Genomic DNA, 57531 nt, shown 5'->3' with positions numbered 1-57531 from the left:
GCACCGACGTTGCCATCGAGGCTGCCGACCTCACCGTCATGGGCAATGATCTCTCCCAGGTGGTGCAGGCCATCGAACTGTCCCGCAGGACGCTGGCCACCATCAAAACAAACCTGTTCTGGGCGTTTTTCTACAACGCCGTGGGCATCCCGATAGCAGCCTTGGGGCTGCTCAACCCGATGATCGCCGGCGCCGCGATGGCGGCGAGCTCGGTCCTGGTGGTTGCGAACTCGCTGCGGCTGCGGAGCTTCGGAAAGAAGGCGTAGGGTTCAGCCCTAAAGCTGAGGCCTCAGGCGGCGCCGTAGCGCACTGCGGCACGTGCCTTGGCCTTGGCGGCCTCCGTCTCCCGGTCCTTGGGCGGGGCCTGCGACACCAGCGAGTCCAGGAGATGCTGCGTGATATGGGCAATCTCGTGGACCGCCTCCTCGAAGGCTTCCTGGTTGGCCTTGGACGGCTTGGTGCTTCCGCTGACTTTGCGCACATACTGCAATGCTGCGGCGTGCACCTCCTCCGACGTGGCGTGCGGCTCGAAGTTGTGAAGGGTTCGGATATTCCGGCACATACAGCCATGCTAGGCTCTGGAGCGCCTGCGATCGACCCCTCCCCGCAGTGTTTACGCGCCCGCGTCCATGGGGAGCGCGGCATGGGCAGGGGTGCCCATCGACACTGTTTTGCGGGGCGGGGTAGGTTTTAGGCAATGGATCTTCCGGATGAGCCGGGAGGCCGCTGGGGATGCCGACCTTATTCGGATCCACGATCTACAAGGAGAAACTGATGGCTATTTGGGGTGCAGACGTTCAGCAGCTTCGTCAGCTGGGCAGCAAGCTTCAGGCAGGTGCGACCGAGATCGAGACGCAGAAGTCCACTCTCACCAAGGTCCTCAGCAGCACCAACTGGGAGGGCCCCGACGCGGACAAGTTCCGCAACGAGTGGTCCGGAACCCACACCACCATGCTGACCAAGGTGGCGGAAGCACTCAAGGAAGCCGGCGACAAGGCCAGGCGCAACGCCGAAGAGCAGGACCAGGCTTCCCGCTAGTCCCGCAGCAGGTGCAGGTTCCCGAAGGAGCCGAAGCACTGCCAGGGCCCGGACACTTTCGAGAGTGTCCGGGCCCTGGCATTTAAGAACCGGGGTTGTTGAGGTGACAGTAACTCCGGCGACGGTAACCCAGGCGACAGTAACGCCGGCGACAGCCGCGCCTAAGGCACGGGTTCGACGTCGTTCGCGTGCTCCAGCGGGGACGCCGCCTTGGATTCTTCCGGCCCGCCGGTTGTGGCCGACGCCGGTGCGGGGCCCCGCAGTTCGTCGAGCCGGACCAGGATGACGCCGCCCACGATCAGCGCGCCGCCCAGGAGCTGGATGGCGCCCGGCAGTTCGCCCAGCAGGAGCCATGCCCACACCACGGCAAAGAGGACCTCTGTCAGCGACACGAAGGACGCCACCTTCGAGCCCAGGGCCCGGGCGGCCATTATGCCGGACACGTAAGCCAGCACCGTGGCCAGGATGACCAGGCCGGCCAGCGAAACCCACCAAGGAGTCACCCATGGGCCGAGTTTGGTGTTGGCCGTGCTGAAAGCCATGGGCAGCAGGCCGGTGGCCGCCGCCAGCCACATAACGGCGGCCCCCACCAGGAGTCCGCCGGAGGCCAGGACGATGGGCGGAAGTGAGTCGTTCTCCTTCGCAGTGATGAAGAAGTAGATGGCAAGGCACACTGCCGCGGCCATGCCCCAGAAGACCCCCACGAGGTCGATCTTCACCGCGCCCGTGAGGTCCAGGACCAGGACCAGGCCGGCGAGGGAAAGCAACGTTCCTCCGAAGGTCAGCACCCGCGGCCGCTTCCGGCTGGCCGCCCAGAGCCACAGCACAATGATCACCGGAGCGAGGTACTCGAGCAGGAGTGCGACGCCCACGGAAAGCCGGGCAACGGCGTTGAAGTAGAACAACTGGCAGGCGGCGACCCCGATCAGGCCGAAGAGCAGGATGGTGACCCAGTTGTCCCGGAGCTGGTGCCAGCGGCCGCGCAGGGCGGGAACCGCAGGAATGGCGAGGATCAGGGCAGCGCCGGTGAGCCGGGCGGTGACCGCAGCTCCCGGCGACCATCCTGTTTCCAGCAAGGCTTTGGCGAAGGATCCGGAGAGGCCAAAAACAGCAGACGAGAAAAGCGCAATGCCAAGGCCGGAGGCGAGGAAGCTGCGTTTGTCTGCGGGCACCCTCAGGCCGGGGGTGCGGTCGCTTGCGGCAGACATCGTTGTCTCCTGTCAGGAGTAAAGTGGGCTTATGGTCATGACAGTACGGGACAGCACTGTAAGGAGTCAAGATGGTTTTTGCCCCTGACACGGAGGTGGCTCTGCGCAGCGTGGTGAATCTGGTCAATTCGGCGGCCAACGGAAGCGAGGGACTGGCATCTACGGAGGACCTGGACCGCTTCCTGGCAGCGGAAGGATTCAGCGGATCGCGCACCCGGGACGACGACGAGCTTGCGAGCGTGCGCCGACTGCGCCAACAGCTTGCGGCGCTGTGGACCGCGGACGAAGACTCCGCCGTGGAGACGGTCAACCGCCTGCTACGGGAAGCCAGGGCCCTGCCGCAGCTGGTTAAGCACGACGACTGGGACTGGCACCTTCATGCCACCACTCCCGAGGCCCCGCTGGTGGACCGCATGAGCACGGAAGCGGCCATGGCCCTGGCAGACGTGATCCGCGGGAAGGAGATGGACCGGATGCGGATCTGCGAGTCGGAGGATTGCGATGCTGCGGTGCTGGACCTCAGCAGGAACCGGTCAAAGCGGTACTGCGATACCGGGAACTGCGCCAACCGTGCCCACGTGGCGGCGTACCGGGCACGCCAGGCCGCAACAAGTTAGGCGCCTAGCGGGGGCCCGGGTTGCCGGATTCGTCAGGGGAAGCCGGGTCCTGCGGGCCCGGGGCACCGAAGCCGTGGGATTTCTTTGGAGCCGAACTGAGGTTCACGCCCGAGCCCTTGCCCAGGTAATCGGCGTTGTCCTTGTGGCTCATGGCGAGCATCGCGGCAATCACCAGAGTGACAATGAAGGCAATGCCGGCCGCGGTGAAGGCCAGGTCGAAGCGGGGGGCACGCGCACTGCCGCCGGAGGCGAAAATCACGACGGCGACGAAGGCGATCGCGGCCCAGAATGCGGAGAACATCAGCGGGCCCTTCACCGAGGTCCGCATCTTGCGCGGATGTCCTGGTTGCTGGTCTGCCACGGTGATTCCTCCCTGCAGGCGGCGCGCCGGCCAGCCTGGGTCAATGTCTTTCGGTAGTACGCCCGGCTGTCTTCTACGCGAAGTAGAACCGGACATCTCCTAGTTTACGGGTTTCCCGCTTCAGTGCGGGCATCGTGCCGGAGGGTCAGCCCGGCAAGGGCCCAGAGTACGCCGGAGATGATGGCCCCGCCGCCGGCGACGCCCAGCAGTGCATGCGCCCCGAGGCTGATAAAAAAGGGCAGGATAATGGCCGTGCCGAGGCCAATAATTCCCGAGGCAATCCAGTCCCGGGCCAGCACGTGCCTGCCGCGGAATGCCAGCCCGCAATACAGCTCCAGGGCTCCCGCCACGCCCAGGCCCAGGGCGGCAACCACGCCAAACAGCAGGTCCCCATGCAGCACTATCAGCGCAAACCCCGCGCCGGCCAGCACGGAACCGGCGGCGGAAAGCACTTTGCCCGTCCTGCTGTCCCGCTGGAAGCCGGTTGCCGGAATACCCCACATCAGCAGCAGCCCGGTGGCCAGCAGGTAGAGCCCGCCCGACCAGCCCATAACCTCCACGGACGGCGCCGCCCAGAAGATGGTCACAGCCCCAAAGACCAGCGCCGCTGCGGAACGGAGCAGCACCGGCTTCCACAGCTGGCCCGTGGGAGCCGTTCCGGAAGCAGTACCTGCGGGTGTTCTCGGTTGGGTCACCGGTCCAGTTTAGTGGGGCACCGCCCTACGGCGAACCCAGCACCATCCAGCGGTCGGACCGTGCCCGGGCGCCGAGCGTGAGGGCACGCGCCGCCATGTAACCCAGGGCGAAGGCTGCCCACAGCCAGCCCAAGCCTGCCGCGCCCCCCGCACCTGACAGGCTTACAGCGAGCAACAGCGGCAAGTACGCGGCGAGATTAACCACCCCGGCGAGTGCCAGGTATTTGGCATCACCAGCGCCGATCAACACCCCGTCGAGGACAAAGACATAGCCGGCCATGGGCTGGCCGGCGGCAAGGATCCACAGGGCGACGGCCAGGACGCTCTGCACTTCACGATCCGAGGTGAAAAGGGAGCCCGCCCAGGGTGCGGCCGCCGCCAGGAGCGCGCCGGTGACCGCGCCGAAGCCGAGTCCCCAGCGGGTCATGGTCCTGGTCAGGAGCCGTGCCTTTGCAGGGTTGGCGGCCCCCAGCTCCTTGCCAATCAGCGCCTGCGCGGCGATTGCGAGGGCGTCCAGGGCGAAGGCCAGGAAGGAAAAGATGGTCATGGCCAGCTGATGGGCCGCGAGGTTGACCGGCCCCTGCGCGGTGACCACAACCACCGTCGCCAGGATGGCCACACGCAGGCTGAGCGTCCGCAGCATCAGCCAGGACCCAACGCGCGTCATGCTCCGAATCCCACGCCAGCTCGGCAGGAGGCTGACGCCGTTGCGCTGGGCATTCCGCTTCACCATCACCAGGTAGACGGCCGCCATGGCCCATTGCGCCAGGCTGGTACCCACGGCGGAACCCGTGACGGACCAGCCCAGGCCGTAGACCAGCCACAGGTTCAGAACGATGTTCAGGGCGAACCCTGCGGTGGCCACCACCAGCGGCGTCCGGGTGTCCTGCAGGCCGCGGAGCAGCCCGGTGCCGGCAAAAATGAGCAGCATGGCCACCAGCCCCGGCATGGACCAGCGGAGGTAGTCGACGGCGAAAGTGCGCACCTCGCCCTCCGCCCCCAGCAGTCCGATCAACGGGTCTGCGGCCAGGAAGCCTGCCACGGCGAGGACGGTGCCGAGCAGCAGTGCCAGCCAGACGCCGTCGCGCCCGGCCGCCAGGGCCTTGCCCAGCTGGCCGTCTCCAATGGCGCGGGCCACGGCGGGAGTGGTGGAATAAGCCAGGAAAACCATCAGGCCGACGGCGGTATGCAGCACGGCCGACGCCAGCCCCACCCCCGCGAGCTGCGCTACGCCAAGGTGGCCCACGATGGCCGAATCAGCCAGCAGGAACAGGGGTTCGGCCACGAGCGCACCGAAAGCCGGCACAGCCAAACGGAGGATTTCGCGGGCATGTCCCTTGGGCGGCGCGGCCGCCGCCGGGGCAGGTATTTGGGGCACCCCGCCAGCTTAATGCGCCTTCCGTGTATGACCACGAGTGCATGACAAACGCCACATTGTGACGTAATTAGTTGACACTTCAAGTATTAGCGGGAAGACTTAAGTCCCATGAACCAGTCACGACTTACCACGACCGCCATTACCGCCCTCCGGATCGTCCTCGGTTTCCTCTTTGCAGCCCACGGCTGGCAGAAGTTTAACGAATGGACCATCGCAGGCACCCAGGCGTCATTTGCCAAGATGGGAGTCCCGGCAGCGGAAATTGCTGCGCCGGCCATCGCCGTACTTGAACTGGCCGGCGGGATCGCCCTGATCCTTGGCATTCTGACCCGCGTGGTTGCAGCACTCCTGGCCCTGAACATGCTCGGCGCCCTGTTCCTGGTCCACGCCCCTGCCGGCGTTTTCGCCGCGAACGGCGGCTACGAACTGGTCCTGCTCCTCGCGGCAGCAGCCTTCGCCCTGGCCCTCACCGGCGCCGGCCGCCTCTCCGTGGACCGCGCCGTCTTTGGCCGAAGCAACTCAAGGCTGGCCGTCCTGGCCTAACCAACTACGTCCGGCCTGAGCCGGGAAACCGCGACGGCGGATGGGCACCTCGGTGCGCATCCGCCGTCGCGCGTTTAATTGCCGGAGCTGCATGGGCGGCGGGCTGCCCCTTATGCCGGCAGCATTGGGCCATGGGAACAAACCGGAACATCCGGCACCAGAAACTCACGGGAAAGTTCGGAAAACGCTTGCCAGAGTGCCGGTGCGGCTGATAAACCAATGAGTGCTGCAGTGAGAGCTGCACCACTCCACCCAGGTCTCAGCCCCATCGCCGGCCACGCCGGCTTCCCTTAGCTTGAAATGCGCTGCCACCAGCACACTCCTGCTTTGAATCGTTCCAACCTTCCTGGGTACCGCTTTGCCACCGCTCATCGAAGGAGATGTCCGTGAATACACCCCCGCAAATGCCTCCACTCTCCAAGGAAGCTCCGCCACCCCGCCAGCGCAGTCTCCCGGCCGCAGCGAAAGCAGTCACTGCAGCCGTGGCCTCCGCCGCCATCGCGTTGACGGGGCTTCCGGCGGCCCAGGCGGATACCGCCCTGCCCCCGGTGGGAAGCGGCTTCAAATTCGACTTTGGCCCCGGCGCCACCGCGGACGGCTACACGGCCGTAGCCGCCGGCACCCAGTATTCGGCCGGCACCAAGTTCGGCTTCACCGATACCGCCGTCACCTCCGGCGTGGACCGCGGAACGGGCGATCCGTTGCGGTCCGACTTTGTCCAGGCCCAGGGGAGTTCGTTCCTGGTGGACCTGCCCAATGGGGACTACACGGTCAAGCTGATCGCCGGTGACGCAACGGAAGCCACCAACATCGCCATCACGGCCGAGAAGATGGCCAAGGTCCAGGCAACGGACAAGCCCGCCGGCCAGTACCTGGAGATGGAATTCCCCATCTCGCTGGTGGATGGACAGCTCAACCTGGACTTCACCGGTACGGCGGCCAAGATCAACTCCCTGGTCATCGCGGCCCGTGCTCCGCGCACCGCCACCTCTGACCCCGGCGTCTATCTCGCGGGTGACTCCACCGTGCAGACCTACGATCCGGGTTTCGCCCCCCAAGCGGGCTGGGGCCAGATGATCGACCGGTATTTCGACGACAGCGTCACCTTCAAGAACCACGCCATCGGCGGCCGGAGCTCCAAGAACTTCATCAGCCAGGGACGGCTGGACGAGATCCTGCGCGTCATCAACCCCGGCGACTACCTGATGGTTCAGTTCGGCCACAACGATGCCACCGTCGGCGTCGATGACCGCTATGCCTCCCCCGCCGATTACAAGGAATACCTCCGGACGTACGTCAACGGCGCCCGCCAGCGCGGCGCCACGCCAGTCCTGGTGACCCCCGTGGGACGCCGGGACTACGACGAGGCCACCGGCAAGTTCCGGGTCAGCTTCCCGGAGTACGTAGCCAAGATGCAGGAACTGGCCGCTGAGGAAAACGTGGCCCTGGTGGACCTCTCCGCCTCGAGCCGCGCCTATTACGACGCAATCGGCCCGGAGGACACCAAGTCCGTCTTCCTCCACGTCGACGCCGGCGTCTACCCCAACCGCCCCACCGGCACGGTGGACAACACCCACTTCCAGGAATACGGCGCCATCCAGATCGCGCGCCTGGTGGCCGGCGGGGTCAAGGAGCTCAGCGTACCGCTGGCCGCCCGCGTCAAAGAGGCAGCGCCGCCGTCGTCAGTTCCTGCCAAGCCGCAGGGACTGGTGGCCGGCAGCGTCTCCAACGCCGGGGCACTTCTGAAGTGGCAGCCCGTCGAAGGCGCGGACATCTACAAGGTGTACCGCAAGCTGGCCTCCGAGCCGGACAGCGCCTACAAGCTCACCACCACTTCAACTGTCCCCACCGCCAACCTGGGCGGGCTGGCTGAAGGTACCGCCTACAACGTCCGGGTAGCCGCCATGAACGGCAAGGGTCTTTCCGAACCCAGCGACACCCTCAACGTGACCACCAAGCAGGCGAAGTACAAGTTCGATTTTGGACCGGCGGGGGCACCGCTTGAGGCAGGCTACACCGAGGTCAACCGGACCATGGCGTACACCCCGCAGCGCGGCTTCGGCTTCAAGGACATCTCGGTGCTCAGCGACCGGGACCGGGGAGCGGTGACCAGCAACCTGCTGCGCGACTTCGTCCTCAGCGGCTCCAGCTTCGAATTCCAGCTCGACGTTCCCAACGGCACCTACGCCCTGAAGACGTACCACAGCGACTGGATCGGCTCCACGCGGACGGACGTCGCGGCCGAGGGCACTCCCTTCGGCCAGGTGTCTTCCAGCCGGGCATCCTCGGCAACCAAGATCATCAACCAGGTCCTGGTCTCCGACGGACAGCTCAACCTGTCCATCAGCGGCTCGGGCCAGCGGCTCAACGGCCTGGAGGTTACGCCGCTGCTGGTGGGTCCCACCAACCTGCACACGGTTGCGGTTAACGCCGCTGCAGAACCGCCTACCGTTGACCTCGCCTGGGATGCCGTGGCAGACGCCGCCACCTACAAGGTGTTCCGCCAGGCATCCTTTGAAGCTGAGCCACAGCTGATCGCCGAAAACGTGACGGCAGCGTCCTTCCAGGACACCACTGCCTTTGCCGGCCTGAAGTACAAGTACTTCGTCACCGCACTGGACAGCACCGGCCTTGAATCGGTCCCCTCCAATACTGTGGAGACCGCCCTGGTGGATCCCAAAACACCAGTCCCGGCGGCCACCAGCAAGGTGGACGTGAAGGCTGTGGAGAAGACCAGTGTCACGCTCAAGTGGCAGAAAGTCTCCGGTGCTGCGGCATACCAGGTCTACCGGTCCACCTCACCCGATGAGCCCTTTGACTACGTGGGCCGTGCCACCGAGGTGAACTACACCGACTACACAGTGCTGACCACCATCAAGTACTACTACCGCGTTACCACCGTGAACAAGGGCGGCGAATCCGTGCCCTCCCCCGTGGTGGGAACCGAAAAGGTCACCGTGGTGAACCGGCAAATGGAGCAGTTGGACCGGGCCCCCGTGGCCTTGCTCACCGGTGACGGCGTACGGGTGGGCTGGCGCATGCTGGGCCTGGACCCTGAGCAAGTCGGTTTCCATGTGATCCGGGACGGCGTCCAGCTCACGGACGAGCCGATCCGCAGCAGCACCACCTACCTGGATCCCGCTGGAACATCATCCTCCAAGTACGTCATCAAGACCGTGGGCAACGGCGGGGACCAGCTCACGGCCGAGTTCACGCCGCTTGCCCAGGACTACCTGTCCATCAAGCTCGACAAGCCCGCCGACGACTACACCAAGGACGGCCAGCCCTACAGCTACTCCGCCGGTGACTCCAGCGTGGCGGACCTGGATGGCGACGGGACCTACGAAGTCATCCAGATGTGGTCACCGTCCAATTCCAAGGACAACTCGCAGGCGGGCTACACCGGCACTGTCTACGTGGACGCCTACAGGATGGACGGCACCAGGCTCTGGCGCATCAACATGGGGCCGAACATCCGTGCCGGCGCCCACTACACCCAGCTCCTCGCCTACGACTTCGACGGCGACGGCAAGGCTGAGGTGGCCATGAAAACGGCCGACGGCACCCGGGACGCGGCCGGCACAGCGATTGGCAACCCCAGCGCCGACCACCGCAACAGCACCGGCTACGTGCTGACCGGCGATGAATTCCTGACGGTGTTCCACGGCGCCACCGGCACCGTGATGGACACGGTGAAGTACGATCCTCCCCGCGGCGACGTGGGGGCCTGGGGCGACACCTACGGCAACCGGGTGGACCGTTTCCTCGGCGCTGTCGCGTACCTGGACGGCGAGCACCCGTCCATGATGTTCAGCCGCGGCTATTACACCCGTGCCGTGCTCGCCACGTACGACCTGGTAGGCGGCAAAATCGTGAAGCGCTGGGTCTTCGATTCGGACGCTGCCGGGGCGCAGTACCGCGGCCAGGGCAACCACAACCTGTCCGTCGCCGACGTTGATGCCGACGGCAAGGACGAGTTTGTCTTCGGGTCCATGACCATCGACGATAACGGCAAGCCGCTGTACAACACCGGCCTCGGCCACGGTGACGCCATCCACACAAGCGACCTCGATCCGTCCCGCCCCGGGCTGGAGACCTTCGCCGCCCACGAGGACATGGGTTCCAGCGGCAACAAGGGTGCGACATTCCGGGACTCACGGACCGGTGAAGTGCTGTGGAGCATTCCGGCCACCAAGGACACCGGACGCGCTGCAGCGGGAGACATCGACCCCCGCCATGCGGGTGCCGAAGGCTGGGCCATCGGCGGCGACGCGGCCTGGAACTCCCCTGTCGGTGAGCTCCGCTCCGCGAAGGGCCAGCTGATTGCCAACAACATCCCGGCAGCCAACTTCCTGGCCTGGTGGGACGGCGACCTGCTGCGCGAAATCGTGGACCACGACTGGAACACCGCCACCAACACGGGCACCCCCAGCATCGCCAAGTGGAACTGGGAGACGGAATCCAGCGACAGGCTGCTGACGGCAACCGGTGCCAAGACCAACAACAGCACCAAGGGGAACCCTGCCATCCAGGCGGATCTCCTGGGTGACTGGCGGGAGGAACTGGCGTGGCCTTCGGCCGACAGCACGGAGCTGCGGATCTACACCACGTCCGCCGCCACGGATGTCCGGCTCCGTACCCTGATGCATGATCCGGTGTACCGGCTCTCGGTTGCCCGCGAGAACATCGCCTACAACCAGCCGCCGCACCCCGGCTTCTTCATCGGAGAAGGCATGGAGCTTCCTGCCCAGCCGGACATTGTGTACACCCGCGCCGGCTAAGTTGCCGCGATCGCACTGAGCTGTTCAAGCTGTGCCCCGTCCGCCCTTCGGCGGGCGGGGCATTGCTGTTGGCTCGAATGTTGCATGCCCAACCGATGGGTAACCGGTGGCGTCAGTAAGATCGCACCATGACTGAGACCGGTACTCCCAACTCCGTGACCCTACGCTTCCTGGCCGCCCCCATGGACGTGGGCCACAGCGGTTCCGTAGACGCGGGAACCGTCCTCGAGTGGGTGGACAAGGCTGCCTACGCTGCCGCCGTGGGCTGGGCAAAGTCCTATTGCGTGACGGCCTATGTGGGGAACATCCACTTCGCCGACCCCGTGAACAGCGGAGACATGGTGGAAGTGGAAGCGACCATCGTCTACACCGGACGCTCATCCATGCATATCCGGACCGTGGTGTCCTCGGGGGATCCGAAGGGTGGCCCAGCCACCATGCGCAGCCAGTGCATGGTGATCTTTGTGGCCGTCGGCGAGGACGGAAAGCCCATCCCGGTGAAGCAGTTCGAGCCTGGCACGGCTGAAGAAATCGAGCAGCGGGACCACGCCCTTGCCCGCATCAGGATCCGCGAGCAGATCGTTGAAGCCATGAACCGGCAGGAATATACGGATGCTGGCACTGCCGAGCGGGTGACGCTGCGGTTTATGGCCGCGCCCACGGACGTGAACTGGGGCGGAAAGGTCCACGGCGGAATCGTGATGAAGTGGATTGACGAAGCCGCCTACGTCTGCGCGTCCCGCTACTGCGGGATGGACACCGTGGCCGTGTTCTCCGGTGGGGTCCGGTTCTACCGCCCGCTGCTGATCGGCCATGTGGTCGAGGTGGAAGCCCGCCTGGTCTACACGGGGACGAAGGGCATGCACATCGCCGTCCACGTCCGCTCCGGCGATCCCAAGGGCGGCGAACTGAACCTCACCACCTATTGCCTCACCGTGATGGTGGCGCGCGACGCCGACGGCAACTCCGTGCCCGTCCCGCCTTGGGTGCCCGTCAGCGAAGAGGACAAGAGGCTCCACGCCCACGCCCGCGAACTGCTGGAAATCAGGGGCACAGCGCCGGGAAACCGGCTGCCGAACCATCTGTTGGCGCAGGGCTGAAGACCAGCGGCCCAAAAAGTCCGCAGGAGTGGCCCGGCCCCACGGGGAGCGCCGGCCCTAGAAGCCTCCGCCGCCGGCGTCGGCCGCCATGTTGGCGAAGCGGGAATAGTGGCCCTGGAAGGCCACCACAATGTCCTTGGTGGGGCCGTTACGGTGCTTGGCCACCAGGATGTCGGCCTCACCGGCGCGCGGTGACTCCTTGTCGTAAACGTCTTCGCGGTGGAGCAGGATCACCATGTCCGCGTCCTGCTCAATGGAGCCGGATTCACGGAGGTCGGAAACCATGGGGCGCTTGTCCTGGCGCTGCTCGGATCCACGGTTCAGCTGGGACAGGGCGATAACCGGGACCTGGAGTTCCTTGGCCAGCAGCTTCAGGGCGCGGGAGAACTCCGAAACTTCCTGCTGGCGCGACTCCACCTTTTTGCCGGAGCTCATCAGCTGCAGGTAGTCGAGGATGACAAGCTTAAGGTCGTGCTGCTGCTTCAGCCGCCGGCACTTGGCACGGATTTCCATGAGGGACATGTTGGGGCTGTCATCGATAAACAGCGGAGCGTCATTCATCCGGCCCATGGTGGTGGCAATCTTGGACCATTGCTCATCCTTGATGGTTCCCTTGCGGAGATCCTGCAGGCCAATGGTGGCTTCGGCTGAGAGCAGGCGCATGGCGATCTCGTTGCGGCCCATTTCGAGGGAAAACATAACAGTAGCCAGGTTGTTCTTGATGGCGGCGGAGCGGGCAAAGTCCAGGGCGAAGGTGGACTTACCAACTGCGGGCCTCGCTGCGATAACGATCATCTGCCCGGGGTGGAGGCCATGCGTGAGCTCATCAAGTTCGTAGAAACCGGTTGGCACACCGGTCATGCCCTCGCCGCGGTGGCCGGACGCCTCGATCTCGTCCACCGTGGACTCCATCACGTCCTTGAGCACCACGTAATCCTCGGCGGTGCGCCGCTCGGCCACGGCATAGACCTCGGCCTGGGCCTGGTTCACCAGGTCCTCCACCTCGCCGTCCGAGCCGTAGCCCAGCTGCACGATCTTGGTGCCGGCATTCACCAGGCGCCGGAGGACCGCCCGTTCGGCAACGATCTCTGCGTAATAGCCTGCGTTGGCTGCGGTGGGAACGGTTTGGATCAGCTCATGCAGGTAGGCCGGGCCGCCGATCCGGTTGATCTCTGCGCGCTTGGTGAGCTCATCGGAGACTGTGACGGCGTCAGCCGGCTCACCCCGGCCGTAGAGGTCGATGATGGCTTCATAGATGGTTTCATGTGCGGGCCGGTAGAAATCCTGGCCACGGAGGATTTCCACGACGTCGGCAATGGCGTCCTTGGACAACATCATTCCGCCAAGAACAGACTGTTCGGCGGGGATGTCCTGCGGGGGCTTCCGGCTCACGTCCGATCCGCGGGTGGCCTCGATCGGATCCAGATGCGCTACTGACAAAACTGCCGTCCTCCACTGTGTACCGGGGACCGAAGTGCCCGGTGGTTAACCATCCTGCTAAAGGCGTTGCGCCGCCCAAGCTGCGCCCACCTGTCCAGGTTTACCGGCGGGGTCTGACAATCGTGCGCAAACCCGCGGGGGTGCGGGCTTTTGCGGGAGTTATCCCCACTATCCACAGGTTTTCCACATTGGCCGTCCCTGCAGGTTGCAGGAGTCCGTCCTGTACCGTTTCACCGCGCCTTTGACAGCCGTAGCGGGCACCGAAAAACAGGTACCCCGCTACGCTAGCCGCCAGGAGTTCAGCCTCCAAGCCAGCACGCGGGAGAGGTTGTGGATAACCTGTGCAGTACCGGGCATAGCTTGTGCACAGTCTGTGGGGAAAGCTGTGGAAACTAAAAAACTTTGGACCTGCTTGTGTCGCTGACCTGCGGAAACGCCTTCGTCGGCATGTGGAGTAAATATTTCTTTTGGGGAATTTCATCCACAGCCAGCACCGCTGACCCCGGCAGCGGGAGACGCCCGGGGAGCCGCCGGCCGATACTGCCAGCGGCCTTGTGGCAATCATCATATTCCGCCCTGCCGATTTGACCCGTCCCCCTGCCCGCCTCTATGCACGATGCCGAATATTGCTGTGGATAACCCGGATCTGGCATAAGCTCTATGCATGGGCGAACTACTGCTGATGCTGTTGCCTGCGATTGTTTTGGTGGCGCTCATATGGGGTCTTTTCACGGCCCTGAGCCCGCGCGACTCGGGGATCTCCGACGCCGAAAAATACCAGCGCGACCTGGCGGAGCGTTCGGCGCAGCATTACGCAGCCCAGGTCGCGGCTGCCACCGCCGCCCGCGCCCGGCTGGAACGGAATACGATGCCCAGCCAGAACACCGCCCAGGCAAAGCAATCAGATCTGGCTGCTGCCAGGAAGCACATAGAACGGCTTTAGACAATGGAATCGCTCGTGGCCCCTGTCCTTATCCTCCTGGCAGTCATTGCCGGAGTAACGCTGGCTGCCCGCGCCATCAGCAGGCGGAAGGCCGCCCGCAGCGCCGAACCGGCGGAACCGGCCGTTACCCCCGCCGAGCTGGCGCGCACGGCTGCCGCCAAACTTTCCGAAGAGGAACACCGCAGGCTGTATGCCTTGATCGCGCAGGGCCAGGCTATGGCGGCCATCAAGCTGTACTACGAGGCCACAGGAGAGGGCCTGCGGGCGTCCCGTGACGCCGTCGGGGCCCTGGCAGCCCATCCACAACCCTATCGGGGAACGGAGGCTCCCCCTGCGCCTGTTGAAGACGACGAGGACGAGGAGCCGCAGCGCTTCCCCTACCGCTACCGTGCAATTGCCAGCAAAGGCGATGTGACCCGGGAAGTCAGCAGCAACATGCTCAATGACGAGATCTACGGAAGGATCCGCACGCTGGCCCGCAGCGGGGACACGGAAGGTGCTGCCACCGCCCTGACCCGGCACTCGGACATCACGCTGAAGCAGGCAAGGGAATTCATCGAACTACTGGACGACTGACGTACGGCGCGCCCGCCTTCCCAGCGGAGCCTGGCGCCCGGGTGGGTCCTGCCTAGAAGTCGAACATCTCTCCCAGCCAGCCTTCCTTCTTCTTATGGCGCCGCCGGTCAGGATCCCGGTCGTAGTCCTGCTTGCCGTACCTGCGGTCGTCGTAGCCGCGCTGCTGTTCCCGGCGCGGTTCAAAGTTCGGATACAGCGGCGGAGGCGCTACCGCGGGCGCGGGGGCCGGGCGTGCCGGTGCAGGGCCAGGTACGGAATCTGCCGCCCGGTCCAGGATCTTGTCCAGTTCCCCGCGGTCCAGCCACACCCCCCGGCACTGGGGGCAGTAGTCGATCTCAACCCCGCTGCGCTCGGTCATCAACAGTTCCACTGAATCCACAGGACACTTCATGCCCACACAACGTCCCGCGCCGCCCGAAAGTTCGGCGTGGCCGGCTTACCGTGATCCGGAGATGCCTGCCAGCAACTGCTCAAAGGGCAGGGACTCCATCGGGGCAGGCTTCCGCCCCGGCTGCGGTCCTTCAAGCAGGCGCGTAAATTCGCCGGCAGCCCGGTTGATCCGCTCGGCAAGGCCGGAGCCGTCGTCGTCCGTCATGCCCCAGTCCTGGGGGCCGGCGAAGACGCCAGTGGCTGCCGTCCGCGTCCGAAGGTAGCTGAACAACGGCCGCAGGGCGTAGTCCAGAACCATCTGGTGGCGATCCGTGCCGCCGGTGGCACCCAGCAGGACAGCTTTGCCGTCCAGTGACTTCGGGTCCAGGACGTCTATGAACGACTTGAAGAGCCCGCTGTAGGAGGCACTGAAGACCGGTGTCACAGCGATGATGCCCTCCGAGGCTTCCAGGCCCGCAATCACCTCGGCGAGGCGGGGGGCCGCATAGCCGGTGACAAAGTTGTTGGCGATGTCCACAGCAAGATCCCGGAGCTCCACGACGTCAATCTGCACGCTGAATCCTGCTGCACGCAGTTGCCGCTTAGCGGAGGCGGCCAGCTGGTCCGCCAGCAGGCGGCTCGACGACGGTACGCCGAGTCCGGCGGAAAGGACTGTGATGCGGCGGGTCTCCATGGCATTCTCCTGTTGCTCGTTCATTCCATCATACATGCGTTTGCATCTATCTTCTGAACGGCGGGATCTCACCAGGTATTCCCGCATCCCGGTCTACAGCAACACTGATCCCCGAATGCATGTGGTTGAATGTCCGCCCACCCAAATGTCGGCGTCTTCAGCCTTGATGTGAAGGCGCCCGGCCCGCCCGAGGACGGTTCCCTGCGCGGCGACGTACTCGGCCGGGGCCCTGTTGCTGCTCATCAGCCACTGCGCCACTCCGGCGTTGAAACTGCCGGTAACGGGGTCCTCCGTGATGGCATCACCGGGGAGGAAAGTCCGCACCTCGAAGTCGGCATCGGCTCCGGGTTTGTGGGCTCCGACGATTCCCACCTTCAACGCACCCATCGCGGCGAAGTCGGGCTGGACGGCCAGCACCTGCTCCGCAGATTCGAGCAGGACACCGATCCATTCCGGACCGTTAACCAGCCACGACGCATCAAGGATCCCGGTTTCGGGAAGCCGCAGGCCGGCTGCCAGCTGCCGCCGAAGGGTGTCCTCCACCGGGCCGAAGCGGGTGAGCGGCGGGGCCGCGAAGGCCAGCCGGCCGGCGTCGTGCTTCACCCTGACCAAACCGGCACCGCACTCCTGCACCACAAAGCCGTCTGACTTTGGCACGCCCCCGGACTCCAGCCAGGTGTGTGCCGAGCCAAGTGTCGGGTGTCCGGCGAACGGAAACTCCTCACTGCCCGTGAATATCCGCACACGGTAGTCGGCGCGGGGATCTCTGGGGGCCAGCAGGAACGTCGTTTCGGAGAGGTTGGTCCAGTTGGCGAACTGCTGCATCTGTTCCGCGGACAGTCCCTCGGCGTCTACGACGACGGCGAGGGGGTTGCCGCGGTACGGCTCCCGGGAGAAGACATCAACCTGGTGGAAGGGGCGGCTGCGCGGGGATGGTGAGCTCACCGGTGCAGATTATCACCGGCTGCTGGCAGGCGGACGGCCGGTCTGCGACACTACGACCATGGCAGAGAACAAGACCCAGCCCACCGCGGTACCCGTAGATGAGTTCCTTGCGGCGGTGGAGCACCCTGGCCGCCGTGCCGACAGCTTCGAGCTGCTCGAACTGATGGGCAGCGTCACCGGTCAGGAGGCCGTGATGTGGGGACCGGGCATCATTGGTTTCGGCAGTTACCACTACCGGTATGCCAGTGGACGGGAAGGCGATGCCGCTGCCGTGGGCTTTTCTCCGCGCAGAGCCAACCTCGCCCTCTACGGACTGACCTACGGCCCGGACGCCGAACGGCTGCTCCCGGCCCTGGGCAGGCACAAGACGGGGGTGTCCTGCCTCTACATCAACAAGCTGCAGGACGTTGACCGCGACGTCCTCGCCGAGATGGTGCGGACGGGTTACCACCACGTGATGGCGGAGCTTCACAGCCCGTGAGCGGGAGGGCAAGAAAAGACCCCCGCCACCGGAATCCGGCGACGGGGGTCTTTGCGCAGTCAGGAAACTACTTGCCTGCCACTACGTCGAGTTCGATGACAGCAGCAACGTCGTCGTGCAGACGGACGTTGGCCTGGTAGGAACCAACCGACTTGATGTGTGCCGGCAGTTCAACCTTGCGCTTGTCGATGCGGCCAAGGCCAGCGGCCTCAACAGCGTCAGCCACGTCGGCCTGCTTGACGGTGCCGAACAGGCGTCCGGTCTCGCCAGCCTTGACAACGAGCTTGACCGGCTTGGCGGAGAGTGCAGCGGCCTGCTTCTGAGCATCTTCCAGGGAAGCGTGCTCGCGGGCGGCGCGGGCAGCCTTGATGGACTCAACCTGCTTCTCGCCACCCTTCGACCAGGTCAGGGCGAAGTTGCGGGGGAGCAGGTAGTTACGTGCGTAACCATCCTTGACCTCGACAACATCGCCAGCAGCACCGAGACCGGTTACTTCGTGGGTCAGAATGAGCTTTGCCATGTTAGTTAATCCCTTCCTTAGCCGCGGCCAGCGCCGGAGTAAGGCAGCAGGGCAACTTCGCGGGCGTTCTTGATTGCCTGTGCGATCTTGCGCTGTTCCTGCACCGTGACGCCAGTGACGCGACGGGCGCGGATCTTTCCGCGGTCGGAGATGAACTTGCGCAGCAATGCTACGTCCTTGTAGTCGATGACAGTGATGTCAGCGGCCTTCAAGGGGTTGGACTTTGGTTTGGGCTTACGGAGTTCAGCCTTAGCCATCGTGGAGCTCCTATTCTAGGGAGCCCGTGGATATTGATCCACGGGATGGTGGTGGTCCGACGGCGGCAATCACCTTGGTGCCTTGCGGCAGTTCCGGTGGTCCCGTCGTCGGGCCTTAATTAATTGTTAGAAGGGAGGTTCGGAATCGGGGCCGTTGCCCCAGCCGCCTGCGTTGGAGACACCGGGCGTTGCCCAAGGATCATCCTGTGCAGCCTGCTGGTTGCCGCCGCCCCAGCCTCCACCGGAGTTGCCGCCCTGGTTTCCACCAGGAGCGCCGCCTCCGAAGCCACCGCCGCTGTTGCCGCCGCCGAAGCCACCCTGAGCACCCCCGGCGCCGGAGCGCTGGGTGCGGTTGACCTTGGCATTGGCATAGCGCAGGCTCGGGCCGATTTCATCGACCTCGAGCTCGATAACGGTGCGCTTTTCGCCTTCTTTGGTTTCGTAGGAACGGCTCTTCAGGCGCCCGGTAACAATCACGCGCATGCCCTTGGTGAGGGACTCGGCGACGTTCTCGGCCGCTTCACGCCAGACAGCGGCGCGGAGGAACAGGGTTTCCCCGTCCTTCCACTCGTTGGACTGGCGATCAAAGGTGCGGGGGGTGGAAGCGATGGTGAAGTTCGCTACTGCCGAACCGGACGGTGTGAACCGCAATTCCGGGTCATTGGTGAGATTACCGATGACCGTAATGGTGGTCTCGCCTGCCATCTACTGCCTCCTTGTTCGATCCTGGGTGAAGAGTGCGTTTCCTGCGGGGTAAAGAATGAAAATTGGGCTGAACTTACTCAGCAACAACCTTCTGCTCTTCGGGGCGGGTGATCTTGGTGCGCATGATGGTCTCGTTAAGAGACAGCTGGCGGTCAAGTTCCTTGGCGGTTTCCGGCTTGGCGGTGAAGTTCACCACGGCGTAGATACCCTCGGACTTCTTCTTGATGTCGTAAGCCAGCCGGCGACGGCCCCAGATGTCAACCTTTTCGATGGTTCCACCATCGTTGGTGATGACGTTCAGGAACTTCTGAAGCGACGGCTCAACGGTACGCTCTTCGACCTCGGGGTCGATGATTACCATCAATTCGTAAGGACGCATATGTGAACCCACCTCCTTTGGGCTAAGCGGTTACGGCATTTCCGTAACAGGAGGTTCATTTGCGATGCCATGCAATGCCCCGCCGCCGGAACGGAGGCAGGACGCAGCACAGACTTCAATATCTTAGTGCATTTGGACCGGATAGGCGATTCGCCCTTGACTCAAAGCTAAGCGGCCGGCAGTGGCACGGAAAGCGCTGATGGGACTATGTGGAAAACTTGCCGCTCACGCCGGTATCCGGGTTCGGGGCGCCCATCCAACCCAGCATGGGCATCACCAAATACGAGTACTTGAAGGCCCGGATCTCTCTGGTGCGGGTTATGGATCAGGGTTATATTGGCAACCATCGGCTGGGTACCGTGCTGGACGCAACAAGCGGACAGGCATTTGGTCCGCTGGACGTGCATTCGGCTGGCGGCCCAAATGAGCGGATGTGGACAGTACAAAGGAATACAGGTCTCCTTCTTCGATGGATGGGGACACCATGTCGTTAGTAGGCCGAAGCAAGGAGCTGGACCGGATCCTTGCCGTGATCCGGGGGCCCAATGAGTCCGCATTGAGGGTCGTCGGCCAGCGAGGTGTAGGAAAGTCCTCCCTGCTGTCCGAGATTCCCAGGCTTTCCGACTACAGGACTGTCTTCCTGCGGGCAAGCGCATCAGAATACGACTGGCCGCTCTCCGGTCTTACAGCGCTCCTGGACGGAATCGACGATCCCGTCCTCAACCGCTTCGCGGACGAGTTGCTCCGCGATACCACCGGCGTCATGGACGTTCCCATGGTCTCCAGCATGCTCCTCACCGCACTTCACGAGCGCTCGTCCTCCCGCACGGTAATTGTCGTGGACGACGCTGACCGGCTGGACCCCAGCAGCCAGGCGGTGATCGGATTCCTGGGGCGCCGCCTGTCCCGAACCGATATGGCGCTGTTCATCAGCGTGCGCGAAGAAACCCCTGACAGCATGTTCGCAAGCCTGCCGACCCTTCTACTCAGGCCACTGAGTTATAACGACACCATACGGATGCTCGAGTCGATACCGGCTCGGCAGGCAGCGACGGCGGCCGTCCATGTGGTTGCCGCCGCAACCCGTGGCAACCCGCTCGCCGCCGTCGAGCTCTACACCTGCCTGCTTGAACGGCAGGCTGAAGGGAAATATGCCCTTCCGGTGCCTTTGCCCTGCAGGGGCAGTTTCGAATCCGAGTTCGCCGCGACCGTTGGTGGGCTGAGCCAGGATGCACGCCACGTCCTGGACCTCCTCTCGTTGTCCTGCCGGAGCGACATCGCGACTTTGGAAAAGGTGTACAGCCAGCTGTGGTCCGGGACGGACGAACTCCTGGCCACCGGCATGGTCAGCAGGACCGGCGCGCACCTTCGGATCCAGGACCAGCTGCTCCGCGGTTACGTCTTCGCGGCCATGACACCGGCAGTCCGGACCGCCAACCACCGTGCCTTGGCCGAAGCCGCCGACCCCACTGATCCCTATGCCCGGCGCTGGCACCTGAGCTTTACCGCGTTGGAGCGGCAGACGCCGTTCGGCCTCCTTGGGTTCGCCGTTGACCTTATCCGCAGCGGGGAAATCGCCTTCGCCGTCGAATACATCGAACGCGCCCTCACCATCAACCCTTGGGAGCCCGAGACTGCCGCCCGCCTCACTGCTGTGGCCGAACTTCTGTTCAACAGGGCCGAGTTTGTCTATGCCAAGCGCTACCTGGCCTGGGCACAACGGGTGACGAGCAACCCAGCCCTGACCCTGCGCCTGACCGGACTTGCCTTCGAGATCCAGTTCATCCAAGGGGCAGCGGTGCGCTCCAGCATGGTGTTGCGCCTGGTCAGGGAATTCGGCCAGCACGATCCCGTATTCGCCTCCAACCTGCTGGCCATGGCTTCCCTCTACTACGCCGAGCGCTGGGAGCTGGTAGACGCAGTCAGCCTGCTGCAATACATCGAGAAGTTCAGGGATTCCGCGTCCGCGGACTGCCTGGCAGTTGTGGGGCGTGCCAAGCAGCTGATCGAGGTAATCGGCGGCAACACAGAACACGCCGGCCGTAAGCATGTGGCCGGCCGCCGTGACATGGTGCCGGCGCTCGTGGTCCAGGGCCGCTCCCTGAGCTATTCCGAACACCATGAACTCGCCCAGGAGGCGTTCACCATGGTCCGGAACTCCGTTGAGGCGGGCAACATCAACTGGCGGGAAACGGCGAACTTCCTTGCAGTGGACAACGAGATCCGCGCCGGCAATGTCCGAACGGCCATCAAGCTCATCGAAGACCTGGAACACTCTGAGCCGGAGACAAAATACCATCGCGGGATGCGGCACATCTTCCGGGTATGGCGGGCGCACGCTTTGGGTGACGAGGCGTTGGCACGTGTCTATGTGACCGAGGCGCAGCATTCCTTTGGCGCCGAAAGCCACCCGGCCATGACCGCCCAGCTGGCCGCCTGCCAGGGCCATTTTGCCCTCATGCGCGGCAACCTCGCGGAGTCATTCGCGCAGTTGTCCCGGGCTGCTGAGATCGGCCTGGCCTTCCGAAACCCCGCCCTGCTGCGATGCGAGGCGGACCTGGTGGAGGTCCTGGTCCGGCTGGGCCGGCACAGGGAAGCGACGGAAGTGCTCTTCCGCCTGGAAGGCCGTTCCGTGGGCCTGCGCTCACCATGGCTCATGTCCGCCATTGCCCGCAGCCGGGCGATGCTGGCCGACGGCGAACAGTCCCTGCAGCTGTTCCGCCAGGCGCTGGAGGGCAGGATCGGCCGCGAGTCCCTGCTGGAGCGGGCCCGGACAACGCTCTGCTTTGCGGAGCGGCTGGGTGCATTTGGCCGGCTGCGCGAAGCCCGGGAAGGACTGCTGCGCGCGAAAGTGCTGTTCGACGAAGCCGGGGCCGATGCCTGGACCCAGCACGTGGATTCCCTGCTGCTGGACGAGCGGGTGGAACCCGTCCGCGTCCCTGGCAACCCCGCCATGCTGATGCTCGCAGACCACGAACAGGCACTGGCAAAAATGGTGGCGAGAGGCATGCGGAACAAGGAAATCGCAGCCACGCTCTACGTGTCTGTCCGGACCGTGGAAGTGCGCCTCACGGCGATCTACCGCAAGCTGGGCGTGGAATCACGTGCCCAGCTGACGGCACTGGCAGCAGGTAAGGAAGGCGCGTCCCGGGAGCCCTACGTCCTGCCCGTCCTTTAGGCAAGCGCGAGCCGAAGACCAGGCAAAAAGCCGCGCCATTGCAGGTACCCGCAGTTTCCACACTGTTCCCTTCAGGTACCCACAGAGGCCCTGTCTTTCCCCGCTATAGCCGGCTTCGGAGGACTATTTTTGTATCAGCGTCACAGCACAATGAGCGGTCACAGCGGGAAGGGGTAATCATGGCAGGGGTACCAGTTGCCCGGTCGCACCGCGCAGCCTTTGGTTGGCCCGTTGCATCCGTTGCTGAACAACCTGTTGGCCTGGACCCTGTACGGGAGACCGCGGGACAGTACATCGCCGGTGCCCGGGCGTGAGCGAGCTCATCCTGATCACCGCGAGCGGCCTTGCCCGCGAGGTCCTGGCGATGGTGCGCAGCAGCGGCCAATACGACGTCGTGGGCCTGCTCGATGACGACAAGGAGATGGCGGGCGTCACGGTGGACGGCGCGCCGGTCCTGGGGACCATCGACGATGCCCGCAAGTACACGCACGCGTTTGTGCTCGTCTGCATAAGTTCCGGAAAATCGAGGGAGGCCGTGGTGGAGCGCTTGACGGCCATGGGCCTGCACGAGACCCGCTACGCCACGGCAGTTGACCCCTCCGTGCAGCCGCCCGAGGGGTGCAGGATCGGCCGCGGCAGCATCCTGCTGCGGAACGTTACCCTGACAGCGTCGGTCACCCTGGGATCGCATGTGGTGGCCATGCCCTCGGTGACCTTCACGCACGACGACGACGTGGCGGACTTCGCCACGTTTGCCGCCGGCGTCTCGCTGGGCGGCGGGGTACGGATCGGACGGGCGGCCTACCTCGGGATGAATTCCAGCGTCAGGGAACGGACATCGGTGGGAGCCTACGCCACCGTCGGCATGGGTGCCGCCGTCCTCAGCAACGTGCCCGACGGCGAGACCTGGGCAGGCGTCCCTGCCCATGAAATCGACCAGGACGCGTTCGGGTTCGGTAACGGACGATGAGCGCGCCACTGCGCACTTCGGGCGACAGGTTCTGGCGCACGTAGGCATTTCTCTAGGCGCGCGCGAAGTCCGCCCGCCCCCGCCCGTTGACCCCGGTACGGGCTCAGCTGCCGTCCGGACGCCAGAACCGCAGACCGCCGCTGGTGGCGCCGTCGGCAGCGACGTCGACCACGGCGTACGGGAAAACCCGCCTGTCCGACTGGTCCGGTCCTCGGCCGCGGACGTCCGAACTCCACGTACCGGTGTTGATGTAGCGGGCGGAGCCACCCTCGAGCGTCGACTCAAGGGCCCGGTGCGTGTGGGCCGAGACGTACCAGGCCACCCCGGACCCATGAGTCTCAAGGGTACGTACAAACCGGCCCGCTGCAGCAGGAGCCTTATCCCCGGAGGTTGGACGTCCGGCGGCGGCAAGGACCATGCGGGTGGCGGTGCGCGGGAGCGCCGACACTGTCCGGAACCTGGACAGGCGCGCCAGGTCCCGAACGGCCACTTCATCGAGCGCGAGCCGCAGTGATTCGGTCTGCAGCAGCTCGCCGTACCCGGGCTCCCGGACGCGGCGTTCCGCCCGCTCGGACGCCAGGCAGGCCCGGGCAACCGCCCCGGCGCGGCTCAGGCGCGACCTCGATGGATGTGCGTGCCAGGCTGCGAGCGGTGGCAGGTCCAGTTCGTCAGTGCCGTTGACTGCCGCGCGGAGTACTTCGGGAATCCGGTGCAGCGCGTGGTGCTGGTGCCCGTGCTCCGCCACGAGTACGCGGGGCACGTGCAGGAACCACGGGTGCACCTTGACCCGCGTTGTCTCGGCCGGCGACAGCAGTGCCGACAGACGTGCGGCAACCGCCGGCCGTGCCAGCTCCACGTCGTGGTTGCCGCACACGAAGTGCAGCTGCACTCCGTGTGCGGCACATGCCTCCAGCGCCCGGTACGTGTCCGGATGTCGGACCAGGATGGACTCGAGCCGGGCCAGGCTCCCGTCCTCGTCGAGCCCCGCAAGCTCGAACGTGTCACCGACAAAGACGACGTGCCGCTGCAGACCGGAGGCTACGAGCACCTCGCGGCGCAGGAAACCGGGCAGCACGGTGCCGGGGCGCCGGGGGTCGTCGTCGGACATACCCAGGTGCAAGTCGCTGAGGAGCCACCAGCGGGCCGGGCGGCTCACGCCAGCAGTTCCAACACGCGTGGCAGGAAGAAGAGCAGGGACACTATCCACATGACGGCTACGACCCTGCGGCTCACTGTCCTCCCGAGTAGCGTCGGACGTGTTGTGGGCTGCCCGGCTTCCGGTCCAACGCGTCGGACCTCGAGCCCGACGAGGGTAACGAGCAGGGCGAGGGTGACGACCAGCGCGGCCGTCCCGATTATTACCGACAGATCGATCATGACACGGCCTCCTGGCGTGCGCGTGCTACGCACGCGAGGATGGTGATGACGCCCATCGCGACAACGCATGCCTGCCACGACCACACAGCGAGGTAGAACATCGCCGTGGACACCGCCGTGAGGGCGGCGAGGCCAAGCGCCAGGACCAGCAACGCGCTGAGCGCGAAGTCGGTAACCGGCGTGAGTCGGGCCAGGGCCTGCCCTGGAAGCAGGATGAGGACGGCTATCGCAGCGACCGCCTGCAGCGGTGTCGGGAGCCCGATGAGCGTCACCAGCGACAGCACGACGGCTGCGACACCGAGTACCGCGGTGGGCCGGTTGATGGCGGTGATCATGGCGTCACCCGGTAAACGCGTGCGTCAACGTTGCTGAACACGAGCTCCACACCTTCCTGCGCGGTCAACCACGCTTCCAGTTCATCGAAATTACCCTCGTTGCTGACGCCCCGGACTACGAGGCTCGCTTCCGACGAGCGCGTGAGCAACACGACGGCACCGGCAGCGTTGTCCCTGGCGTTTTCGTAGACGAGTGGTCCGCACGTCGGCGTCGACAAGTCGGACTTGCACATGAAGTCGATCGTCCGGTACCGGTGTTCGAGGTATGCCTCGCTGCGCCACGGCGTCGGGGTGGACGCCGAGATCATCATCGAACCGGGGGGCGCGAGGCGCTGTGCAGCAGCGACGGCGGCGATCTCATTGTCGGTGAAGACGTCATACTGGGCGTTCCCGAACCTGCCTGTTACCGTCATTCCGGCCAACAGGAGGCACGTGAGCACAAGGCCACCCGCCGCACGGGCGGAGGGGCGTGTGCTGTCGTCCGCCGGAAGCAGGGCCGAGCATGCCTGCAGGGCGATGAAGGGCAGCGCGAACAGCGAGACGCGGATGAGCATCTCCCCGCCGTACAACTGCACAGGGAAGAGCAGCAGCGGGGTGATGGCGAGGAGGACCACCCGGATGTCGAGGCGCCCCCTGCGCCAGTCGCGGACGGCCCCTGCTGTGGCGAGCGCCCATAGCACGAGCGTGAGAAGGACCCGGATCTGTACCACGAGCACGTGGCCCGCAGTTCCGCTTACGCGGTCGACGACGTTGGCGTCGATCGCGGCCAGCAGCCCTCCTTCCGCCAGGGGTGGGTTCCCGGCGAGGTAAGCGCTGGCGGGGTAGACGAGCCAAAGCGCCAGCACCACCCCGATGATCAGGGGCAGACGGCTGGGCCATACACGTCCGCTCAGGGTGAGGGCGGTGACGGTAATGAGCAGCAGGAACGGCGTCAGTTGATGGCTGGCGCAAATGACCGTGATCAGCAGGAGGGTCACCGCGAGGGCGATTACCCGGTGCCCCGGCCGGTGCTCGGCGGGCGACCGCCCCCGCCACCACTCCACCAGGTCGGCACGTCCGAAGCCGAGGAACCTAGGGGTGCGCGCGGCCAACGGGCCGAGGACCAGCGCGATCACAACGAGGTACAGGAAGAAGCCAAAGGCCTGGGGAGACAGGTAGTCCTGGTCCTGCCAGTTGCCGAGGCAGAAGATCCAGAGCACCAGCCAGCGCCGCCGCGCATCGCGCGTCAGGTAGCCCGTCAGGACACTCAGGGCAGCGAGCCACAGACCCATGTTGATCACCGGTGCCCAGAGGGCAACAGTCACCGGGTCCAGTCCGGTCGCCTTAAGCACCGTCGCCAGGAGGGCGAAGAAACCCGGCCAGTTGAAGTAGGCATCGATGTCCGGGTTGACCCCCTCGGTGCGCGTGAGTGCGTCCGCAATGCCCAGATGGCGGAACGCGACCTCACCCCGCGGTACGTCCGTCACGAAGGATGCGGTCCCAAAGAGGACGAGCACCAGCACCACAACCAGCCACAACATGACCGGGCGGCTCGCCGGGCCCGCGGCATCTCCGCGCAGCGCCACGACAAAGGCGACATTCAGGACCAGAAGCCCCACCCAGAACGGGTAGGGCAGGACGGCGACGAGCCCCAGATCGCTGTTCACGGGCAGTGCCACCGTGGATGCCGCCCATACGGTAAGCACCAGTGACACTACACCCGCCAGTGCGCACCACACGTCACGGGGCTTCCAGCGTGCCTGGATGCGGCTGGGTGCATCAATTGTGGTGGTCATCTTGACTCCTTCGTGATGCGCCGAAGAACGGCGACTAAGCGTAGGCCGACCGCAACGGCCCCAATGGAGAGCACCACCAGCCACGCAAGGGCCATGGCGCCGGGGCCCGTTTCGGCGACCAACAACGCTGAAACGCAGAGGGCGACTCCGATCGTCACGCCGACCACGATCGGCTCGGTGTAGCGGCCGAGGGCCCGGCACACGGCGTTGTAGGCCTGCAGCACCGCGTACGGCACCAGTCCGGCCGCCAACCACCGCAGCGCGTCAGCGGATGCGTCGGCGTACCGCTCGCCCAGCAGACTAAGCAGCGGGTGAGCGAGGAGGACGAGGACGACTGCGGCCAGGCCTCCCACGGCGAGCGACCAACGCAGACTCGCCCAGGTTGTCGACACCAGGCGGTGCGGGTCACGGACACCTTCGGAAAACTGGACGATGCCCATCAGCATCGGCGCGGAGTAGGCAGCCCAGGCCATCATCCATGCGGGATACCAGTAGGCAGCGGTCTCCGGTGCCACCGTGTGGGCGAGCAGGAGCGGCAGCACCAGCCCGGGGGCGCGCTCCGTGAGGGTGAGGAGCTGGTATGGAATACCCACCGCCAGCAGTGGACGGCCACGGGCCGAGCGCAGGGATGGTCGCGGCCGGTAGCCAATCAGTTTTCGCAGCTGCACCACACCAACGACGCACGCCACCGTATTCCCGAGGGTCCAGCAGGCCATCACCACATCGGCGGAGGCGCCGTGAGCCTGCCAGGCCACGAGCGCTGCCGCCCCGAGTGAAACCCCGCCGCCCAACGCGTACCTCAAGCTCGCGCTGGCACCGCGGCCCAACGCCACCAGCGCCTGGTCCAGCACGATCACCAGGGTGCCGGTGACGGCAGCCGCAAGGAACGTAAGCCAGAAGAGAACCGATGCCGACGCCGTCTCCGGCGCCACCGCCGACTGCAGCACGAGGTAACCGACGGCCAGCACGGTGCCGGCTACCCCCACGATGGCGAACGCCGCATCCAGCACCCGCGCGGGCGGCTCTCCCCGCCCCACAGCAACAATTACGGCCGACCCGGCACCCAGCACGGCGAGCTGAGTGCAGATCATCACTGCCGCAACCGCAGCCATGGTGAGCCCGACCTCACGGTCTGACGTCGCACGCGCCGCCACGACCCAGAAGGCAAAACCCCAGCCAATCTGGGCGCCCTTGCCCACGATGAGGCCAAGGGAACTGCGCAAGGCGGAGTGCCGGACGGCTGAAGGGTCCGTGACGGCAGTCCCAACCTCGGCACTCATGACGCGAGACCTTTCCTCAGGCCCGCATAGTTGTACCAGCAGAAGGCGAGGTAGTAGCGCAGCCACCGGGGCTGGCCCGAGGCGAGGCTAAGGGCGCTGCCCCGGACTGCCGCAGCGGCGGGCAGCAGCGCCAACCTCGCACCCCGCCAGCCGTGCTTGCGGATCATCCGTCCCAGTCCCGTTCCGTCCATAAGGAACTGGTCGAGCGCAAAGTCGAAGTCGTCCGCGGCGAAACGGTGTTCGACAACTACCCGCTGTGACACCGCCGTTCGGAGCCCCGACTGCCGCATCCGCCAACGCAGCTCGATGTCCTCCCCCGACTTGAACTTATCGTCGAAACCCACACCCAGCATGAGCTCCCGGTCGACGATCGTCGCCACGAGCCCGAACCAGTTGCGGCTGCGGCCGGTGCGATGATGGTGTGCCAGCGCCTGGCCCCAGTAGCCGGGCCCGGCGACACTCTCCAAACCGGCCTGGAGTGCGTCGTAGCCGCCTTCGACCAGCTCCGTGAGGAGGTCAGCGACCCCCGTTGGCCCGAACACGACGTCGGAGTCAACGAGCAGGACCCAACGGGTGCTGCTGTTCTGCACCCCCAGCGTTCTGGCCCACGGCAGGCCACGGCCCTCGTCACTCAGGATCCGGGCACCGGCCGCGAGGGCGATTTCGACGGTGCGGTCGGTAGAGCATCCGTCCACCAAAATGATCTCGGCGACGCCGGACTGGCGCAGGGCTTCCAGGCAGCGCGGGAGCATGAGCTCCGCGTTGCGGGCCGGAACCACCGCGGTGACCTCGGAAGGGCTTGGACCCACTGTGTCCACCCCCTCAGATCTGCTCGTCGAGGACCGACGGCAACAGCTCCTCGAGATACCGGACGATGTCGTCCGACGCCTCGTCCGCGCTGTACGCGGCAGGCACCTGCAGCAGGTGGCAGGGCCGCCCGTCCAGCGCTTTGCTCAGCACTACACCTTTCGCCGCGAAGTGCTCGCGCCACGGGACGACGGACGTGGCGGCCAGGCCTGTCACCACATGCTGCGAGAAGCCCGCCATCTCGATGTGGAAGTTGCCGATCATCCGGTCCACCATCCAATCGGTTGTCCGCTCGACAATCCGGGACCGGGAGCCCTCGTAACGCTCGATGTAGATGGCGGCGGCGAGCGGGGCCGTTGTGGTCACTTCCCGGCCGGGAAACGCCTTCGCAGCATCCACCATGCGGTGCTCCGGCGACCACCGCCGGGAGAAGTCCGCGAGGCGCGGGTAACGGATGACGTACGGATGCACCACCGTGGTGAGGCGGCCGACGCTCTTCGAGAGCTGTGGCGGGACGAGGGGCTTCCGGACGCCTTCAAACAGGTGCGGGTAGATGTTCCGGTGGTGCGGCTTGATGAACATCGGCTTCGCGTAGCCGAGCAACGTGGCGTCCTCGGCGAGGAAGGCCCAGTCATCGCCCATGAACGACCACCCTTCGCGCCGCATCAGCTTGGCGGCGGTGCTCGTCTTACCGGTCCCTCCGGCGGCCGGAAGCGCGATCGCGTGCCCCCGGTACGCCATGGTTGCCGCGTGGATCATGCCCGCTCCTCGAGCGACCATGGCGGCGTCCAGAACAGGGACCACGGAGGTCAACAGCTCGCCCGGGCCGTGGATGCGCCACTGGTTTCCGTCCCTCACGACCTGGAGCTGCTCGGCCTGGAAGCGCACGCTGTTTTCCGTGTACGCGAGCTCGTGCTCAAGCAGACCCGCATCCGGCATTGGCTCCAGTTGGTCATCCACCGTGATGTCGGCCGGCCGTTCGGTGTCAGTAGCGAAACACGCCAACATGCTTCGGAGCTGCGGCGCTGACGGCGCCGCTGCGTCGACGCGGAGCGTGATGCGGCCATGGATGTCGAAGTGCAGTGCCTTGGTGTTGGTCTTGGTCTGCTTGTGCATGGTTTGTCCCCTGTTTGTGTGGTGTTTCTGAGATGGTGTTGCTGGTTGGTGGTGCCGGTCGGATGGTGTTGTTGGTGGATGGGTGTCGACGGCGTCCGGCTAGTTCGCCAGCGTGAGTACCAGCTTGGGTGCGAACGATCCACCATTGGCCTCCTTTGAATTGAGGTCCAGGCCGTCGCTGCTGGTGGAGTCGATACCCAGCGAGAGTGGTCCGCCGAGCTCGCCGTTCAGAGCTGTGGCGTTCAGCGAAACGGGGTAGTCGGTGTTGGTAGTTGTTGGGCCGAGACTGCCGAGGATGCTGGTGCCAAGGGCGGGGCGGTTGTTGTACGTGATCACGCTCTGATCCCAGCTGTCGCTAAGGGCCAACCTGACGTTCTGCGTACCAGTGGACCCGCTCCCGGCGCTGCGCAGCTGCAACGTCGCACTCTGCAACGTCCTACCGGCATACGCCGACAGGTCGAACTTCAAGTACGTGGCCTCCACTGGGCTGTTGTCGACGCCCAGCATGGTACTCGTGCCATTGTTCGTCGTCGCCGCCCCGCTTGATACATAACTGTCGTCAGTGGCAGTTAGCGTGACGGTCTCCGTCGTGCCGCCGCCGCCCGCCGGAGCGGCCGTGGTGAAGGTCCAGGTCCTGTCCGCCGCCAAGGCGTTACCTGCAGCATCCTTCACGCCGCTGGCGCCACTCTTGATCGTCGCCGTGTACAACGTACTCGCCGCGAGATCCGCTGTGGGATTCAACGTCGCCACGTTGCCCGCGTACGTCACAGCCGCCGACACCGGCGTCGTCGTCCCCGGCCCCGTCAAAGTGAACGTGCTCGACGAAACACTCGAGGCGGTCATCGCCTCCGAGAACGTCCCAGTCACATTCGACGACACCGCCACCGCATTACCGGAAGGCGACGTAGCCGTCACCGTCGGAGGCGTCGTATCACCGCCGCCGGCCGGAGCCGCCGTGGTGAAGGTCCAGGTCCTGTCCGCCGCCAAGGCGTTACCTGCAGCATCCTTCACGCCGCTGGCGCCACTCTTGATCGTCGCCGTGTACAACGTACTCGCCGCAAGATCCGCAGAAGGATTCAACGTCGCCACGTTGCCCGCGTACGTCACAGCCGCCGACACCGGCGTCGTCGTCCCCGGCCCCGTCAAAGTGAACGTGCTCGACGAAACACTCGAGGCGGTCATCGCCTCCGAGAACGTCCCAGTCACATTCGACGACACCGCCACCGCATTACCGGAAGGCGACGTAGCCGTCACCGTCGGAGGCGTCGTATCACTACCGCCAGCGGGGCGCTCGTAATGGTGCCAATACCGGCTTGTAGCGTTCACGTCGGCGAGCAACAACAGACCCGTCGTATTGTTGATGTTCTGTTTGGTCGACGTCACGTTGTGGACATACTGGTCGGCGTCCATGATACGAAGCGTCTTCGTCGCGCTGGCGAGCCCGCCGGGGTTGCTTACCAGCGCGGACTTCTCGTAGATCGCGCCCCCCGAACTTGTGCAAACACCAGCGTTCGTCGCACCAGTGCCACTCTTCGGATAGGTAGCGAAGGTACGCAGCATCTGCGTGCTCTCGTCAATCAGGACGATCACCCGGTTCGGGCACTCGGCCACAGTCGCGATCGTGTGCGCCGTCCAGGCCGACGTCGTAGCGTTCAATGCCAAGAGCTGGATCAGCGGATCTGCCGATGCCGTTTTCGACGTTTTGACAGCGGCGAAAACCCTTCCCCCCGAGGAGTCCAGCCACTTTAGGTTCATGTGGTCATCACCGCTGCGCTGCCCCGAAACTGCTGCTACAGGTGCGGTCCAGGCGTTGTTCGCTGCCCCATCGGCGTGGACGCTCCAGTACATGCCGTCCGTGGCGTCACCCACTTGCCGGCTCCACATCACACCTATTTTGTTCCCGCCGAACGCGATCACAGCGGACGTGTCGTCCACAGACACGTTGCTCAACGGCGCAGGGTGCGCGAACGGCGTCCCCCAGGTCACGTCATCCGGACCGGTAGCCGAGACATTAGTGGCGTTGAGATAGATCCGGTTCCCCTGCTGCCATGTGGCCCACAGCCGACCAGTTGAGTCCTTATCGATGGCCAGGGCCTCGACACGGTGGTTATTGATGTTGGCAGAACCCAGCAGCCTGTAAGTCTTCGCAGCCGAGTCGTAGCTGTAACGGCGCATGGTCGTCGGGAAGTTCGGCTCAGCCGGCACGCCGTCGTTGACGAACCGATAGCTCGCCACATACAACGTGGTCCCGTCCCACAGCACGTCATGGTGGGTGTTCGCCCGCGTATCCGTCGCCACACGGGTATCAACCCACGTGTTCGTCGCGGCATTGAAGCGGAAAATATGGAAATCCGAGCTGGCGGTGTCCCACAGGTTTCCCCACCAGGTCCCGTCGTTAAACCACAGCCCGCTCGTTGACCGCTTCGTGCCCGTCGGTGTCCCTGTCCCGGTATGCGACGGACCCTCAACTCCAACATCAGGCAGGGCAGCCGACGCCGGAGGCACCACCACAACAACACCCACCGCAAGCAGCACTGCCGTCAGCAGTGCTGCCAGCAGTGAGTGTGGCCGCAGCTTCCGCCACCCGCGTGGACGAAGACCATCTCCGGCAACGAAGCCGCGCGGAGCTGTACCCTCGCGCCCAATCTGGTTATTCATGTTCATTCCCCGACCTTTTCAAACTGAAAACTTCTGACAGTGCCGCTCCACCGTGCCCCCGGCCGGTCCGGCAATCGATCACTCTCCATACCCGGGATCAGTTCCGGGACCCGCGGCGTCCGCGGCCCGTAGCAGCTCCTTCGTACGTTTATTCACTGGACTTCCCGCCAGGCAGCATCCACGGGAGCTGTGCTTCCCGGGAGCGGCGAGACGTGGGCCAAGCGCCGGCCGCGCACATAGCCTGCGGCTGTGACGGCCAGAACCGAAACCACGGCCCCTGCCCGCCCTAGTCCTCCCCGGTCGCGGTTTCTGCCCCAGTCGTAGATTCCGGAGACAACGGCGCGTGGCAGGACGCTTCGGACGTAGCGGCGTTCGGGGCCCAATGCCCGTTTGTGGCCCACGATTTGGCTGACCTGTGCCTTGGAGATCCCTTCAGACCAGGACCTGGCCAACATGTAGCGGAACGTCCCCCTCTGGGCCGGAACGTGATGGTGTACCAGGGCTGCGGGTTCGTACACGATGCGTGACCCCGGTGTGCCCATCCTCGAACGTATGCAGATCTCCGTCTCTTCACAGCCGAGGGGCTTTGTCCCCTGGCGTCCGAGGTCAAGATTGAAGCCGCCGACCTGATGGAGCACTTCCAGCCGGAAGGACATATTCGCACCAATGACGTTCCTGACCTCGGAGGCCACCTTGGGCAATCCCCTGTAGCTGCAGCCGACGATCCAGTCCAACTCCTCGCCGAAGTACGACGGACGGCCGGATTCCCAGACTGGTTCAACGCGCCCGCCCACAGCCAGTACATCCGGATCGTCGTAGTAGGTGATCAGCCGTTCAAGCCAATCCGGAGCCGCTTCGGCGTCGTCATCGAGGAAGGCCACGACATCGGAGGTACTGAGGCCTACTCCCGTGTTCCGGGCTCCGGAGAGCCCCTGGGCTCCGCTGCTCTCCACAAGCGTCACGTCATCAACAGTGGCGATGAGGCGCTTGTAGAGATCCTGGTTGTGGTCGACAACCACAAAGACCTCGTGTGGGACAACGGTCTGGGCACGGACGGAATCAATGACGCCTAGCAACCTGTCCCAGCGGGCCATGGTGTAGCAGCATATGACAACGGAAACTGTCGGAGGTTCGATATTGGTGCGCATTTCAAAGTCCTTGAACTACGGAAAGAAGACTCTGCGGATCAGTAGGTGTACGCGGAAACCTGACGTTTTCGTATGCGTACTTCACCCGCCGGAGGGCCTCGGGGCGGGCTCCGGCAGTCGGCGCTTCCCAAAGCATGCATTCGCGTGTGAGCGTCCCCAGGACCCGCCACCCGTCACGGAACGTCTGCAGATTCGAGGCTCCGGAGATGCGGTCGAGCTCAATGCTGGGTACCTCTGCGATGCGAAGGCCAGCCCTGGCTGCGCGGACAATCAGCTCGGTCTCAATTTCGAACCCGTCTGATTCCAGCTGCAAAACCTCCAGGCATTCCTTGCGGAAGGCTATATAGCCGTAACAGAGGTCGGAATAGTTGCTGCGCAATACTGCATTGGCCATCCACGTAAACGCACGGTTGCCGGCGCTCCGCAGCCAGGTCAGGTCTTCGGATCCGCCTCCCGTGACGTAGCGGGACCCTTTCACGAAGTCGTAGTCGTGCTGGAGCGGGGAGACAAACCACCCGATCTCCTGGGGGTCCATGCTTCCGTCAGCGTCCAGCATGACGATGATGTCTCCGGAGGCTGCTGCGAACCCTGCCCGGAGTGCGACGCCCTTGCCCTTGCGCTGCTCGTCCACCACAACAACGTCGACGCGCAGTGCACGGGCAACGTCGACGGTGTGGTCGTGGGAGCGTCCATCCACGATCACAACCTCATCCACGTAGGAGGGCATGCGGCGAATGACCCAGGGAAGGTTCATTGCTTCATTCAGGGTTGGAATAACAACGCTTACTGACGCTCTTGGTGACGAGATGGTCGGCTCGGACAAGGAGACTGGGAGCTGGGTGGAAATAGACAAATGCATCACCACTTCATGACAATTACCGAATAGGAGACAACGTCGCTCTAATGAATGCGCGACACTAGCGCTTGTCGGTCTCGGTCTAGTCTGTGGCCCCAGCTCTTTCAGCCATCAACTCTGCCCGTGTCAAAAGAGCCTACGGTCCGCCCTAGGGGGTGTCACGAGTAGCCTGTACTCCCTTTTCCCGGCAAGACCCCCTGGCCCTACGTAAGTAGCGGGGTTACGGTGCAGTCAAGTACTTAGGTATAGGGTTATCGGCCAATCCGATGATTAGGTATAGGGGGTTTCGCGCTTTCCAGGGAAATAGGTACAGGGGTTGTATTGCGAAAGTATTTGCCGCTGGTCTATTGTTCAGCATTTTGGGTCTACGGCTCGCTGAACTCCAGTTATATGGTTCAATTCCCCAGTAGAGACAGCGTGAATATGAAAGTTACGTCGCCCGGCCTACCTGCCTGGAGAACCGGTTACTCGGACCCGTTGGCCGCCGTCCGGAAGAACAGCTCCGTCACAGCGGCCAGCCGCCGCGGGTCCTCCACCCCGCACAGCTCCCGGGCAGAGTGCATGGAAAGCAACGGAACGCCTACGTCCACGGTCCTGATCCCAAGGCGGGTGGCAGTCAGCGGACCAATGGTGGAGCCGCAGGGGATCGCGTTGTTGGACACAAACTCCTGGTACGGCACCCCGGCCTCACCGGAAAGCCGGGCCCACAAAGCTGCCCCGTTGGCGTCCGTGGCGTAGCGCTGGTTGGCGTTGATCTTCAGCAGCGGGCCGCCGTTAAGTACTGGGTGATTGGCGGGGTCGTGCCGCTCGGCGTAATTGGGATGGACGGCATGCCCGGCGTCGGCCGAAACGCAGAACGACGCCGCCAGCGCCTGCCGCCGTTGGCTCACCGTGGCACCGAGGCCGTCCGAGATGCGCACCAGCACATCCTCGAGGATGGGCCCGCAGGCCCCGGAGCGGGAGTTGGAGCCAATCTCCTCGTGATCGAAGGCGGCAAGTACGGCCACCGGCCCGCCGGCGGCGCCACGAACAGAAGAAGCATGCGCAATCAACGCCACCAGCCCCGCATGGGTGGCCGAAAGGTTATCCAGCCGCCCGGACGCGAAGAACTCCCCGTTGCCCCCGAAAACCGCAGGCGCCTGTGTGTCGGCAATGACAACGTCGTACCCGCCAATCCGGGCAGGGTCCACGGAAGCGCCGGGAACATGGGAAGCCAGCACGGCAAGCAGGTCAGAATCCCCGGCGTTGCCGAGCCCCCATACGGGATTCATATGCCGTTGCTTGTCCAGCGTGAGGCCGTCATTCACGGCGCGGTCCAGGTGGATGGCCAGCTGCGGGAACCGGAGCATGGGACCGGTGGCCGTGAGGTGCTCGGTGCCATCCAGCATGACCAGCCGCCCGGCCAGCTGCAGCTCACGGTCCAGCCAGGAGTTCAGCAGCGGCCCCCCGTACACCTCCACGCCTGCCTGCAGCCAGCCGTGGGCACCAATGGTGGGCTTGGGCTTGAGCTTGAAGGAAGGGGAATCAGTGTGTGCCCCCAGGATGTTGAACCCGGTGGTGGGTCCGGCGCCCTCGGGAACCACCCAGGCGATCAGCGCGCCGTCTCGGATGATGAAGAATGAACCGGCGCCGCCCTCCCAGGGCTCCAACTCATCCAGCCGGACAAACCCGGCGTCCAGCAGCCGGCGGCCCGCTTCGTGCACGGCGTGGAAGCTCGACGGCGATGCGCTGACGTAGTCGCCAAGGTCCTGGATGTGGTCTGCAGCGGAGGATGAAGAAGGCATGCTCCCGAGTCTAGAGGGTGACGTTGAGCCCAGCCGTGTAGCCCGCCGCAGCTGATCCGGTCATGGTGGCGAGCTGGTAGATGCCGCCGTCGTTCCTGAACACACTGTCCGACTGCAGTGTGGTGCGGCCCATGTTCCGCCTGCTCGTCTCGTAGCCCGGGGAGGCATAAACGTCATCGCAGGAGGCCTTGGTGAGCGCAATCTGCGAAACGGCCAGCACCTGCCCTGCCACCGTCGCGTTGTTCATGGACTCGAACACCTCGAAGTGGATGTGCGGCCAGCGCCCGGAATAGGCGCCAGGAAAAATCGTCGTGAAGGTGGCCTGGCCGTTCACGTCCGCTTGCTGGACGCCGCGCAGGTAGTTCTCGCTGGTTAGTTCCGGGTCGTACATCGAATACCTGCCTTCCCGGTCGCAGTGCCACGCATAGACGGCCGCCCCGGCCAGCGGGACGCACCCGTTCGCGTTATCCAGCAGTGTCAGGGTGAAGGTCAGCGGTACTCCTTCAGCCCTGGCGGTCCCGGTCCCGAAGCTGGATGCGATGTCCCGGCGCACTACTCCCGAGGCTTGCAGCAGGTTGGGCCCATTCGAGCCGTCGGCCGGAAATGGCCCGGCGGTTTCCTGCGGAATTTCCACGCCGCACTCAGCAATGGCCCGGGTCAGGGCGGGCGACGGCGAACTGGCGGCACCGCCCGAAGCAGCGGTTGCCGGGCCGGCGGACGACGTCGAAGGGCCTGCGTTGGGGGTCGTCCCGCCTGGAGTGCAGGCAGCCAAGGCAGCGGCGGCGCCGCCCGCGCCGAGGAACATGCCCAGGGACCGGCGGCTCATGATGGTTGAAAGGTCGAATTCGAGGCCCCGGTCGTGGTTCGGATGGGGGAGACGGTTGCTCATGGATCCATCCAACCGCCCCGCCCATCGCCTGCATAGGGTTTCCTGGGCGGCGCGTGCGTCAGTAGTCCGGGTTGCTGGGAACCACCAGGCCGGTTTCGTACGCATAAACCACTGCCTGGACGCGGTCGCGGAGGTGGAGCTTGGTGAGGATGCGCCGGACGTGCGTCTTCACCGTGGCCTCTGACAGGAAGTACCGGTGGGCGATCTCCGCATTGGACAGCCCCTCGGCCATGGCCTGCAGCATTTCCGTCTCCCTGGGCGTCAGGTCGGCCAGGAGCGGATCGGGCGCAGGAGCCGCCGGTGCGGGCTTGGCGGCACCGCGGACATACGTCTCCAGCAACCGCTGGGTGACCCTGGGTGCCACCACGGCGTCGCCGCTGGCCACCAGCCGTACGGCGTTGATCAGTTCCGACGGCGCGGCGTCCTTCAGCAGGAACGCGGACGCGCCCGCCTGGAGGCCCGCGAAGGCATACTCGTCCACATCGAAGGTGGTCAGGATGATGATCCTGGAGCAGGCCCCGGATTCCGTGATGGCACGCGTCGCCTCGATGCCGTCCAGCAGGGGCATCCGCACGTCCATCAGCACCACATCGGGGTTCAGTTCCCGGACCCGGCGGACGGCCTCGGCACCGTTTGACGCTTCGCCCACGATCCGCAGGTCGTCCTCGCCCTCGAGGATGAGCCGGAAGCCCATGCGGAGCAGCGGCTGGTCATCCACCAGCAGGACGGTTATGGCCGGATTATTGGTCATGCTTTGCCTTGGAGTTCGTAGGGACGGTGGGATTCGGAAACATCATCGCCAGGCCAGGTAAGGACGGCGTGCACCCGCCAGCCCCGTCCGCCGCGGCCGGCCTCCACCGTGCCGCCGTAGATCCGTGCCCGCTCGGCCATTCCGGTGATTCCCTGGCCGGTGCCGTAGGAGCCGTGCCCCGGGGCCTGGGCCGCGCCGTCGCCAGGGGCGGGATGCCCCGGAAGTCCTGCCCCGTCGTCGAGCACGTCAATGGTGACCGTTGAACCCGTGCGGACAATCGAGACGTCTACCCGTCCCAGCGAACGGCCGTAACGGAGCACATTTGTCAGTGATTCCTGGACAATCCGGTACACGGTGAGCTGGAAGGCGGCGTCGTCGGGCAGCGCCGGCCCGGTGTGGGAGTAGTGCAGGGGCAGGCCCGCGGTGCGGAACCCCTCCAACAGCTTGGACAGGGTGTCTCCCGATGCGAGCGGCAGCGGCGGGGCCGCTGCTCCGGCATCATCGCGGAGGACACCCAGGACCCGCCGCATGTCGGCGAGGGCCGTCCGGCCCGTCCGGGACAGTTCACCCAGCACCTCGCCGGCGCGCTCCGGACTTTTCCGGACCACGACGGCGGCGCCGTCCGACAAACTGATCATCACCGTCAGCGAGTGGGCCACGACGTCGTGCATCTCCCGGGCGATGCGGTTCCGTTCGTTCACCGACGCGAGCCGGGCGGTCCGCGCTGCCCACGCGGCCACTTCCAGTTCGTGTTCCCGCCCCTGCCGGACGGAGATGCCAATGCCTGTGGCGATGAAATTGGACAGGGTGATGGTGGCCCCGGTGGCGATGCTGGTCAGCAGGTGGAAGTCGCCGGGGTTGACCCCGGTGTCGTGGACGAAGGAGTTCTCCATCGGCCCGACGGCGGCCAGCAGGTAAAGGAGGGCAAGCGGCGCCGTGGCCACCGCCATGGTGATGAGCGCAAAGCGGCGGGTGTGGGCCACTGCCACGGCATACAGCGAGAACCAGAGGCCGGCCGACACATTGGAGCCCCACGGGTGCAGCAGCGTCACGGCCACCTCCGCCACTGCCACAAAGGCGGCAAGGCCCACCGGGTGGAAACGGCGGAGGAACAGCGCCACGGCCACCGCCACCAGCAGGCCGATGGCAGGCCAGTTGCCGGACCGGACGGCGTCTGCAACTGTGGGCGCCACCAGCAGGCTGTAGCTGGCGGCCACCACGGCGTCCATCACAAGGGGGTGCCGGTGCAGGTACCGGCGGATGCGCCCCCTGCGCCTGGCGGTGAGCTCGGCAAAGGACGCGTCGGCCTGTCCGGCCGGCGCGTCCCTTCCAGCTGACGTTTCTGTCATGGTCGCGGTTCTTGGTCCCTGTTTAGACGTCGCGCTTCTTCAAGGCGATCATTGCCGGGATCAGGAACAACAGCACGTAGCCCAGGAAAATCAGGCCGCCGTGCCAGGGATCGATCACGCCGTCGGTGTGGCCGATGGATAGGAAACGTCCGCCGGCCTCGCTCGGGATGTACTGCGGAACGTACTTCCAGAATTCACCGGGAATAAGGGTCATGAAGCCCGCAGCGATGGAGAGGACGAAGAACATGGCCACCAGGACGGTGATGCCGCCGGCGGAGTTGCGCAGCAGCGTGCCCAGGGACAGGCCGATCAAGGCAACTCCGGCCACGTAGAGGCCGCCGGTGAAGATACTGTAAAGCACTCCATCGGTGGACCAGTCCAGGTCGAAGCCCATGCCTTGGAATACCGGCATGGCGATCAGGAAGGTTACTGCTCCGGCGATAGCGGTGATCACGTAGGAGATGACCGCAAGGATGATCGCTTTGGCCACGAAGGCGGGGGTGCGCCGCGGCACGGCGTTCATGGTGGAACGGATCATTCCGGTGGCGTATTCGGAGGACATAAAAAGCACCGCCAGTGATCCGAGGATCAGGATGCCGATCTGCAGGCCGGCGTTCGGCAGGTTGTAGAGGTCAAAGCCGGAGCCCGGAGGAAATGATGCCTCGAGCATTTCGGGGGTCATCGTCTGGCCCTGCTCCCTGGCGTTTCGGATCATCTCGTCCAGGTAGGTGTAGCGGATCAGGACAGTCAGAGCGCCAACTCCGACGATGGCGGCCAGTGTCAGCGCAAGCAGGATGCGGGTGGACATCAGCGACCAAAGCTTGATCCATTCGGACCTCAGGACGCCGCCAAAGGTCACACCGCGCGATCCCGCAGAGGACCCGGTGGGGGCGGTACGGGTTTCAGTCATCGTGCTCATCGTCCTTACTTTCCTGCCGCTGCCGGGGCGGCCACTGCGGGTCCGCCGGTCAGGTGCGAATGGTATTCCACTTCGTCCTTGGTGAGGTCGAAGTACGCGTCTTCAAGGGAGGACATCTGCGGGGTGAGCTCGTAGACCAGGAGACCGTTGTCCAGCGCGACCTGTGCGATCCCGCGGGAATCCATCCCTGTCACTTCGAGGGTTTCCGGCTCGCTGTGGTCCACGGTGACGCCATCGCCTGCCAGGAGGGCAGAAAGTTGCAGCGCGTCGCTGGTGCGGACCAGGGTCCTGGCCTGCCGGGTTCCGGCGATGATCTCCTGGACCGGTGCGTCCGCGATGATCCGTCCACGGCCGATGACGATCAGGTGGTCAGCAGTCTGGGCCATTTCGCTCATGAGGTGCGAGGACAGGAAGACGGTTTTGCCCTGGTTTGCGAGGTATCGCACCAGGTTGCGGACCCAGAGGACACCCTCCGGGTCCAGGCCGTTGACGGGTTCGTCCAGGATAAGCGTCTGGGGATCGCCCAGAAGCGCGGCGGCGATTCCCAGCCGCTGCCCCATGCCGAGGGAGAAACCGCCGGCCTTCTTGCGGGCCACTGCCTCCAGGCCGGTCATCTCGATGACCTCATGGACCCTGGTCTTGGGAATGCCGTGCGTGGCGGCCATGGCCAGGAGGTGGTTGTAGGCGCTGCGGCTGGTGTGCACGGCTTTGGCGTCCAGCAGCGCACCCACCTCGTGCAGCGGTGCCTTGTGGTGGGCGTACGGCAGGCCGTTCACGGTGACGGAGCCCGACGTCGGCCGGTCCAGCCCCATGACCATGCGCATGGTGGTGGATTTGCCGGCGCCGTTCGGGCCCAGGAAGCCCGTGACCAGCCCTGCTTGGACGGTGAAGCTGACCCCGGCCACGGCGGTTTTTCCGCCGTAAACCTTGGTCAGGCCTTTTGCCTCAATCATTGATTGTTCCTTCGGACGGCAGCGCGTGGCTGCGGCAGATGTTCGGGGACGCTTGCGTTATCCACCACGCTACCGAGGCGCAGGCCTGTTTTCGCCGGTCTCAGGGATGATTCAGGGGTAAACCGGGGTAGTCCCCCTGGATGAGGCGCGGCCACCATCAGGGGATGGCGACGTCAGGGACAGGGGGAGTAGTAGGCAAGAGCCCGGGGCCGCACCCTGTACTCAACACTGCGGACGCCGGCCAACGCCTCGCCGTCGACAGCCAGCACCATCGGTGCTCCGCCCGCTTCGATACGCACTTCCTTGGCCTCGGACAGATGGGTGATGCGTGAGGTGGCCAGCGTGCCGGTCAGCACGGACCAGAGCAACCTCAACCGGGCGAAGGACTCATCTGCCGTGATCATGCGGATGTCGAGGACGCCGTCGTCCATCACCGGCCGCAGCAACGGGGCATGGTCGCGGGGATAGTACCGGCCCCGTCCCACATAGGCGATCCACACTCTGTGCAGCCTGCCGTCCACGGTCAGGGTGGTGGGAGTGCCCGCCGCGAACGTCCGGAACATTGCCACCACTCCGGCGAGGGGCTTTCCCAGTGCCGGCTGCAACTGTTCGCGCCGCCGGACGAAGTTGGGATACAGGCCGACGCTGGACGTGTTGAGCATGGTCACTTCCGCCTTTTCGGGTTTTCCGGCCAGGCCGCGCTCCACGGTGATGGCCCCGATGTCCGCCAGGGCAGCTTCGCCTTTCGACGCGGCTGCCAAGGCTTCTTTCAGGCTCCCCGTTCCGGCGTCCCGGGCAAAGTGGTTGATGGTTCCGCCGGGCAGGACCAGCAGCGGGAGTGACCGCTCGACGGCGGCAGTGGCCGCCGCTCCCACCGTTCCGTCACCGCCCCAGACACCCAGGGCAAGGGTCCCGGGACGATCTGACGTCTCGCTGATTGCGGCACAGAGATCATCGTCCGGCTGCACGGTTTTTATATACGCCTTGGGGAATACCTGCTGAAGCGCGGCAGCCGTCTCCTTGGTAAAGGAACCACCCAAAGTATTGACTACAATCGCAAGCCCTTCCCCCTCGGGCAGTTGGGGCGCAGTGGTCCAGGTTCTTGCTGTCTGCGGGAACGACGGGCGGACGGGCCACCACCGCCTCGTGACCAGCGCTGCACCGGCACCGATCGCGGAACCGAACAGCACATCCGAGGGCCAGTGTGCCCCCGTATGGACGCGGGAGTATGCCACCCCGAGCGCGGCAGGAGCCAGCGCCGCCCCCAGTGACGGCTTGACCAGCCCTGCCCCTACGGCGAACGCCACCGCTGAAGCCGAGTGACCAGACGGCATGGAGGAGCTCTTCGGCTGCGGATGCACGAACCGGAACACAGGAAGGTGTTCCGGCAGCGGACGGGCGCGGGGCAGCAGGGTCTTGAACACTCCGTTGGTCACTGCGGAGGCAACTGCCTGCGCGATCAGTCCGTGAAGTGCGGCGCGGCGCGGCCTGCCCGGGATGGTGGCCAGGACGGCGGCAATCCCCATCCACAGTTTTCCGTGGTTTGCAGATGCTGACAGCCGTCGGAAGAACTCGTCATGGTTTCCACCTGGCAGCTTTGATACATGCCGTACAAGGTACTTGTCCGTGCGGCTGATCCACTGATGGCCCCGGCGCCATTTCCTCTGCATGACCTCACCCTACCGCCGCCGCACCTGGCGGCGATGGGTGCAGCACTCCCGGGAGGACCCTACGTGACCTTCAGCGGCTTGGCGGCGCCGGCGAGCAGGAGCGCCACGATGATGGGTGCAAGGATCGCCAGCAGCGCGAAGTGGATTCCCGTCAGGTCGCCCAAATATCCCAGCAGGGGAGGCCCGGCCAGGAAGGAGGTGTACCCAAGGGTGGAAACAACAGAAACCCTTGCTGCCGCATGTTGGGGGTCATCGGCGGCAGCGGACATTCCCATCGGGAAGGCCAGGGCTGCTCCTACGCCCCAGAGTGCCGCGCCCACGGCAGCCAGCCACACATTCCCGGCCAGCACAAAAAGGCAAAGACCGGCGGCTGCTGCCGCCATGCTGGCCCGGAGCACAGCAACGCGGCCGTATTTGTCGATGACGCGGCCGCCCAGGAAACGCATCGCTGTCATGGCCAGGACAAAGAGGGCGAACATCAGGGCGCCGGTGGACTCGGACGTCCCCAGGCCGTCAACGGAGGCCTTCGCAATCCAGTCATTGCCCGCACCCTCAGTCAGGGTGGCGCCAAGGATAACGACGCCGATGAGCAAGGTCCGGCTGTCCCGCCAGGCCGAAGGGCCTTTGGCAGGCTTAGCCTCGCCATCCGCCGGTGTTGGTGACGTGATGTGCGGAAGAAAGTAGCGGGGAGCAATCATCGTCACCAGCAGCACGATGCCCACGATAACCAGCAGATGCACCGGCAATCCGACGTCCAGATTCGACAGCCCTGCTCCAATCAGTGCACCCACGAAAGCTCCGCCACTGAATGCAGCATGGAACTGGGGCATGATGGTCCGCCGCAGCTTGTGTTCAACGTCGGCCCCTTCAAGGTTCTGGGACACATCCCAAAGCCCGATGGCTATGCCAAAGAAGAACAAAGCGACTGCTGTGCCCGGAATGGAAGCGATCGAAAGGGACAGTGCAATAGCCGCCCCGGCCACCGAGGCCACCAACCCGCCGAAACGCACGGTGTTGGCCGTGCCGATCCTGCCTACCACCCAGCCGGCCGTAGGCAGGGCGAGCAAAGAGCCGATGGCGGTGCAGAGCAGCAATGTGCCCATTTGGCCGGAGGTTATCTGCAGCGTCTCGGTGACCGCAGGGATCCTGGCTGCCCAGCTGGCGAAAACCAGGCCGTTAATGCCGAAGACAACAAACGTGGCAACTGCCGCTGCTTTCAGGCCAGCTTGCTGTGCCGTTCCGGTATTTAAGCTCATACATTCACTACTTCCACAGAATTGTCATCGAGTCGTCGTTGTTCTTCGGGGCTGAACTGTTTGTTGGTGACATCAACACGCTCTCTCATTTAATGCGGCATTTCCGCCAACGCTCTTCCAGCCGTGCGAGAGCGTTGGCCAAAAACGTGCAGGAAGTGAGAGAGCGTTCGGTTAGCGGACGCGTTCCACGCGCTTCTCGTCCCACACCGGCTCGGCTGATTCGTACACCTTGCCGTCCGATCCGAACACCAGGAAGCGGTCAAAGGTCCGGGCGAACCAGCGGTCGTGGGTCACGGCCAGGACTGTGCCCTCAAAGTGGTCAATTGCCCGTTCGAGTGCCTCGGCCGAGTGCAGGTCCAGGTTGTCCGTGGGCTCATCCAAAAGAAGCAGGGTGGCACCGCTCAACTGCAGCAGCAGGATCTGGAACCTGGCTTGCTGCCCGCCGGACAGGGACTCGTACTTTTGCTCCGACTGCCCCGCCAGCCCGTAACCGTCCAGCGCCCCGGCTGCTGCCTCACGGCCGAGCCCGGACCGGTGTTCGTCACCGCGGTGCAGGATTTCCAGCAGGGTCTTGCCCAGCAGGTCGGGCCGGACGTGCGTCTGGGCAAAGAACCCGGGGCGGATCCTGGCGCCAAGTTTCACAGTGCCCTCGTGCGGCACTTCGGCGATTTCGACGTCGGACACGGGCAGGTGCTCCCGCTCCGGGTCGGTGCCACCCGTGGCCAGCAGCCGGAGGAAGTGACTCTTACCCGAACCGTTTGACCCCAGCACACCTACACGGTCCCCGAACCACACCTCGGTGGAGAACGGCTTCATCAGCCCCGTGAGTTCAAGCTTCTCCGCCACGATGGCGCGCTTCGCAGTCCGCCCGCCCTTGAGGCGCATCTGCACGTTCTGCTCGATGGGCAGTGCCTCGGGCGGCCCGATCTCCAGAAACTTCGCCAGGCGGGTCTGGGCTGCGTGGTACCGGTTGGCCATGTCGGAGCGGAACGCGGCTTTGTTTTTGTACATGTTGACGAGTTCCTTGAGCTTGATGTGCTCCTCGTCCCATCGCTTGCGGAGTTCCTCGAAGCGGGCGTTGCGGTCCGCCCGTGCGTCCACGTAGGAGCCGAACCCGCCGCCGTGAACCCAGGCTCCGGCGCCGCTGATTCCGGGCTCCAGCGTGACGATGCGCCCCGCTGCGTTGTTCAGCAGTTCACGGTCGTGGCTGATGAAGAACACCGTCTTCTTCGATTCGTTCAGCTTGTCCTCAAGCCAGCGCTTGCCCGGCACGTCCAGGTAGTTATCCGGTTCGTCCAGCAGCAGCAGGTCATCCGGGCTGGCAAAAAGCGCTTCCAGCACCAGCCGCTTCTGTTCACCGCCGGAAAGACTCGACGCCGGGCGGTGCTGGGCGCGGTCAAAGGGGAGTCCCAGCGCGGCCATGCACACTTCGTCCCAGACGGTCTCGACGTCATAGCCTCCGGCGTCTCCCCAGTCGACGATGGCCTGGGCATAGCGCATCTGGCTGGGTTCGTCGTCGTGCTCCACCATGGCGAGCTCGGCGTCGTCCACCTCGCGGGCCGCCGCTGCCAGGGCGGGCGGGGCCGCGGAGACCAGCAGGTCGCGGACGGTGGAGCCGTCGCGGACCTGGCCCACGAACTGGCGCATAATGCCCATGTTCCCGGAGCGGCCGATCACGCCTTCGTCGGGAACCAGATCCCCGGCGATGATCCGGAACAGGGTCGTTTTGCCAGTACCGTTGGGGCCTATCAGGGCCGTTTTGGTGCCGTCCGGAACCTTGAAGGTCACGCCGTTCAGCAGTTGGGTGCCGTCGGAAAGGAAGTAATCGATACCGGAAACGTCAATATGGGCCACGTATTCCATCTTCCCACGGCGCGCCCACCCGAATTTTTGTCCAGATCCGCAGGCTTACCCGGCCTGGAAGTCCGCATATCTGGACAAAAACTCTAGCCCGCGGCGGTCAGGAACTTTTGCAGCAGCGGCCCGGAGGTTGTTGCCCCCAGGCCTCCATCCTCCACAAAAACTGCAACGGCGAGATCACCCTGTACGGCCACAATCCAAGCGTGCGTCTTTGGCGGATTCTCTTTGCCGAACTCGGCCGTGCCGGTCTTGGCTCCAACCGGGGCACCGGGAACACTGGACAGGAAACCTGCGTGGCCGGATGTCACCACGGCCCGCATCATATCGGCCAGGGACGCCGCTTCCTCGGCCGTGATGGGATTCTCGGAGGCCTGGGACGGAGCCTCCGCGGTGGCCGTGGCCGAGGGCTGCGCCGCGGGCGCAGTGGAGCCGCTGGTCGTTCCCTCGGCAGCGGCACCGGCGTCGGGATTCAACACCAGCTGCGGGGCTACCGGCGCACCCTTGGCCACGGAGCCGGCCATCATGGCGGCGGCCAGTGGTGACAGCAGCACCTTTCCCTGGCCGATCATCGAAGCGGCGTGCTCAGTTCCCGCGGCCTCTCCGGGGACGGATCCCAGGAAGGCGGCGGCGCCGAGAGTCGGTGCCTCAACGGCGAGGCCCATCGCCATGGCGGCTGCTTCAAGCTGCCCCTGCGAAACGGTGTCCCGTGCGGCGATGAAGGCTGTATTGCAGGAGTGGGCAAAGGCGTCACGGAGCGTCACTGAACCCAATGAGCCCTCCGGATACCCCTCCGCGTTCTTGAAAGTCCGTCCGTCCACCGTCAACGTGGGTGTGCATTCGACCTTCGACTCAGGGGTCAGCCCGTTGCGGAACATCGCCAGTGAATCCACCATCTTGAAGATGGAGCCGGGCGCGTACTGACCCAGCATTGCTGTGTTGTAGCCGTTGCTCCCCGGACCGGAGGCGGCCGCCAGGACAGCGCCGGTTGAAGGCCGGAGCGCAACAATCGCAGAGGCCGGCTCCACGCCTTCCAACGTGCTCTCGGCCAGCGACTGCAGCGTGGGATCCAGGGTTGTCTTCAGTGGGGTTCCCGGCGTGGGCTTCACCTCAAAAAGCACCCGGCGCGGATCGGTTGCGGCGGACTGGATCTGTTCCCTCGTCAGGTCGGCGCGCTGTGCACGGATAACGACGGCGTCCGTCCCCCTGAGCTGGTCGTCGTACTGCTGCTGGAGGCCGCCGACGCCGGTGACGTCACCGGCTGTCAGCTCGCCGCCGGATGCCTCGATCTGCTCGGCCGTGGCCTCGCCCACCGAGCCGAGGACGGCGCGGGCAAAGGTGCGGTTGGGGGCCAACGGCATGGAGGCCGGAATGGCACGGGCCCCTGGAATCGCCGCAATCTGCTCATTGGTGATGGTGCGGCCTTCTTCGCGCAGGGTGATCGCGGAGACAAAGGCCTCGGCACCCGACGCCTGGACCTGCTGGACGTAGGCGGCAGGGTCCACTCCGACGAGCGCTGCAAGCTTGGTGGCGGAATCAACCGGATCCCCGGCGCCAAGCTGAGGCTTGTCGATACCCACATTCACCACGGGACGGTATGTCACCAGGGGTACGTCGCCGGCACCCAGGATGTCTGCCCGCTGCGGAGACTGGGAGCCTTTAGTCAGGATCTCGCTGTCGGCCAGGTCCGGCGCCAGGGTGGCCGGATCCCAGACCGTCAGCCATTTGTCCCCGGACTTCTTGAATTTGGCCGAGACGGAGTACTTCCACTCGGCGCCGCCAAAGTTCCAGGTGTAGTTCAGGGGTGCAGAGGCGTTGTCCCCGTCAAGGGCCAGTTCGCCTGCTTCGACGGCGGGCTTCTGGGGATCCAGTGCCGCAAAAACTTTTTTCAGCTGGTCATTTGCAGCTGCGGAATCCTTGCCATCGAAGGGCACCGAGCCCACATCCAGTCCGGCTACTGCCGCGGCCAACTGCCCCGCAGCCGCTTCAGCTCCGCTCCTGCCGTCGTCGCAGGCAACCAGCGAAGTTCCGAGAATGACGGCAGCGATGCCCAAAGAAAGTTTTGTTGATATCCCCATCGCGCCATTATCCCCCGCTTTTGGGGTCACTTTGGCACGTTGCGTTCTTCCGAGCCGCCGGAGACGGGAGCTGGAGGCCTACGCTGCGGCCAGCCCGAGTGCCGGGACGGAAAGACCGAACATGTCCTGAAGTGCATACTTCGCAGCGTGGTACCCCGGCATGCCGGTAACACCCGGCCCTGGCGGGGTGGAGGAAGAACACAGATAGACGCCGCGCAAGGGTGTACGCCATGGGACCGGCGACACGACCGGCCTCTGGACAAGGTTCAGCATGTCCATGGTGCCCGCGCTGAAATCCCCGCCGACGTAGTTGCGGTTGTACTTCGCCAGCCCGGCAGCGGTAATCGCCCTGGACTCCACTACAAGCTCGCGGAACCCCGGCGCGAACCGCTCCAGCTGTGCAGTGATGGCTTCCGTCATGTCCCGCGTCGATCCGGAGGGGACATGACAGTAGGCCCACAGGGTGTGGTGTCCAGTGGGTGCACGGCCGGAGTCGAAGCGTGACTGCTGCGCCACCAGGACGTACGGGCGCTCCGGGTGCCTGCCCGCGCTGACCTCGTTCTCAGCGCGGGCCACCTCGGCCCGGGTACCGCCCAGGTGGACCGTTCCGGCGTCGGCCAGTTCCCGTGCCGTCCACGGCACGGGTCCCGAGAGGATGAAATCCACTTTGCACGAGCCATTTCCGTACCTGAACGATTCCAGCGCCCCCCGGTACCGGGCGGGAAGAGCGTTACCGGCCATGTTCAGCAACCCTTGCGGGGCCACGTCCAGCAACGTCGTGCGCGCGGACGGCAGATCCGCCAGCTGGTCGATGGGTGCATCGGTGTGGATAACACCCCCATGGGCGAGGATGTCATCCGCCAGGGCGGCAGCTATGGCGGCCGACCCTCCTTCCGGGATGGGCCAGCCACCCGCATGCCCGAGCGCCCCCAGCATCAGCCCCGCGCCGGACGCAGCGAGGGAGGGCAGGTGGGAGATGGCATGGGCGGCAACCCCGGCCAGCAGGGCCGGTGCAAAGTCTTCCTTGAACCGGGCGTTCCACAGTCCGGTTCCCTGCTCCACGGTCCTCAATCCGAACAGCCCTGCCGCCAACGGGTTGCGGGGGACGCGGATCAGCTGGTTCTGGGTGAAGTCCATAATCTCGTCGATGTGGTCCACGAGAGGTGCCAGCAGCCGCCGGTAAGCAGCACCGTCGCGGCCCAGTCCGTCAGCTGTCCGGTCCAGCGACCGGTAGGCGAGGGCGGCCCTGCCACCATCCAGCGGTGATCCGTAGGACAGGTCGGGGGTTATCAGGTTTACCCGGCGGGACAGTTCGAAGGCCTTGAAAAATGGTGAGGCCACTGCCATCGGATGAACCGCGGAGCAGATGTCGTGGAAGTGCCCCGGCTGCATCAGTTCGCTGGTCCGGGTCCCGCCGCCGATGGTACTGCCTGCCTCGAAGAGCTCCACGGACAGCCCGGCCCGCGCCATGACCGCCGCCGCTGCAAGCCCGTTCGGCCCGGCGCCCACTACCGCTACGTCAGGCATTGGAACCCTTCCAGGGCAGTACGGAGTTAGATCGCCCTCTAAGGTTCAACCGGAGCCAGTCAGGCGCGCCGGCAAAGGGGCCGCTCTGGGGATCATCAAGATGATGCCGGCGGATGGGGTCGTAGTCCGGGTTGTAAATGTCCCAGGTCACGCGCAGCATAAGGTAACCCACCGCCGCCATGTGCGCCGCGACGGCGAGGACGTAATAAGGCATATCCAGGTTGTGCTGGGAAGAGCCTGCGCTGGTCACTTGTCCAAGGTACATCCACACTGCTGCCCAGTGCAGGCCCTCGATTCCCTGCCAGATCAAAAAGTCACGCCATCTCGGCCGCGCCAGCGCAAGGAGGGGAATCAGCCACACCACGAACTGCGGCGAATAGACCTTGCCGGTAAGGATAAACGCCGCCACGATCAGGAAGGCCAGTTGGGCGAGGCGGGGGCGGCGGCCGGCGGTCAGGGCAACAGCTGCAATGGCCACACAGGACAGGAGAAAAAGGCCAGGGGACAAGAGGTCGACGGCGGCCGGGCTGAGTTCCGTCCATTGCAGCCGGTTCGCCACGAGGTTGTAGGCGAACCAGGGCGAGCTGTACCCGGCGTCGCGGTCCACGCTGAACTGGAAGAAGTAGGCCCACCCGGCAGGGTTGGCAGCGGCGAAGGGCAGGTTGACGGCAAGCCATGAGGCGGCGGCAGAGCCCGCCGTCACCAGCAAGGGACGGAACCGTCCAGTCCGGATGGCAAGCAGCAGGAACGCGCCAATAACAAGCAGCGGATACAGCTTCGTCGCCGCCCCCAGCCCGATGAAGACCCCGGCAAGCACCAGCCGCTCCCGCGAGAAGAAGTACATGCCCAGGGCGAGCAGGGCCACCGCCCACAGATCCCAGTTGATGGTGCCGGCCAGCACGATGCCCGGGGCCAAGGCCACCATGGCGGCATCCCAGGGCCGCCGGCTGGACATTCTCGCGGTGGCCAGGACCGTGACCACAGTAACTGCGGCCAGAAGGGCAACATTGAGGTCGAAGTAGCCCAGGACACGCGAATCCGATATCCCTGCCCCGGGAACGAGCCATGCCGTGACACCCGCGATCAGGGCGATCAGAACCGGATACTCAAACTGGCTCCCGGCACCAAGGACGGGTACGGTTCCCTCTGCCAGTCCACGGTTCCGAAAAAGCTCAGGGAAATCCGAATAGCAGGTGGCGTAGAACTGCGTGGGGGATTCCCAGCCGTTGACGCGGCAATACCCTTTGACCAGGATGCCCGCAAGGGCAGCCAGCACCGTGAGCAGTATCAGTACACGTTCAACGGTGAAGATGCCGGGGGAGACGATGCCCGGTGCGGCCCTGGCTCCGAGGGGGCCGCCGATGGCTTCGGTGAAGTTGCGCAGCAGGACATCACTGCGGCTGGGAACTACGAGGCGCGTCCGCCCTCGGTGCTCCGGCGGCTGGGTCTCCTCCATGGCATCGAGCTTACCGTTGCTGCCTGACACCATCGGAAGAGTGCCCACGAGGAGCCCACGCGTCGCCGCGTGGGCTCCGGCACTGGCACTCATGTGCGCCCATATCTTCTCCTGCAGATCAAGCGGGCCATTAGCGCATACCGCCCAACTGCTGGTGCATCAGGAGGAATACATCTTCCCGTTGTTTCTCCAGCAGAGGGCGGTTGAATTGCCTGCGGCTGCTGCGTCTCCCGCGTGAAGGAGACAGGAGTTTCTGAAGCTTCTTGATCATTGTGGATCACCTCCTTTCGAACTGACTGGCCCGCAAACTGGGCGCGACAAATAAGCCCCCAATCCCCGCCATAAAGAAATGTCCGGTTTTGGGGCATAGGAATACCCGGGAATGAATAAGTAATTAGAACCCGCGGGAAGGGAGCACAAAGCCCATAAGCTGCCGATGGCAATAGAAGAAAACTGCCGGGCTAATGGGTTAGCTGGTTATCCCGTGAAAGATGCAAGGGTGCGGATAACGGTGCCTGATGCACCCGAAACATCGCAGCCGGTCTCAGCACCGGCGGCAGGGGCGGCGGCTAAGAGCCGGCGAACCCTGGAAAGGGGCGCGCAAAAGCATCAGAGGCCGGGTCCGCGGTGATGGTTGTCTTCCGTCCGCTAGTCAAAGTAATCATTTTTCCCAACCTCCTTTTCTGCTCTGCCGTTGCTTCAGCTGAGTGGCCTGGCAACGAACGCCACGACCCCGGCAGGACGCTCTGGGGTCAGGAATAAAAGTACACCACGATTACAGTGCACCGCTACCTAATTCGTGAAACTTTCTAAAGAAACTCGGAAAAGGCTATTAAAGGCCCCACCGGACAATTGCCGGAGTCCTCTTATCCCAGCCCAGGGTGCACACTTTCGCGGTTCCGAGAATAAAGTGGCGCCCCTCGGTGGGCGGCAATTCGAGCCAGCGGGCTGTGAGGATCCGGGAGAAGTGCCCGTGGGCCACAATGAGGACGTTGTCCATGCCGGATTCCAGGACGCGCCCAATGATCTTGTCCGCCCGGGCAGCCACCTCGTCCAGCGTCTCTCCGTTGGGCACGCCGTGGGTCCAGATCAGGTAATCGGGGTTGTCTTTCCGGATCAAGTCCGAGCTGATTCCTTCATAATCGCCATAATTCCATTCCACGGCGAGGGGCTCATGCTGGGCGTCCGGAAAGCCTGCCAGTTCCGCCGTCCGGCGGGCGCGCCTCAGGGGAGAGGTCAGCACCAGGTCAAAATCGACAGGGTCCAGCACCTTCCGGGCCTCCACCGCCTGCTGCTCGCCTTCAACAGTCAGGGGCAAATCTGTGAGTCCCGTGTACTGCCCGCTTTTGGACCACTCCGTCTCGCCGTGGCGGAGGATCCAAAGCTGGGGGCGGGGGGCAAGGGCAGGATTGGTCACTTGGACTCCTTGGAGGAAAGGTCGACGGCGGCAGGAGGCGTTCCGGCCCCAGGTTCGGCAGGTGTAGATTCAGGCTGCTCCGCCCACCAGCGGAGCAGCCTGGCTTCCGCTTCTTCGGTGGGCAGGGGCCCGTGCTCCATCCGCTCATTGAGCAGGAACTTATAGGCGCGGCCCACTACAGGGCCAGGTTTGAGGTCCAGGAGGGCCATGATCCGGGCACCGTCCAGGTCCGGGCGCACCGAATCCAGCGATTCCTGTTCCCGCAGCGACGCGATCCGGGACTCGAGGTCGTCATAGGCGAAAGCGAGCCGCTCGGCCTTCCGCTGGTTGCGCGTGGTGACATCCGAGCGGGTCAGCCGGTGCAGCCGTTCCAGCAGCGGCCCGGCGTCGGTCACGTAGCGGCGAACCGCGGAGTCGCTCCAGCCCGCGTCGCCGTAACCGTAAAAGCGCATGTGCAGCTCCACCAGGCGGGCAACGGCCTTGATGGTGTCATTGTCGAACCGCAGGGCCTTCATCCTCTTGGTGGTGAGCTTGGCACCCACCATGTCGTGATGCCGGAAGCTCACCGCGCCGCCCGGTTCAAAACGGCGCGTAGCCGGCTTGCCGACGTCGTGCATCAATGCTGCGAAGCGGAGCACAAAGTCCGGCGCCGGCACGGCGCCGTCAGCGTCCGTTTCCAGTTCCGCCGCCTGTTCCAGCACCTGCAGCGAATGCTGGTAGACGTCCTTGTGGCGGTGGTGCTCATCCGATTCGAGCCGGAGGGCGGAGACTTCCGGCAGCACGAACTCGGCCAGGCCGGTGTCCACCAGCAGGTCCACGCCCACCCGGGGGCGGCGGCCGCAGATGAGCTTGGTGAGCTCGTCCCGTACACGTTCGGCGGAAATGATGGTGATCCGTTCGGCCATCCTTGTCATGGCCTGGCGGACGTCATCGTGAACGGAGACACCCAACTGCGCCGCGAACCTGGCGGCGCGCATCATCCGCAGCGGATCATCCGAGAAGGACGCTTCCGGAGCCCCCGGCGTGGCCAGGATGGAGGCGTGCAGGTCGCGTACGCCGCCGAACGGATCCACCAGTTCCAGGGAAGGCAGTTTCAGGGCCATGGCGTTGATGGTGAAGTCCCGCCGGAGCAGGTCGTCAGTCAAAGAGGAGCCGAACGCCACCACCGGTTTCCGGGACTCCGGATCGTAGGCCTCGGCACGGTAGGTGGTTATTTCGATCTGGAAGCCGGCCTTGCGCATTCCGATGGTGCCAAAGGCGCGGCCGATCTCCCAGAAGTTGTCCGCCCACTTCTTGATCAGGGCCACCGTTTGGTCCGGCGTGGCATCAGTGGTGAAGTCCAGGTCCGGGGAGGTCCTGCCCAGGAAAAGGTCACGCACGGGACCGCCCACCAACGAGAGCTCGTGGCCTGCGTCCACAAAACGCTGGCCGAGCTCCAGGACCACCGGGTCCACCTGGAAATCAACGGTGTGGGATTCAGTCTTGTGATGTGGGTGCGCCATAGTTACTTAAGCTTGTCAGAAACCAGCGGGCGCGCAGGCCAAAATGCTGTCAAGATCCTGCTCATTCCGTGCGGCGCCTGCAAAGCGCGTCATATGCAGTCCATGTTCATGTCATGTTCCGGTCATCACGAACGGGCAACAGTCGTTAGAGTGGACTCCATGGCCCATCCAGTACCGAGCGCTCCAGGCAGGAGGACAAACGCACCGTTGCCATCGGCAATCGGTGCGCACGTTGCACCTGCCCAGCATTCGGCACCGGCTTCGCTGCCTACTGTCGAGGAAGTCTCTGCCGGCGGCGTCGTCGTGGACACCTCCGACGCCGAACTGAGGGTGGCGATCATCGCCCGCCTTAACCGCGGCGGACGCCTGGAATGGTGCCTGCCCAAGGGGCATCCGGAGGGCAAGGAAAACAACGAGCAGGCCGCGGTCCGTGAAATCGCCGAAGAAACCGGCATTGAAGGTGACATCCTCGCGCCCCTGGGAAGCATCGACTACTGGTTTACCGTCAGTGGCCACCGCGTACATAAAACGGTCCATCACTACCTCCTGCGGGCCACCGGCGGCGAGCTGACCATCGAGAACGATCCGGACCAGGAAGCAGTGGACGTGGCGTGGGTTCCCATCCATGAACTCGCCCGCAAACTGTCCTTTCCCAATGAGCGCCGCATCGCCGACCTGGCACGCGAAGTCCTGCCAGAACATCTTTAGGGCGGCATTGCCGGGGCCGGTATTGCGGTGATAAGCGGCTGCGGGTGAGACGATGAACTCGATGTCAGCTTCCAATTTTCCTTCCGATCAAGCCGGCCGGGCCAGCGGCGCTCCAGAGGGCGTACCTGCAGACGGTGTACCCCTGGACGGCGCGCCCCAGGCTGCAGCACCCCTGGACAGCGCAACGCAGGACAGCGCCCCCGTGGAAACCGCGCACCTGGCTGCACCCGTGGACGGCTCTCCCTTGGACGGCGGACAAGCCGGCGCCGAGCAGGCGAGTGAAACCAGGTCCAGCGCCATCATGGCCGCGGGAACCCTCGTTTCGCGTTTCCTGGGCTTTGGCAAGACCTGGATGCTGGGCACGGCCCTCGGCCTCGGTTCCACCGTTAATGACACGTTCATCAACGCCAACAACCTGCCCAACCTGATCTTCCTGCTGGTGGCCGGCGGGGTGTTCAACGCTGTGCTGGTGCCACAGATCATCAAGGCCAGCAAGGCTCCGGACAGGGGAGCGGACTACATCAGCCGGCTGCTGACACTGGCTGTCCTGCTCCTGCTGGGACTAACGGCGCTGGTGACGCTGGCAGCACCCTGGGTCATCGAACTCACCACCCAGGGCTACTCCCCGCAGCAAAAAGCATTGGCCGTGGCCTTCGCCTTTTGGTGCCTGCCCCAGATCTTCTTCTACGGCCTCTACGCGCTCCTCACCCAGGTCCTCAATGCCAACGGCGCCTTTGGGCCGGCCATGTGGGCGCCCATCCTGAACAACCTGGTGGCCATTGCCGGCTTGGGAATGTTCATCTGGATCTTCGGCTCAAACGAGATCAATACGCACACCCTGGACAACTGGGGTGACACCCAAACGCTATTGGTGGCCGGCTTCTCCACCATCGGCGTCATCTCGCAGACCGCCATCCTGATGATTCCCGTGATCCGGCTGAAACTGGGACTCCGGCCGCGGTTCGGCTGGCGGGGAGTGGGACTGGGCCAGGCAGCAAAGCTGAGCGTCTGGACCTTGCTGACCGCCGCCGTCGGGCAACTCGCCTTCCTGTACGTCATGCGCATTGCCACCATTCCCGGCGCCGAGCGTATCCGGCTCCAGCAGGCCGGCGACCCTGCCGCGTACATGCTTCCCGGCAACGCGGTGCTGGAGGTTGCCAGCCAGCTGTATCTTCTGCCGCACTCCATCATTGCCCTGTCCCTCGCCACGGTCCTCTTCAACCGCATGACCCGCGCATCGCAGGACGGCAACCGCGCCGAACTGCGCGACGCCCTCTCGCATGGCCTCCGGACCATGGCTGTAGCCACCGTGTTCGGTGCGTTGGCGCTCTTCGCCCTTGCCGGTCCGCTGGGGATGTTCTTCTCTGGCGGCCTTCGCCAGGACGGCGTGATGCTTGCCCAGACGCTGACCATTCTCGCGCTCAGCACGCCGTTCATGAGCGCCAACTTCATGATGTCCCGGGTCTTCTACGCAAACGAGGATGCCCGCACCCCCTTCTACATCCAACTGCTCCTGGCGGTGGTTTACGTGGCCGGGGCGTTTGCCATCCAGTTCCTGCCCGTGAACCAGATCATCTACGCCATTGCGGTGCTCTATATGGTGGGCAACATCCTCTCGGTGGTTATCAGTGCCTTTTTCCTGCGGCGCCTCCTGGGGCACCTGGACGGCGCGCGGATCGCCAACTCCTACATCCGGATGGGCTACGCCGCCCTTGGTTCCGCGGTTGCGGGTGCGGGAGCGCTGTGGTTGATGGGCAGCTACAGCCCGGACGGATTCGCCTGGCGTGATCGGCTGAGCGCGCTCATAACAGTCATCGTGGTGGGCCCCATCATGCTGGCGGCCTACTTCGTCCTGCTCAAACTATTCCGCGTCTCGGAACTGCGCGACCTGCTGCGTCCCCTCCTGGGAAGGCTGGGGCGCGGCGGGACTGCTGCGCCTGCTGAGGAAGACGGGACCCCGCCGTCCGACGATACACCTGGAGCAGGCTCGGATGACCATCGGCGCCGCGCACCCGAGCGCGCCACCACCTCCGTGGATACCGGGCTTATCCCACGCATTTCTGGAGAGTTTGACGCCGTCTCCTTCCGCGCCGGTCCAGTCCCCGAGCGCGGGACAGGACGCCGGGAACCGGCCGACGGCGAACATCACCCCGGCGGCGACGGCACGTACCTCCCCGGCGAGGACCAGCCCAGCACCGCGCGCGGCGGACTGCTGCGCGATCAGATCCCACTTCCCGGACGCCGGACCTTCCAGGGTAAGGCCGGCGAGAACCCCCATTTCAGGCCGCGGCGGCCGCCGAAAAAGTGATGTTGGCGCGGTCTGCCGCTGTCTTTGTCCACGGTGCGTAAGGCGCAATCGGCTAGGATCGATAGGGAACAGGGGTAGTTGCATTCAAGGGCAAGCCTCCCCGGCGGCCCCTTGAACGGTGGTTGCGTCATCCGTCCCGGCAATACCGGACAGTCTAGGAGGAACACGTGTCCAACCCGATCGATGTCGGATCAGTACTGGGCGGCCGTTACAAGGTCACAGCCACTGTATTGGCCTCGCACGACCACGATCTGGTGCTGGATGGTGTGGACCAGGTGCTTAACCGCCCTGTCAGCATCCTGGTTGCCGGACCAGAGAACACCGAGCAGGTTGCCCAAAGCGCACGCGAGGTTGCTACAGGTGAGCGCCCCGGCACGGTTCAGGTTCTGGACCTCGGCGTGACCGAGGCCGCCACCTACCTCATCACCAACCACACGTCCGCGGCGGACCTGCTGGATCTTGTGGTGGCATCCAACCCTCCCTATGTGGAGCCCTTCTTTACGGACACGCTCGGAAGTGAAATCTTTGGGCAGCCGCGGTCCCACGAGCCGGAGCCGTACGACGACGAAGATCACGT

At 64.8% G+C, this 57531-nt stretch carries 52 protein-coding genes (2 of these 52 cut by a window edge); 15 read left to right on the top strand and 37 right to left on the bottom strand.

Annotated features, from left to right (window positions below; genetic code table 11):
* Positions 1 to 266, top strand: the final stretch of a protein-coding gene (locus G6R19_RS11730) for a heavy metal translocating P-type ATPase (RefSeq protein WP_163165078.1). The gene continues 2047 nt to the left of window position 1, outside the view; the window shows 266 of its 2313 coding nt (coding positions 2048-2313); the start codon falls outside the window, past its left edge; the stop codon is at positions 264 to 266.
* A 23-nt stretch (positions 267 to 289) separates the two neighbouring features.
* Here G6R19_RS11730 and G6R19_RS11725 read toward each other — a convergent pair whose 3' ends face one another.
* Positions 290 to 562, bottom strand: coding sequence for a DUF2277 domain-containing protein (locus G6R19_RS11725; RefSeq protein WP_079598081.1), 273 nt, complete (start codon positions 560 to 562; stop codon positions 290 to 292).
* Between the two features lie 212 nt (positions 563 to 774).
* Between G6R19_RS11725 and G6R19_RS11720 the strand changes: the two genes are divergently transcribed.
* Positions 775 to 1038 carry a WXG100 family type VII secretion target gene (locus tag G6R19_RS11720; RefSeq protein WP_163165076.1) on the top strand — a complete coding sequence of 88 codons (264 nt, stop codon included), beginning with the start codon at positions 775 to 777 and terminating at the stop codon, positions 1036 to 1038.
* A 161-nt stretch (positions 1039 to 1199) separates the two neighbouring features.
* Here the strand turns inward: G6R19_RS11720 and G6R19_RS11715 are convergent, their stop codons facing one another.
* The gene (locus G6R19_RS11715; protein ID WP_163165074.1) at positions 1200 to 2246 is read right to left on the bottom strand and encodes an EamA family transporter; all 1047 of its coding nucleotides are present in this window, start codon (positions 2244 to 2246) and stop codon (positions 1200 to 1202) included.
* 71 nt (positions 2247 to 2317) lie between these two features.
* On the opposite strand from G6R19_RS11715, the gene G6R19_RS11710 reads away from it, so the two are divergent.
* Positions 2318 to 2863: a CGNR zinc finger domain-containing protein gene (locus tag G6R19_RS11710; protein ID WP_163165072.1), complete on the top strand. Its 546-nt coding sequence runs from the start codon at positions 2318 to 2320 to the stop codon at positions 2861 to 2863.
* A gap of 4 nt (positions 2864 to 2867) precedes the next feature.
* Here the strand turns inward: G6R19_RS11710 and G6R19_RS11705 are convergent, their stop codons facing one another.
* The 3 genes from G6R19_RS11705 to G6R19_RS11695 form a co-directional block, all read right to left on the bottom strand.
* Positions 2868 to 3224, bottom strand: coding sequence for a hypothetical protein (locus G6R19_RS11705; RefSeq protein WP_163165070.1), 357 nt, complete (start codon positions 3222 to 3224; stop codon positions 2868 to 2870).
* A 104-nt stretch (positions 3225 to 3328) separates the two neighbouring features.
* Positions 3329 to 3919, bottom strand: coding sequence for a hypothetical protein (locus tag G6R19_RS11700; protein WP_205484383.1), 591 nt, complete (start codon positions 3917 to 3919; stop codon positions 3329 to 3331).
* A gap of 25 nt (positions 3920 to 3944) precedes the next feature.
* A complete protein-coding gene (locus tag G6R19_RS11695) occupies positions 3945 to 5297 on the bottom strand; it encodes an MATE family efflux transporter (RefSeq protein WP_163165068.1) in 1353 nt (450 codons plus the stop codon).
* A gap of 108 nt (positions 5298 to 5405) precedes the next feature.
* On the opposite strand from G6R19_RS11695, the gene G6R19_RS11690 reads away from it, so the two are divergent.
* From G6R19_RS11690 to G6R19_RS11680, 3 genes are all read left to right on the top strand, one after another.
* Entirely contained in the window at positions 5406 to 5840 is a 435-nt protein-coding gene (locus tag G6R19_RS11690; protein ID WP_163165066.1) for a DoxX family protein, read from the top strand.
* 386 nt (positions 5841 to 6226) lie between these two features.
* Positions 6227 to 10621, top strand: a complete 4395-nt coding sequence (locus G6R19_RS20545) for an SGNH/GDSL hydrolase family protein (protein ID WP_163165064.1) — start codon at positions 6227 to 6229, stop codon at positions 10619 to 10621.
* Between the two features lie 128 nt (positions 10622 to 10749).
* Entirely contained in the window at positions 10750 to 11721 is a 972-nt protein-coding gene (locus G6R19_RS11680) for an acyl-CoA thioesterase (protein WP_163165062.1), read from the top strand.
* Positions 11722 to 11778: 57 nt separating this feature from the next.
* On the opposite strand, the gene dnaB is transcribed toward G6R19_RS11680, so the two are convergent.
* Entirely contained in the window at positions 11779 to 13161 is a 1383-nt protein-coding gene (gene dnaB / locus G6R19_RS11675) for a replicative DNA helicase (RefSeq protein WP_163165060.1), read from the bottom strand.
* Between the two features lie 664 nt (positions 13162 to 13825).
* Between dnaB and G6R19_RS11670 the strand changes: the two genes are divergently transcribed.
* On the top strand, positions 13826 to 14104 hold the full coding sequence (locus G6R19_RS11670; protein WP_163165058.1) for a hypothetical protein: 279 nt from the start codon (positions 13826 to 13828) through the stop codon (positions 14102 to 14104).
* Positions 14105 to 14107: 3 nt separating this feature from the next.
* Complete coding sequence (locus G6R19_RS11665) at positions 14108 to 14680, top strand: hypothetical protein (protein ID WP_163165056.1); 573 nt, start codon at positions 14108 to 14110, stop codon at positions 14678 to 14680.
* 52 nt (positions 14681 to 14732) lie between these two features.
* Here G6R19_RS11665 and G6R19_RS11660 read toward each other — a convergent pair whose 3' ends face one another.
* The 3 genes from G6R19_RS11660 to G6R19_RS11650 form a co-directional block, all read right to left on the bottom strand.
* Positions 14733 to 15071: a zf-TFIIB domain-containing protein gene (locus tag G6R19_RS11660; RefSeq protein WP_205484381.1), complete on the bottom strand. Its 339-nt coding sequence runs from the start codon at positions 15069 to 15071 to the stop codon at positions 14733 to 14735.
* Between the two features lie 45 nt (positions 15072 to 15116).
* Complete coding sequence (locus tag G6R19_RS11655; protein ID WP_163165309.1) at positions 15117 to 15743, bottom strand: FMN reductase; 627 nt, start codon at positions 15741 to 15743, stop codon at positions 15117 to 15119.
* A gap of 93 nt (positions 15744 to 15836) precedes the next feature.
* The gene (locus G6R19_RS11650; RefSeq protein ID WP_163165052.1) at positions 15837 to 16688 is read right to left on the bottom strand and encodes a PhzF family phenazine biosynthesis protein; all 852 of its coding nucleotides are present in this window, start codon (positions 16686 to 16688) and stop codon (positions 15837 to 15839) included.
* A 58-nt stretch (positions 16689 to 16746) separates the two neighbouring features.
* Here G6R19_RS11650 and G6R19_RS11645 point away from each other — a divergent pair, with 58 nt between their 5' ends.
* The gene (locus G6R19_RS11645; RefSeq protein WP_163165050.1) at positions 16747 to 17169 is read left to right on the top strand and encodes a DUF1801 domain-containing protein; all 423 of its coding nucleotides are present in this window, start codon (positions 16747 to 16749) and stop codon (positions 17167 to 17169) included.
* A 67-nt stretch (positions 17170 to 17236) separates the two neighbouring features.
* Here the strand turns inward: G6R19_RS11645 and rplI are convergent, their stop codons facing one another.
* From rplI to rpsF, 4 genes are all read right to left on the bottom strand, one after another.
* Positions 17237 to 17689, bottom strand: a complete 453-nt coding sequence (gene rplI / locus G6R19_RS11640) for a 50S ribosomal protein L9 (protein ID WP_108597660.1) — start codon at positions 17687 to 17689, stop codon at positions 17237 to 17239.
* A gap of 17 nt (positions 17690 to 17706) precedes the next feature.
* Positions 17707 to 17946: a 30S ribosomal protein S18 gene (gene rpsR, locus G6R19_RS11635; protein ID WP_003800144.1), complete on the bottom strand. Its 240-nt coding sequence runs from the start codon at positions 17944 to 17946 to the stop codon at positions 17707 to 17709.
* A gap of 126 nt (positions 17947 to 18072) precedes the next feature.
* Positions 18073 to 18651, bottom strand: a complete 579-nt coding sequence (locus G6R19_RS11630) for a single-stranded DNA-binding protein (RefSeq protein ID WP_163165048.1) — start codon at positions 18649 to 18651, stop codon at positions 18073 to 18075.
* Positions 18652 to 18724: 73 nt separating this feature from the next.
* Positions 18725 to 19030, bottom strand: coding sequence for a 30S ribosomal protein S6 (gene rpsF, locus G6R19_RS11625; RefSeq protein ID WP_015939036.1), 306 nt, complete (start codon positions 19028 to 19030; stop codon positions 18725 to 18727).
* 484 nt (positions 19031 to 19514) lie between these two features.
* Between rpsF and G6R19_RS11620 the strand changes: the two genes are divergently transcribed.
* The 3 genes from G6R19_RS11620 to G6R19_RS11615 all read left to right on the top strand — a co-directional run bounded on the left by G6R19_RS11620 (position 19515) and on the right by G6R19_RS11615 (position 23178).
* Positions 19515 to 22208 (top strand): LuxR family transcriptional regulator, encoded by a 2694-nt coding sequence (locus tag G6R19_RS11620; protein WP_163165046.1) that lies wholly within the window; start codon positions 19515 to 19517, stop codon positions 22206 to 22208.
* Between the two features lie 179 nt (positions 22209 to 22387).
* On the top strand, positions 22388 to 22522 hold the full coding sequence (locus G6R19_RS20540) for a hypothetical protein (RefSeq protein ID WP_275898065.1): 135 nt from the start codon (positions 22388 to 22390) through the stop codon (positions 22520 to 22522).
* Positions 22519 to 23178, top strand: a complete 660-nt coding sequence (locus G6R19_RS11615) for an acetyltransferase (RefSeq protein WP_163165044.1) — start codon at positions 22519 to 22521, stop codon at positions 23176 to 23178. Before G6R19_RS20540 ends, G6R19_RS11615 begins: the two co-directional genes overlap by 4 nt.
* Positions 23179 to 23281: 103 nt before the next feature.
* Here the strand turns inward: G6R19_RS11615 and G6R19_RS11610 are convergent, their stop codons facing one another.
* The 24 genes from G6R19_RS11610 to G6R19_RS11495 all read right to left on the bottom strand — a co-directional run bounded on the left by G6R19_RS11610 (position 23282) and on the right by G6R19_RS11495 (position 53938).
* Positions 23282 to 24334, bottom strand: coding sequence for a hypothetical protein (locus tag G6R19_RS11610; RefSeq protein ID WP_163165042.1), 1053 nt, complete (start codon positions 24332 to 24334; stop codon positions 23282 to 23284).
* Complete coding sequence (locus tag G6R19_RS11605) at positions 24331 to 24555, bottom strand: hypothetical protein (RefSeq protein WP_163165040.1); 225 nt, start codon at positions 24553 to 24555, stop codon at positions 24331 to 24333. Before G6R19_RS11605 ends, G6R19_RS11610 begins: the two co-directional genes overlap by 4 nt.
* Positions 24552 to 24890: a hypothetical protein gene (locus tag G6R19_RS11600; RefSeq protein WP_163165038.1), complete on the bottom strand. Its 339-nt coding sequence runs from the start codon at positions 24888 to 24890 to the stop codon at positions 24552 to 24554. Before G6R19_RS11600 ends, G6R19_RS11605 begins: the two co-directional genes overlap by 4 nt.
* Positions 24887 to 26665 carry a glycosyltransferase gene (locus G6R19_RS11595; protein ID WP_163165036.1) on the bottom strand — a complete coding sequence of 593 codons (1779 nt, stop codon included), beginning with the start codon at positions 26663 to 26665 and terminating at the stop codon, positions 24887 to 24889. Before G6R19_RS11595 ends, G6R19_RS11600 begins: the two co-directional genes overlap by 4 nt.
* Positions 26662 to 27945 (bottom strand): MATE family efflux transporter, encoded by a 1284-nt coding sequence (locus tag G6R19_RS11590; RefSeq protein WP_163165034.1) that lies wholly within the window; start codon positions 27943 to 27945, stop codon positions 26662 to 26664. Before G6R19_RS11590 ends, G6R19_RS11595 begins: the two co-directional genes overlap by 4 nt.
* Positions 27942 to 28754: a glycosyltransferase gene (locus tag G6R19_RS11585; RefSeq protein ID WP_163165032.1), complete on the bottom strand. Its 813-nt coding sequence runs from the start codon at positions 28752 to 28754 to the stop codon at positions 27942 to 27944. The genes G6R19_RS11590 and G6R19_RS11585 overlap by 4 nt, the downstream gene beginning before the upstream one ends.
* A gap of 13 nt (positions 28755 to 28767) precedes the next feature.
* On the bottom strand, positions 28768 to 29868 hold the full coding sequence (locus G6R19_RS11580) for a hypothetical protein (protein ID WP_163165030.1): 1101 nt from the start codon (positions 29866 to 29868) through the stop codon (positions 28768 to 28770).
* Between the two features lie 99 nt (positions 29869 to 29967).
* Positions 29968 to 32526 (bottom strand): Ig-like domain-containing protein, encoded by a 2559-nt coding sequence (locus tag G6R19_RS11575; RefSeq protein ID WP_163165028.1) that lies wholly within the window; start codon positions 32524 to 32526, stop codon positions 29968 to 29970.
* Between the two features lie 152 nt (positions 32527 to 32678).
* A complete protein-coding gene (locus tag G6R19_RS11570; protein WP_163165026.1) occupies positions 32679 to 33674 on the bottom strand; it encodes a glycosyltransferase in 996 nt (331 codons plus the stop codon).
* 1 nt (position 33675) lies between these two features.
* Positions 33676 to 34533 carry a glycosyltransferase family 2 protein gene (locus G6R19_RS11565; RefSeq protein WP_163165024.1) on the bottom strand — a complete coding sequence of 286 codons (858 nt, stop codon included), beginning with the start codon at positions 34531 to 34533 and terminating at the stop codon, positions 33676 to 33678.
* Between the two features lie 461 nt (positions 34534 to 34994).
* Complete coding sequence (locus tag G6R19_RS11560) at positions 34995 to 36314, bottom strand: M18 family aminopeptidase (RefSeq protein ID WP_163165022.1); 1320 nt, start codon at positions 36312 to 36314, stop codon at positions 34995 to 34997.
* 10 nt (positions 36315 to 36324) lie between these two features.
* Complete coding sequence (locus G6R19_RS11555) at positions 36325 to 37203, bottom strand: intradiol ring-cleavage dioxygenase (protein ID WP_163165020.1); 879 nt, start codon at positions 37201 to 37203, stop codon at positions 36325 to 36327.
* A 58-nt stretch (positions 37204 to 37261) separates the two neighbouring features.
* Positions 37262 to 37954 carry a response regulator transcription factor gene (locus tag G6R19_RS11550; protein ID WP_163165018.1) on the bottom strand — a complete coding sequence of 231 codons (693 nt, stop codon included), beginning with the start codon at positions 37952 to 37954 and terminating at the stop codon, positions 37262 to 37264.
* Positions 37951 to 39303: a histidine kinase gene (locus tag G6R19_RS11545; RefSeq protein WP_163165016.1), complete on the bottom strand. Its 1353-nt coding sequence runs from the start codon at positions 39301 to 39303 to the stop codon at positions 37951 to 37953. Before G6R19_RS11545 ends, G6R19_RS11550 begins: the two co-directional genes overlap by 4 nt.
* A 22-nt stretch (positions 39304 to 39325) precedes the next feature.
* Complete coding sequence (locus tag G6R19_RS11540; protein WP_163165014.1) at positions 39326 to 40222, bottom strand: ABC transporter permease; 897 nt, start codon at positions 40220 to 40222, stop codon at positions 39326 to 39328.
* Positions 40223 to 40227: 5 nt separating this feature from the next.
* The gene (locus tag G6R19_RS11535) at positions 40228 to 41175 is read right to left on the bottom strand and encodes an ABC transporter ATP-binding protein (RefSeq protein ID WP_163165012.1); all 948 of its coding nucleotides are present in this window, start codon (positions 41173 to 41175) and stop codon (positions 40228 to 40230) included.
* Between the two features lie 173 nt (positions 41176 to 41348).
* Positions 41349 to 42845: a bifunctional phosphatase PAP2/diacylglycerol kinase family protein gene (locus tag G6R19_RS11530; protein ID WP_163165009.1), complete on the bottom strand. Its 1497-nt coding sequence runs from the start codon at positions 42843 to 42845 to the stop codon at positions 41349 to 41351.
* A 59-nt stretch (positions 42846 to 42904) separates the two neighbouring features.
* Positions 42905 to 44101, bottom strand: a complete 1197-nt coding sequence (locus G6R19_RS11525; RefSeq protein ID WP_163165007.1) for an MFS transporter — start codon at positions 44099 to 44101, stop codon at positions 42905 to 42907.
* 171 nt (positions 44102 to 44272) lie between these two features.
* Entirely contained in the window at positions 44273 to 45955 is a 1683-nt protein-coding gene (locus G6R19_RS11520) for an ATP-binding cassette domain-containing protein (protein ID WP_163165005.1), read from the bottom strand.
* A gap of 92 nt (positions 45956 to 46047) precedes the next feature.
* Positions 46048 to 48036 (bottom strand): penicillin-binding transpeptidase domain-containing protein, encoded by a 1989-nt coding sequence (locus tag G6R19_RS11515; protein ID WP_163165003.1) that lies wholly within the window; start codon positions 48034 to 48036, stop codon positions 46048 to 46050.
* Between the two features lie 78 nt (positions 48037 to 48114).
* Entirely contained in the window at positions 48115 to 49563 is a 1449-nt protein-coding gene (locus tag G6R19_RS11510) for an NAD(P)/FAD-dependent oxidoreductase (protein WP_163165001.1), read from the bottom strand.
* A complete protein-coding gene (locus tag G6R19_RS11505; protein ID WP_163165307.1) occupies positions 49556 to 51019 on the bottom strand; it encodes a glycosyltransferase 87 family protein in 1464 nt (487 codons plus the stop codon). Before G6R19_RS11505 ends, G6R19_RS11510 begins: the two co-directional genes overlap by 8 nt.
* An 832-nt stretch (positions 51020 to 51851) precedes the next feature.
* Positions 51852 to 52436, bottom strand: coding sequence for a histidine phosphatase family protein (locus tag G6R19_RS11500; protein WP_163164999.1), 585 nt, complete (start codon positions 52434 to 52436; stop codon positions 51852 to 51854).
* Positions 52433 to 53938: a CCA tRNA nucleotidyltransferase gene (locus G6R19_RS11495; protein WP_163164997.1), complete on the bottom strand. Its 1506-nt coding sequence runs from the start codon at positions 53936 to 53938 to the stop codon at positions 52433 to 52435. The genes G6R19_RS11500 and G6R19_RS11495 overlap by 4 nt, the downstream gene beginning before the upstream one ends.
* A 159-nt stretch (positions 53939 to 54097) precedes the next feature.
* On the opposite strand from G6R19_RS11495, the gene G6R19_RS11490 reads away from it, so the two are divergent.
* From G6R19_RS11490 to G6R19_RS11480, 3 genes are all read left to right on the top strand, one after another.
* Positions 54098 to 54646 (top strand): NUDIX hydrolase, encoded by a 549-nt coding sequence (locus tag G6R19_RS11490; protein WP_240341843.1) that lies wholly within the window; start codon positions 54098 to 54100, stop codon positions 54644 to 54646.
* A gap of 61 nt (positions 54647 to 54707) precedes the next feature.
* Entirely contained in the window at positions 54708 to 56954 is a 2247-nt protein-coding gene (gene murJ, locus G6R19_RS11485; RefSeq protein ID WP_163164995.1) for a murein biosynthesis integral membrane protein MurJ, read from the top strand.
* A gap of 167 nt (positions 56955 to 57121) precedes the next feature.
* A protein-coding gene (locus G6R19_RS11480; RefSeq protein ID WP_163164993.1) for a discoidin domain-containing protein crosses the window boundary here: on the top strand, positions 57122 to 57531 show its 5' portion. It continues 1156 nt past the right edge of the window; the window shows 410 of its 1566 coding nt (coding positions 1-410); the start codon lies at positions 57122 to 57124; its stop codon lies beyond the right edge, outside the window.

The sequence above is a fragment of the Arthrobacter sp. Alg241-R88 genome, assembly GCF_900537115.1.
In the GTDB taxonomy this organism is placed as follows: Bacteria; Actinomycetota; Actinomycetes; order Actinomycetales; family Micrococcaceae; genus Arthrobacter.
Note: the sequence above shows the minus strand (reverse complement) of the source record. Positions and strands in the feature narration are given on the sequence as shown.

Coding starts and splice junctions, on each gene's coding strand:
- G6R19_RS11725 (WP_079598081.1), bottom strand. CDS start 562: ATGTGCCGGAATATCCGAACCCTTCACAACTTCGAGCCGCACGCCACG.
- G6R19_RS11720 (WP_163165076.1), top strand. CDS start 775: ATGGCTATTTGGGGTGCAGACGTTCAGCAGCTTCGTCAGCTGGGCAGC.
- G6R19_RS11715 (WP_163165074.1), bottom strand. CDS start 2,246: ATGTCTGCCGCAAGCGACCGCACCCCCGGCCTGAGGGTGCCCGCAGAC.
- G6R19_RS11710 (WP_163165072.1), top strand. CDS start 2,318: ATGGTTTTTGCCCCTGACACGGAGGTGGCTCTGCGCAGCGTGGTGAAT.
- G6R19_RS11690 (WP_163165066.1), top strand. CDS start 5,406: ATGAACCAGTCACGACTTACCACGACCGCCATTACCGCCCTCCGGATC.
- G6R19_RS11680 (WP_163165062.1), top strand. CDS start 10,750: ATGACTGAGACCGGTACTCCCAACTCCGTGACCCTACGCTTCCTGGCC.
- G6R19_RS11670 (WP_163165058.1), top strand. CDS start 13,826: ATGGGCGAACTACTGCTGATGCTGTTGCCTGCGATTGTTTTGGTGGCG.
- G6R19_RS11665 (WP_163165056.1), top strand. CDS start 14,108: ATGGAATCGCTCGTGGCCCCTGTCCTTATCCTCCTGGCAGTCATTGCC.
- G6R19_RS11660 (WP_205484381.1), bottom strand. CDS start 15,071: ATGAAGTGTCCTGTGGATTCAGTGGAACTGTTGATGACCGAGCGCAGC.
- G6R19_RS11655 (WP_163165309.1), bottom strand. CDS start 15,743: ATGGAGACCCGCCGCATCACAGTCCTTTCCGCCGGACTCGGCGTACCG.
- G6R19_RS11645 (WP_163165050.1), top strand. CDS start 16,747: ATGGCAGAGAACAAGACCCAGCCCACCGCGGTACCCGTAGATGAGTTC.
- rplI (WP_108597660.1), bottom strand. CDS start 17,689: ATGGCAAAGCTCATTCTGACCCACGAAGTAACCGGTCTCGGTGCTGCT.
- rpsR (WP_003800144.1), bottom strand. CDS start 17,946: ATGGCTAAGGCTGAACTCCGTAAGCCCAAACCAAAGTCCAACCCCTTG.
- G6R19_RS11630 (WP_163165048.1), bottom strand. CDS start 18,651: ATGGCAGGCGAGACCACCATTACGGTCATCGGTAATCTCACCAATGAC.
- rpsF (WP_015939036.1), bottom strand. CDS start 19,030: ATGCGTCCTTACGAATTGATGGTAATCATCGACCCCGAGGTCGAAGAG.
- G6R19_RS11620 (WP_163165046.1), top strand. CDS start 19,515: ATGTCGTTAGTAGGCCGAAGCAAGGAGCTGGACCGGATCCTTGCCGTG.
- G6R19_RS20540 (WP_275898065.1), top strand. CDS start 22,388: ATGGCAGGGGTACCAGTTGCCCGGTCGCACCGCGCAGCCTTTGGTTGG.
- G6R19_RS11605 (WP_163165040.1), bottom strand. CDS start 24,555: ATGATCGATCTGTCGGTAATAATCGGGACGGCCGCGCTGGTCGTCACC.
- G6R19_RS11600 (WP_163165038.1), bottom strand. CDS start 24,890: ATGATCACCGCCATCAACCGGCCCACCGCGGTACTCGGTGTCGCAGCC.
- G6R19_RS11595 (WP_163165036.1), bottom strand. CDS start 26,665: ATGACCACCACAATTGATGCACCCAGCCGCATCCAGGCACGCTGGAAG.
- G6R19_RS11590 (WP_163165034.1), bottom strand. CDS start 27,945: ATGAGTGCCGAGGTTGGGACTGCCGTCACGGACCCTTCAGCCGTCCGG.
- G6R19_RS11580 (WP_163165030.1), bottom strand. CDS start 29,868: ATGCACAAGCAGACCAAGACCAACACCAAGGCACTGCACTTCGACATC.
- G6R19_RS11575 (WP_163165028.1), bottom strand. CDS start 32,526: ATGAATAACCAGATTGGGCGCGAGGGTACAGCTCCGCGCGGCTTCGTT.
- G6R19_RS11570 (WP_163165026.1), bottom strand. CDS start 33,674: ATGCGCACCAATATCGAACCTCCGACAGTTTCCGTTGTCATATGCTGC.
- G6R19_RS11565 (WP_163165024.1), bottom strand. CDS start 34,533: ATGCATTTGTCTATTTCCACCCAGCTCCCAGTCTCCTTGTCCGAGCCG.
- G6R19_RS11560 (WP_163165022.1), bottom strand. CDS start 36,314: ATGCCTTCTTCATCCTCCGCTGCAGACCACATCCAGGACCTTGGCGAC.
- G6R19_RS11555 (WP_163165020.1), bottom strand. CDS start 37,203: ATGAGCAACCGTCTCCCCCATCCGAACCACGACCGGGGCCTCGAATTC.
- G6R19_RS11550 (WP_163165018.1), bottom strand. CDS start 37,954: ATGACCAATAATCCGGCCATAACCGTCCTGCTGGTGGATGACCAGCCG.
- G6R19_RS11545 (WP_163165016.1), bottom strand. CDS start 39,303: ATGACAGAAACGTCAGCTGGAAGGGACGCGCCGGCCGGACAGGCCGAC.
- G6R19_RS11540 (WP_163165014.1), bottom strand. CDS start 40,222: ATGAGCACGATGACTGAAACCCGTACCGCCCCCACCGGGTCCTCTGCG.
- G6R19_RS11535 (WP_163165012.1), bottom strand. CDS start 41,175: ATGATTGAGGCAAAAGGCCTGACCAAGGTTTACGGCGGAAAAACCGCC.
- G6R19_RS11530 (WP_163165009.1), bottom strand. CDS start 42,845: ATGCAGAGGAAATGGCGCCGGGGCCATCAGTGGATCAGCCGCACGGAC.
- G6R19_RS11525 (WP_163165007.1), bottom strand. CDS start 44,101: ATGAGCTTAAATACCGGAACGGCACAGCAAGCTGGCCTGAAAGCAGCG.
- G6R19_RS11515 (WP_163165003.1), bottom strand. CDS start 48,036: ATGGGGATATCAACAAAACTTTCTTTGGGCATCGCTGCCGTCATTCTC.
- G6R19_RS11510 (WP_163165001.1), bottom strand. CDS start 49,563: ATGCCTGACGTAGCGGTAGTGGGCGCCGGGCCGAACGGGCTTGCAGCG.
- G6R19_RS11505 (WP_163165307.1), bottom strand. CDS start 51,019: ATGGAGGAGACCCAGCCGCCGGAGCACCGAGGGCGGACGCGCCTCGTA.
- G6R19_RS11495 (WP_163164997.1), bottom strand. CDS start 53,938: ATGGCGCACCCACATCACAAGACTGAATCCCACACCGTTGATTTCCAG.
- G6R19_RS11490 (WP_240341843.1), top strand. CDS start 54,098: ATGGCCCATCCAGTACCGAGCGCTCCAGGCAGGAGGACAAACGCACCG.
- murJ (WP_163164995.1), top strand. CDS start 54,708: ATGTCAGCTTCCAATTTTCCTTCCGATCAAGCCGGCCGGGCCAGCGGC.